Below are 57,671 nucleotides of genomic sequence, written 5' to 3'. Positions count from 1 at the left end.
GCAGCAGGAGCATCAGCAGCCAGCTTGGCAGCTTCACGCTGACGGATAGCCTCTGCACGAGCTTCTTTTACTTTCGTTTCAGCATCAAGAGCAGCCTTACGCTTCGCATCTTTTTCAGAGCCAAGGGTAGTACGCTTGCTTTCGATCTTCGCTTCTTTCTCTTTCTTCCACTCTTCGAAACGAGCATCAGCAGTTTCCTGCGTGATAGCGCCTTTCACAACACCGATCTGCAGGTGCTTCTTGTACAGAATGCCTCTGTAAGAAAGCATCGCCTTCACTGTGTCAGTTGGCTGAGCACCGTTCATCAACCACTGGAACGCCTTCTCCTCGCTGAAATCGATAGAAGCAGGGTTCGTGTTTGGGTTGTAGGTACCCAATTTCTCGATAAACTTACCATCACGTGGTGATCGAGCGTCAGCTACTACGATGTCGTAGATAGCAGATTTTTTGCGGCCTCTGCGGGCCAGTCTGATTTTAACAGCCATTGTTTATATAAATATGTAAGTCGGCGAAACCCGTCCGCCAGTTTTTAGAACCGCAAAGGTAATGATTTTGTGCCGATTAATGCAAGGTTTTTACAGATTGATTTAGGGGAGGACTCTGTAGGCGATCAGTAAGGTATAAGCTTAGGTATAAGCGTGACTAAGGAGTTATGGCATTAGATGTACAAAGCCGCATGGCAACTGTCATCTCGACAGTATGGAGAGATCTGGGGTATTTCAGGATTTCCGTAATATTTCAGATTTCTCACTTTGCTCGAAATGACAAAGAAATACTGATATTACTAACACAAGGCAGGTAACATCACACAAAAAAAGCCCTCCGTTTCCGAAGGGCTTTCTGTATGATATTAAGCGTTGGTTTTTACTCTGGGTGGTCGGGCTGCTTTTACTTTGACAGGCTTCAGCTTGATGATACTCAGTTTGTCCAGCGTCCAGATCACAGGCCAGGTTGGGTCCACTTCCCACCACTTCACACCAAAGTTTACGCGGTTAGGCAGTTTGTGATGGTTGTTCTGGAACAGCTCGCCGCCTGTCAGGAAGTCGAAGAAAAGCGAGTTGCGCGACTTGTCGTTGTTGTCGAAGTTCTGGTAACCATACTTGTGTCCGCTCCAGTTTACGATTGCGCCGTGCACCGGACCCATCAGGAAGTGAAGCGGCAGCAGCAGGAACATCCACCACTGCGTGGCGAAGGCGATGTAGAACAGCACATAAGCCACGCCCCAGCCAATACGAGAAACCTTCGAATCCCCGATCTTCTCGAGTGCAGGCCAGTGTGGGTAGTCGCCATCAAAGCGGCGCTCGGGCTCCACGCGGTGGTTGAGCACGTCGTTGTAAATGTTCTTGGTTTTCCACATCATCGCAAATGCGTTGTTGGAGTAATGCGGCGAATGCGGGTCACGCGCTGTGTCGGAGAAGGCGTGGTGCATGCGGTGCAAAATAGCATAGGCGCGTGGCGACAAGAAGGAAGAACCCTGTGCGATGTACGTCAGCAGGTAAAATGCCTTCTCCCAGACCGGGTTCATGGTGAACATCTTGTGTGCAGCGTATCGGTGCAGGAAGAAGGTTTGCACGAACAGCGATACGTACCAGTGCAAAACGAAGAAAATAAGTATGGCCATTAAGCAATAAGTATATAGAGGTGATTAATTCTGATTCAGGTATAGTGGTTACTCAAGGCGCTCACCAAGCCTCCGCAAAATTACGATCTGATTCTATAGAAAGAATAAAAACCGGTATAAAAGTTCAGAAAGATGATAAATGTCAGTTTGCGGAAAGCGGTAATGATCAATAAATAAGGAGGAGTTCAGAAAATTGTTGGGTTATTACTACCGGTTAAGGTATAAGGCGATAACCTATTTGATAAAAGTGACGCCGAAGCAAGTGTACTGATGGGTGGTTCGCCAACCGATTAACCTTTTACGGATTATTTCTCAATCAGCAGGAAGCATTACACCAAGCTATTCTTTCGGCCTGAAAGGTAACCAGATCGGAGCAGCAGGCAGAGGTGCGGTGACAGTAATCATGGTCTTCAGGGTAGGATGCTCGAACTGTAGGCTGCGGGCATGCAGGGCGATGCTCTTGTCGGGTAGTGGTTTACTGGCGCCATACCTCAGGTCACCTACAATGGGGCAGTTCATGGAGGCCAGCTGCACCCGGATTTGGTGCGGACGGCCCGTCACCGGATTCACTTCCAGCAGGTAGACGTTGTCATGTTGCCCGACCAGGCGGTAGCTCAGCTCGGAGCGGAGCCCACTTTTGTTTTCGCGGGCGTAGGCTTTGGTCACGTTGCGACTGCTGTCTTTTATGAGCCAGTGCACGAGTGTTTGCTCAGGTATAGCAGGGCGGTTGAGCACCACGGCCCAATAGGTTTTAACAGTCTTTTTGCTGCGGAAAAGCTCGTTGAGGCGGGTAAGGGCTTTGGAGGTTTTGGCCAGGAGCACCACCCCGCTCACCGGTCTGTCCAGACGGTGTACAACCCCGATGTAAACGTTGCCCGGCTTGTTGTACTTCTCTTTGATGTAGGCTTTGGCCAGGTCAGCAAGACATTCATCGCCGGTTTCATCGCCATGCACGAGCAAGCCAGCCGGCTTATTCACCACCAGCACATGGTTATCCTCAAAAAGAACATCTAAGGCCATAGGTATAGATTAAGGGAGGGGCGTAAGCCTAACATGTTGGCGAGCCCAGTGTGAGTGTAGCTTTTGTGCAGTGAGAAGTACAGTTTGAAACGAAAGGTAAGAGAGTTATACCTCAGAGATACTACTCCAGGTATAACTCTCCAATTCGTCACCTCTCTAACTTTAATAGGCTTCTTTCTCGTTCGGGAAATCTTTGCTCTTCACATCCTTCACGTAGTTCTGCACGGCATCAGTCATAATGGTATGCAGGTCAGCGTAGCGACGCAGGAAGCGGGGTTTGAATTCTTTGTTGATGCCCAGCATGTCGTGCACCACCAGCACTTGTCCATCCACGTGCGGGCCCGCGCCTATACCTATGATCGGAATTTCCAGCTTTTCGGCAACGCGTTTGGCCAGTTCCGAAGGAATTTTCTCCAGCACGATTGAGAAACAGCCCAGTTCCTGCAGCAGGAGGGCGTCGTCGATCAGCTTCTGCGCTTCGGCTTCTTCTTTGGCGCGCACGGTATAGGTGCCGAACTTATAAATAGACTGTGGGGTCAGGCCCAGGTGGCCCATTACGGGTACACCGGCGCTCAGAATACGCACGATCGATTCCTTTATCTCAGCGCCGCCTTCCAGCTTGATGCCATGTGCGCCAGACTCCTTCATGATGCGGATGGTAGAACGCAGCGCCTCCGAAGAATTGCCCTGGTAAGAGCCGAAGGGCAGGTCCACTACCACAAAAGCACGATTCACGCCCCGTATTACCGAAGAGGCATGGTAGATCATCTGGTCCAGTGTGATGGGGAGCGTTGTCTCGTGGCCGGCCATTACGTTAGAGGCCGAGTCGCCGACAAGCAGTACATCTACGCCGGCAGCGTCCAGAATGGTGGCCATCGAGTAGTCGTATGCTGTGAGCATGGAGATTTTCTCGCCGCGCTCTTTCATATTCTGCAGCTGGTGCGTGGTAACTTTTTTTACGTCGCTTTTATGAACAGACATAGGTTGCTGGTTTGGGTTCGATTCAAAAGTATGAAATTCAAAACAAAACAGCCACCCGCTCTGGCAAGTGGCTGTTACAGGGGTTATCGGTTCATACCTGATCTGTTCCGGGAGAGCTTCAGGTCGCGCAGCAGAGCAGATCGGGCGTTGATGGTCACGTTATAGCCGCGCATCAAACCGAATGGTCTCCAGCCGATGCTCATTTCCCAGCAGTGTAGGTCGCGGTAAATGTCGAGGCTGGCGTTAGAGATATTCTGGTTAGTAAAGTCATACCCGGCCATGTAGCCAAATTTCCACTTTTCAGTCAGGTTCAGGGTGCCCTGCATGCCAATGTTCTGCGTAATCTCGCCCCGGTTCTGCTGTGTGCCTCCGGTATAGTAGATCGTATAGTCCAGGTTCAGCGTCCACGGGATGTTGAAGTCCACGTAGTCTGGCAGGAACTGGTCGTTCGGGTTCAGCATACCGGGCAGGTTGGTAGGTGGTGGCGTGTTCGTAGACCGCGCTTCAGGGTTAAAGTTGGCCCGTACGCTCAGGTTGGCATTGGTCAGCCTGGCTAGTTTAAAACCAGGAGACTCCAGCATAAAGCGGTCGATACGGCGGTTGCCGTCCGGGCTGAGTTGGTAAGGGTCGAGGGTGGAGGTGAAATTCACATCAAACACTTTGAATAAGCGTGTGTTCATGCTGATGTTAATATTGGAAAGGCGTAGCGAGTCGGCAGCCAGGTTGTAGGAAGCTCCTATATTCAGGTTGTCGATCAGGCTTACTTTCTCTGATTTGGCCTCCGTGGAGTCACTGCGCGAGCGGACTTTCATCTCGACGCGGTTATTGATCTGCATGCTCAGGCTGCTTTGCAAGCCTCCCGAAGGCACGTTGCCGTTAAAGCGTGGCAGCGTCTGGAAGATCGGCTGGTTCGTCAGCGAATCTATCGCCACCTGGGTGGTTTGGGAGAAGCCAAAGCGGCCCTCGTCACCGAAGTTAGGACGGTAACCGTAGCTGATGCTCGGAATCATGGTATGGCGGATGGCCTCTACCCGCTTGCTCTTCGGGAACTGCACGGTACCGTACACGGTCGTGTTGAGGGAGGCACCTGCGCCGTATTCGTACACCCTGCCGAAGTCTGCCGTATCGATACGCACGGCCTGCTGCTCTTCATCGAAGGTATAGGTCAGTTTATTGTCGAACCACGACTCCCGGTAAGTAACATTCGGTGTCAGGTTGAAAAAGCGGAGCACCTTGTAGTTACCCAGCCCGATGTTAAAGTTGTGGTCAGCGCTCTTACGGCCGTTTCGCCAGAGCTCGCCCAGGTTGTCAAAATTAAGCGCAAAAGAGGTATCCCTGGCTGTGCCACCCACTACAGGTAAGTTGCCTAGTCTGCGGGCAGGCACCTGGTTAGATACCTCGTTACGGACACGCACGTTGTAGCCGAAAGTGAAGTTTTCATACCATTGGCCGGTCGGCACGTTCTTCGAGAAGAGTTCATACAAGCTCGTCTGCGTCATGGCAAAGTTAAGGTCAGGCAGCGTGAAGCGCATAATGGTAGGCTGCGGTTTACCGTCTTCTGTAAAACCACCGTTGTTCTGGCCCTGACTCAGCGTAGCGGTATAGCTAAAGGGGGAGTTCTGTATGTTCTTCTGGTAAGTGATGGTTGAGTTAAAGGTCGGGGCCAGGTACGCGTTCGGGCTGTTGTAGTTTACGCGATTGTGCTGGCTGCTACCGGCACGCACGTTAGCTGAAAAACGACCGCGGCCTGGCTTCTGCACCGGGCTATGCGACCAGGTAATAAAAGCGGTGCGCTGGCTAGGTGGCAGGCCTTCCAGACTGTTCGTAGAACGGTTCGGGTCAGCCACATCCGCTTCGTCATTTTTAAAGTAATCGTAGCTGATGTTTAAATTGCCACGGTACGAGTAGCGTTTGATGTACGTATTGTCGACCGTCACCTTATACCCGCCCAATGAATAGATATCGCCGGTGATGCGGGTGCCTATGTAGTCGTTCAGGGCAAGGTAGTAGCCCCCGTTGCTCAGGTAAAAGCCCCGCGCACGCGATTCGCCAAAGGTCGGCACGATCACACCCGAAGAGCGCTGATTCTTTGGCGTCGGGAAGAGGCCGAACAAAAAGCCGAGCGGCGTAGGTATATCGGCGATCACGAGATTGAACGGACCCGACATGATCTTATCGTTAGGTATAGCCTTGATCTTGCCGGCGCTGATGTAGAAGTGCGGGTGCTCCAGGTTACAGGTCGTGTATTTGTTGTGCAAACCAAAAATCTCGTTTGCCTCATTTTTTTTCACCACCTCGGAATGTATATACCCCTCGCCTTGTTGCGTTACTACTTCAGAAATCCGGCCGCGCTTGGTTTTGTAATTATAGGCAATGCGCTTGGCCGCGTAACTTTCCGCGCCGTCCTTAAACACCGGAGTACCAGTCTCCTGGCCTGCTGAGTCGGCAAGGGTGGTAGCGGTTAGGGTATTGAGGTCGTAATCGATCTGGATGTAAGCCGCCGAAAGCTCCATGGTGCCGTAATCAATTTTGGCATCTCCGTACAGATGTACTACTTTGCGGTCTACCTCAAACCGAATGGAATCTCTGGCAGAGTAATTGATTGTGGTCTCGATGTCGCCCTGGGGTGCCGTAGTCACGAGCGAATCCTGAGGAGGAGAGATGTTGATAGTGTCTTTTGGCGAGGCTGTAGTGGTAGGACGGCGTACCCGTTGACCCAGTGCAGGCTGGGCAGAAAGCACGGCGAGCTGCACCAGCAGCAAAAAGATTAAAATGTAGCGCAACTTCTTCAGACTTCCCTAAAGTTTTATTTATTTTGTACAAAGTTATTGTTTAACTTTTAACTAACGAGCGTTGTGAGAAATATTGTTACTATTTCAATTCTGGCCCTAAGTTTACTTTTACTCTCTTCCAGCAAGCTCGAATACCGCAAGGCATACAAGCTGCGCACGGTAGTGATCGATGCGGGTCATGGTGGCAAAGATATAGGCTGTAACGGCAAAGTTTCGCATGAGGCTGACGTGGCCTTAAAGTTGGCCCTGCAGGTCGGTGCGTTAATTGAAAAGAACGTGCCCGACGTGAAAGTTGTTTACACCCGCAAAGACGATACGTTTGTGGAACTGATCGACCGCGCAGGTATAGCTAACAAAAACAATGCGGACCTGTTCATCTCCATCCACCTCAACGCTGGTCCGCCCGCCGCTTTTGGCACCGAGACCTATACCATGGGGCTCCATACCTCCAATAACAACCTGGCTGTAGCTAAGCGCGAAAACGCCGTTATCTTGCAGGAAGATGACTACAAGGAGAAATACGGCGGCTTCGATCCGAACTCACCGCAAAGCCACATCATGTTCGCGCTGCACCAGAGCGCCTACATCGACAACAGCCTGCGTTTTGCCCAGAAAGTAGAAAATGAGTTTAAAAACAGGGTGGGGCGCACCAGCCGCGGCGTGAAGCAGGCAGGCTTTCTGGTGCTGTGGAAATCCTATATGCCAAGCGTGCTGATCGAGGCTGGCTTCCTGACCAATCCGGCTGAGGAAAAATTCCTTAACGATAAAACGGGTCAGACGTATATGGCATCAGGTATATATCGTGCCTTCAAGGAATACAAGCAAGAGCTTGAAGCCATGAACTAATGCATAACGCAAACTCACCTACGTGAAAATATCAAAGGAAATTAAGGTTGCCCTGTTGGGTATAACAACCATTGTGATATTATATTTCGGGTATGAATTCCTGAAAGGCTCCTCACTCTTCTCTAAAACCAACACTTATCATGTGGTATACGACAGCGTGGATGGTCTCACCATCTCAAACCCTGTCTTTCTGAACGGCATACAAGTTGGCCATGTGAAAGACCTGAAGCTGCTGACCGACCGCGCAAACATGGTACGTGTGGACATAGAAGTGCGGAAAGATCTGCAGATCGGGGACTCTACCATTGCCAGTCTCGGCAACTCAGATCTTTTGGGCAGCAAGGCCATTACGCTCTTCCTGAAAAACAATAGCAAGCAATACAATGGAGGAGAGGAGCTGATTGCCTTTAAAGAAACCAGCATCACCGACATGCTCTCATCCAAGTCGGTGCCGGTCATCGACAAGGTAGATACCACCCTGGCCCGCGTAAACCGCCTGCTCGACAGTGAGGCCAAAGGCAACCTGCAACAGATACTGGCCAACTCCAACAAAACGACGGAGGCGGTAAACGAGATACTGCGCGAAAACCAGCGTAACATCAACCAGATTACCCGAAATCTAAGCCAGCTCACCTCCGCCCTCAACCAAACCCAGCGCAACATCGACCGGCTCACGTTGAATATGGTGGAGATAACCGATACGCTGAAGCAGGTGGAAGTAAAAAAACTGGTAGCAGATGCCAACTCGGCCGTGAACGAACTGGAAGCTACGATCGCCAAACTCAACTCCAATGAGGGCTCCCTGGGCCGTTTGATGAACGACGAGCAACTATACCAGAACATGAACCGCTCGACAGAGGCGCTCAACCTGCTGCTGCGCGACATACAGGCCTATCCAAAACGCTATGTGCAGTTCTCGCTTATTGGCCGCAAAGACAGGTATAAGGTAGATGCCACAGGTCGTGTGATCACGTTGGAGGAGGTAAAGGAGCTGCAGGACGAGAACCCGGATGAGTTCCGTCGCCCGGCGCCCGACTCGGTAAAAGTAGTGCCTGGTGACACCACAAAAAGGCAATAGTGCATCTTATAAAAATTGTATATTTGTGAAATCCGCCCTTAAAGCGGATTTTTCATTGTAAGTAGTCCCCTTATTTATAATAACCCCTTCATGGATATCGAATTCAATAAGAACGAAGACTCTCTCAAACAGCTGAGTTTCCAGCTGAAAAGCAAACTGAAAAAAGTACACCTGGGCGGCGGCGAAAAGCGCATCGCAAAAGAGCACGCCAAAGGTAAAATGACAGCCCGTGAACGCATCGACTACTTGCTCGACGAAGGAACTGAGTTTCTGGAAGTAGGCGCCTTTGCCGGCGAAGGTATGTACCAGGAAGTAGGCGGCTGCCCAAGTGGCGGCGTGGTGACAGGTATAGGCTACATCAAAGGCCGTCAGTGTGTGGTAGTAGCGAATGATGCCACCGTGAAAGCCGGCGCCTGGTTCCCGATCACAGCCAAGAAAAACCTGCGTGCGCAGGAGATCTCGATCGAGAACAAACTGCCGATCGTATACCTGGTGGACAGTGCCGGGGTGTTTTTGCCGATGCAGGACGAGATTTTTCCTGACAAAGAGCACTTCGGCCGTATGTTCCGCAACAACGCCGTGATGAGTTCCATGGGCATCGTACAAATTGCCGCGATTATGGGCAGCTGTGTGGCTGGTGGGGCATACCTGCCGATCATGAGCGACGAAGCTTTGATTGTGGAAGGTACGGGTTCTGTGTTCCTGGGTGGTTCATACCTGGTGAAGTCAGCCATTGGCGAGAGCATCGACAACGAAACGCTGGGTGGTGCTTCTACCCACTGCGAGATATCCGGCGTAACCGACTACAAGTGCAAAGACGACAAAGAGGCGCTGGACCACATCCGCACCATATTTGATAAACTGGGCGAAAACCCGAAGGCTGGTTTCAGTCGCGTGGAGCCTGTTGCTCCCAAACTGGACGAGAAAGAGATATACGGCATGCTGCCAGCCGACCGCACCAAGCCTTACGACATGATGGACATCATCCATCGCCTGGTCGACAATTCTGAGTTTGAGCCTTACAAGGAACTGTACGGCCAGACGCTAATCTGTGGTCTGGGCCGGATCGATGGCTGGGCGGTAGGTATAGTGGCCAATCAGCGCAAGATCGTGAAAAGCAAAAAAGGCGAAATGCAGATGGGTGGCGTGATCTACTCTGACTCAGCTGACAAGGCAGCCCGCTTTATCATGAACTGTAACCAGAAGAAGATTCCGCTGGTGTTCCTGCATGACGTTTCTGGCTTTATGGTAGGCAGCAAGGCCGAGCACGGTGGCATTATTAAGGACGGCGCCAAAATGGTGAATGCCATGGCCAACTCGGTGGTGCCGAAGTTCACCATCATTCTGGGGAACAGCTATGGTGCCGGCAACTACGCCATGTGCGGCAAAGCCTACGACCCACGCCTGATCTACGCCTGGCCATCGGCGCAGCTGGCGGTAATGAGCGGTGCCGCGGCGGCCAATACCCTGCTGCAGATTCAGGTATCAGCTCTGAAAGCGAAAGGAGAGGAGATAACCCCAGAGGCAGAGAAAGAGTTGCTCGAAAGAATCAAAGCGAAGTATAACGAAGAGCTATCGCCATACTACGCGGCGGCGCGTCTGTGGGTCGACGGCATCATCGATCCGTTGGAGACCCGCAAGGTGATCTCGATGGGAATAGAAGCCGCCAACCACGCGCCAATCGAAAAACCGTATAATGTGGGTGTGATTCAAACATGATCATGCAGGTATAGCAGTGGCGGTATAATTCATTGTCCCTCCAGTGCTATACCTATTAGAACCATTTCCGGTTAATTGGGATTCAGGTTAAACCAAATTCCTACTGTAGACTCCGATCACTTCATGCTGAATATCGATCGGAAAAGAAGGTCTTAGACCGTGCGCAGCAGGCTTACGTCGAAATAAGTTGGATTTTATTTTCCATTCTGAAATCTTCGGGAGGAATAAGTGGTTAGTTTTAAGGAGAACAGTACTGTAGTTGATTTTGGCAATCGTACTGTTCAACTATTATTCATTACGCTTTAACTATTACGCATTATTTTGACAAAGAAGGAGATAAAGGCGATGATCTCGCTGTTGGATGATATAGATTATGAGGTCGCGTTGCACGTAGAGCAGAAGATTGTATCGTTGGGGGAGAGCATTATTCCCTTTCTGGAGGAGGAATGGGAGGAAACCCTGAACTCGGACCTGCAGAAGCGCATAGAGGACCTGATCCATAGCCTGCAGTTTGACGGCCTTTTGCAGCGCCTCAAAAACTGGAAAGAGCGTGGAGGACAGGACCTGGTAGAAGGGATGTGGCTGGTAAACACCTACCTGTACCCGGACGTGGAACTGGCTACCTTATCCAGAGGGCTCGATCAGCTGTACTACGACGCCTGGACAAGCATGAAGGACGATATGCACCCTTATGACCAGGTGAAATCGCTGAACAACTCGCTCTTCCGTGACAAGAAGTTCTCGGCCAATACCAAGAACTTTCACTCACCGTCTAACTCCATGATGCACCTGGCGCTGGAAACAAGGCGTGGAAACCCGCTGACGCTTTGTGTGATCTACATGACCGTTGCGCAACGGTTGGGGATGCCCGTGTACGGTGTGAACCTGCCGAATCTCTTTATCCTGACCTATAAATTGGGCGATGTGCAGTTCTATATCAATGTGTACAACAAAGGCCTGATGCTTTCCAAAGCGGACATCGACAACTACATTGTGCAGCTAAACCTGAATCCGGTTGACATTTTCTACGAGCCCTGCTCCAACATCGAGATTGTGAAAAGAGCGTTGCGCAACCTGGCATTTTCATTCGAGAAGACCAACGACCTGGAAAAGGCAACCGAAGTAACAAAACTACTAACGGCGATTACGGACGAGGATCCGACAGTATAAGCACAGCAGCTTTCAGGTATAAAACAAAAAGGCAAAGGCCGGTTCTTCTGAGAACTGGCCTTTGCCTTTTTTATCCAGTACAGGTATAGCGCGCTACTTCACTGTTTCAGGAAAATGGCTATGGGTATAGCGTTATAATTAATAGCGTTTGATCATACAGCCTGTCGCGCGTTTATCGGTTGTGCTGATGTTTTTATTCGCCAGCACATCGTCAATTACGGTTTTGAGGTAATTGTTGCGTACGCCGCTTTCTACCTGTGGGCTGTCATCAATAGCGCCTTTATACTTCAGCACGAATTCGCCACCCATGTTGTGCAGCACAAATACTTCCGGAGTTTTAGTAGCCCCGAATTTCTGACTGATGCGCTGTCCTTCGTCTGCCAGGTATGGGAAACTGTAATTTTTAGCTGCCAGGTCCTGCATGGTATCGCTGCCTTCGCCTACACCAACACCCGGGTTAATGAAGATGAACTGCACGCCCCGCGCCGCATATGTACTCGACATAGTGACCAGTCGGTTTTCGTAGAGTTTGGCGTAAGGACATTTGTTATCCGTAAATACCACAACTACTGTCTTGCTATCGGCAAAATTGCTGAGCGATACAGCATTTCCCTGCCCGTCCTTGAGCGAAAAGTCGGCCACTTTACTGCCCAACTGGTAGCTGCCCTGCGCAAATACACTGGCCGTGACCAGCAATGCTACGACTAAAGAAGCCAGATATTTCATGTTTGTTTGTTTAGGTGAGTGTAAGGAGTATCAACGATCCACACTATAAGTGAGTACGTGGTTATGAAGCACTTCGTGATGGATCTGGTACAATTTAGAAAAATTATCGGTAATAACATGTCCCTGCAATAAGTTGTTTTCAGGGTTATGAGAAGGCTCCACCAATAAGTTTTCCTTAAAAATAAGTCGTTTTTGGCTGTACATCTTGTACAAAGTTTCTTTGGCACTCCAGTACAGACAAGTCTGCTGTTCATCGTCAGCGGTAAAAACCTTTTCCTGTTCAGTCAGAAACTTGTCGGCTACCCGCAGCGCCTTCGCGCTTACTAGTTCAATATCTATGCCAACATCATACTTTTCAGATAGTATAACGGCAGCCATACGGGGAGAGTGTGTAATGGAGAGCTGAAATTCAGTGCCTGCAAACACGGGTTTGCCGGTGGCGTCGCGCAACAAAGGCAGGGGTTCGCTGGTGAAATGTTGCAACAATTGGTAAGTAAGAGCACGGCTGGCCAGCCATTCGCGCTGCCGTCTTGGGTGTGCCAGTTGCAGGCTCTCATCAGGTATAAGATGGGGTGGCAGCAATGGGCGCAATGCATCCGGTGCTTCGTCAAGAAGCCACACACCCAGCAGGGTATGGGAATCAAGTTCGCGGGTCTGAAGCAGGGGCATGGCGGTAATTTTTGGTAAGCAACGGGAGGGTTCGCTGCGTTATTTGTTGTAAATTTAACTAAAATTAAGTGTAACAGACCAAGTACAGATGGCTAGCAAGATAGAAGTACAGAAAGTCGCCACCCTGACAGGCCACCGCGATTGTGTGTATACCCTGGAAGGCGGTGCTGCACCTGCCACCATTTATTCGGCGGGCAGCGATGGTATGGTCGCTTCCTGGGACCTGAATCAGCCCGATAACGGCGAACTGGTAGCGAAAGTCACCACGTCGGTATACGGCCTGCGGTTGATGCCGGAGCGCAACCTGCTCCTGATCGGGCAGAACCAGGAAGGACTGCAGGTTATCGACCTCAACAGCAAAGCCATCCATAAATCCGTGGCGCTACCCAAGGTGGCGATTTTCGACATCGCCTATGTGCCGGAAACAGGCCAGGTATACGTGGGGATGGGCAACGGAGGTATAGCCGTTATCGGGGCCGAAGACTTTGAACTGCGCAGCATGGTGCGTAAATCGGACAAGAGTGTGCGCTGCCTTGCCTACAACAAAACCACCAACGAACTGGCCGCCGGGTATAGCGATCATCTGGTGCGGATATTCGATGCCGGCACAATGGAGCTGAAGTATGAACTGCCCGCGCATACCAACTCAGTCTTTACAGTCGTTTACTCTCCGGATGGCACGCAGTTGCTCACAGCGGGGCGCGATGCCCACCTGCGCGTTTGGGAGGTACAGGAAAAATACAAGGAACGGGGCTATGTGATCGCCCACATGTATACCGTCAATCACATAACCTACAGCCCCGACGGGCGTTATTTTGCAAGCTGCAGCATGGATAAGTCCATAAAAGTGTGGGACGCGCAGACCTTTAAGCTGCTCAAGGTTATTGATAAAGTCCGAAATGCGAGCCATGGTACCTCGGTCAATAAATTATTTTGGTCGGCTCATCAGAATCAGTTAGTTTCGTGTAGTGATGACCGCACCATTTCGGTGTGGGATATAAAATTCAGTTTGGATCATGAAGATTACACCCTTAGAAATCAGACAAAAAACATTTGAGAAGGCATTTAGAGGGCTTGACAAGGACGAAGTAAATGCTTTTTTGCTGACCTTATCGCAGCAGTGGGAAAAGTTGCTCGATGAGAACAAAGACCTGCGCGGCAAGCTGGAGTCGGCTCACCGTGAGACGCAGAAGCTGCGTGAGGTGGAATCTTCTTTATACAAAACACTGAAAACTGCCGAAGACACCGGTAACTCTATACTGGAGCAGGCCAACAAATCGTCGGAACTGAAGATACGTGAGGCGCAGCTGCAGGCCGACCAATTGCTGAACACAGCCCGCAACCAGGCCCGCGTGGTACTGGAGGATAGTCAAAAGCAGGCCGAGCGCATGGTGAGCGAAATGCAGCAGGAGGTAAAGGCGCTGGAGCAGGACTATCAGCGTATGGAGTCGTACCTGGAGAGTATGGTGCGTGACCTTCGCAACCTGGCCAACGAGGCACTGGAGAAAGCCGAAAAAACAAAGTCAAAACCTAAAACCAGTACTGCCAGTATTCTTTCAAGAGCGGCCGAACTTCGGGTAGAACAGCCCGAGCTGCTGCGTAACATGAAAGATATGGAAACGACAACAAACCGAACAATACAACTGCCGGAGGCTACGGCCACTGCAGCAACTGCTATACCTGCTCTAGCTATTAGCAATGGATACGAGCCACTTGGCGATCCGGCCCCGGACGTGACACAGCCGCACCCGGAAATTCCGAACCCGGTAACGCCAGTGCCAAATGTGCCATCGCCGGAGATCGAGCAGCCGAAGCCTGACTATCCGGGTACTATACCTGCTCCGGAAATTGAGCAGCCTATACCTGAAATTCAGCCTGTTAAACCTGATCAACCGGAGATTCAACCGCCGATGACGGAGCCATCCCGCAATAGTCTCTCTGACTGGGCACAGAGCCGCCAGCCGAAAACAGCAGGTTCTTTTTTTGACGAGATAGGCTAGTTTAACGCGAATGGGACAGATTGCACTGGAGGGAATGGAATTCTTCGCCTTCCATGGTTTCTATGACGAGGAGCAGAAGATCGGAAATAAGTACGGCATCGACCTGTTCATTGAAACCGATTTGAGACGTGCCGCCGAAAGCGACGACTTGGGTGAAACCGTGAACTATGAAGTGCTGTATGCGCTGGCGTTGGAAGAGATGAGAGTCCCAGCCCGCCTGCTGGAGCACTTGGGCCACCGTATCATCGACAAAATCTACGACCGGTTTCCGTTTGTGCAGTCCGTTAAAATCAATGTATACAAGTTTAACCCTCCGCTGGGGGGCATTTGCAAGTGGGCCAAAGTTACTTTAGCAGAGGCCCGATAAGTTTACTTATTGATTGAAGAGCGGCCGGTGCAGCAATGTGCCGGCTGTTTTTTTTCTATCTTTTCAGCTTTAGGGTATGGCTCCCTTGTAGCTTAACCCTTTGCTCTATGCTAGCAAGGTTGTGACAGGATTACAACTAAGGTGTAATGAACCAGCATTGGGCTAGGGGGAAGTTATACCAATTTCAAAAGCTCCGAAGCTGCTGCAAAAGCTGACTTCCTGCCTGCTTTTACCTCATCGGCTATACCTGGCAACTGGTCTTTCACCTGCTGGTGCGCGTAGAAATTATCCTCCAGCCCTTGGCGTATGGCTTCGTACATCCATTGCAGGTTCTGATCGTGGCGCTTTTTCTCGAAAAATCCGTTTTGTTGCGTCAATTCCAGGTATGCGGCTACAGTTTGCCAGATGGTATCGAGGCCGATTTGCTCCACTGCAGAACACACGGAGACTTTTGGGAGCCAGCCAGAGGCGGCCATCGGGTATAGGTGCAGGGCGTTCTGGTATTCGGCACGGGCGGCTTTGGCTTTCATGCCGTTCTCGCCGTCGGCTTTGGTAATGGCAATGGCATCGGCCATCTCCATAATGCCGCGCTTTATACCTTGCAACTCGTCGCCGGCACCCGCCAACATTAGCAACAGGAAAAAGTCGACCATGGCATGCACCGCCGTCTCAGATTGTCCCACGCCAACAGTCTCCACAATAATGGCGTCAAAACCGGCCGCTTCGCAAAGGATGATCGATTCGCGGGTGCTGCGCGTTACGCCACCCAGCGATTTGCCGGCAGGAGAGGGGCGAATGTAAGCCTGCGGATTTATGGAAAGTGACTCCATGCGCGTCTTGTCGCCGAGTATGCTGCCGCCTGTGCGTTGTGAGGTTGGATCGATGGCCAGCACGGCCAGCTTCTTGCCCTGTGCCTCAATCAGGTAGTTGCCAAAAGATTCAATAAATGTGCTCTTGCCCACGCCTGGCACGCCCGTTATACCTATCCGCACCGATTTGCCGGCATGCGGCAGCACCTGGTTAATTACGTCCTGTGCCAGATCCAGGTCAGAAGCCAGCCGACTTTCCACCAGCGTAATGGCACGACTCAGCATGACACGGTCGCCGGCCAGAATGCCCTCTACATACTTATCAGCACTGAAACGTTTTGCCAAGGCGGTATAGCGTTAGGTATAGAATCGATTGCCTTACAAATTTAGAATATATGCATTACCAAGCCAGTTATTTGTTCGAAACAAAAAAGCCGGACATCGCTGCCCGGCTTTAAAAGTCGATTCTATACCTTATTCCATGTTTGCAGATCTGGCTGTGCCCGATCGTATACCTTGCGGAAAGTTCGGCAGACCAAGATCACTCTTGCGACCCCCTAAGTGCAGTCCCGTGTCTACATAGCCGCTTTCCTTGCCCAAAGCATCCGGGTTTTTGATCACGCCTAAGTGAATGTTATCCTGACGGGCTACATACATCTTACCATCCGGTCCCATTTGTATAGCACCGATGCGCGGACTGCCGGAAGTGCCAATGACCACAGCTGATTTGGCAATGGCAGCTTCGTCGCCAGCCTGCAGATCGAATTGGATGATCTGCGCTTTGCCGCCACCTTTGCCGTTCGCGGTACCATAAAGCTTGGTGCCATCCGGAGAAAAGCACACGCCATACGCTTCTTCGTAGCCTTTCAGCAGAATGGGATCCGATACCTCGCCGGTACTGCGGTCGAAACGGAGTACTTCAAAATTGCTGTCGCTGTCCCAAAGGGCGGCAGCCAGGCGGGTGCCGTCAGGAGAAGGAACAAGGTAGCCGATGGCTTTGCGGTGCGCGCCGCCATGCACGGTGCCCACATTGCTCATTACGGGTTCCACGTTCACACCCTCGGCTGTCACCAGGTAGGCCATATAAGCGTTACTGTTCCAGCGGTGCGCGATCACCCACCAGTCGCGGTTGTTGCTATGGCGTATGGCCGTAAGTTTTTCAGTAGCCGGAGCGATCATGAACACATTGCGAGCCGTAACGGCCCCGTTGCCATCGTCTTTGTTCATGTTCACCACACTGTAGCGCAAACCGTTGGACTGCGCCTGTATGTCCGTTGTGAAGATGTAAAAGACGCTGTCAGCAGCAGGCTTGGGTATAATCAAAGCAGACTGCGTAGAAGACTTCATGCCCATCAGGCCGTTGCCGTTTGGCATTACGCGGTGGTGCTTGTTCCAGACGGTGATGCCGTTGGTATAAAACAACAGATTGCCCGCTTTATCGGAGATGGTGGCGCTGCCTTCTTCGGTTTGCAGCCTGCTGTTAACCACTGCCGCTACAGTGTCGCCTCTGAAGATCAGACCGGCTCCTTTACCGAAATACCAGTTGGACGTTTCGCCCTGGGCAAAAGCTATGCATGTGCTCAGGAGCAAGGTCAATGCGGTTATCGTATGTTTAAGCTGAATCATATCCTGTTTTTCTGTATAACGCTGACTTTGCAAACTGAGTGCCAGTTTCTGAATCAATCCTCAGTTCAGATATAGCAGGTGCTTTTTATACCTGATCTCTATAACGCAATACCCGCCTTACATAGCGCGGTGGTACAGGTATAGCTTTAATGGTCTTGCATCAGGACAGGCGCCTTCTCTGTTATCGACTGAAGTTCAGGGTATAGTGCGAGCAACTTAAGGAACACACCATTCGTCCATCCGAAGCCATCCTGGTTGGGGTACTCACCGCCGCCTGCTTCGAGTTCCAGATTCTCTACGTTATACTTCTCCACCATTTTGCCTGTGTTTTCGTGCACTTCGGTACCGAGGGTGATCCAGCGCGTGGCGATGGTACGGGCCAGCTCTTCGTGCTCATAATTGCCAAGCGCCTGAATACTCATCCACTGCAAAGGTGCCCAGCCATTCGGGGCGTCCCACTGCTGATCGGTATGAACCAAAGTAGTGGCCAAGCCACCGGCTTTCAGGAAATCATTTTGCAGACGCTGGGCTACGGCATTGGCTTGTTTGCGCTTGGCCATGCAAAAGTAAAGCGGAAAAACGGCGGCCAGTGTAGGAATATCGGTGGTTTTGCCCTGCACGAAATCATAATCGTAGAAGAAGCCGTCACCATCGTGCCACATGTGCTGCAGTACTGCTTTGCGACGTGCTTTGGCTTTCTGGCGGAACAACTTAGCCTCAGCCGGATCGCGTTCCAGTTCGGCCATCTCAGCCAATGTCAGTTCCATGTGGAAAAGCAGTGAGTTGAGGTCTACGGGCAAAATGTCGGTGGTGTGGATCGTACTGAGGTTTTGTTTGTCAGCGAACCAGCGGCTGCTAAAGTCCCAACCCGATTCGGCAGCGGCCCTGATGTGGCGGTATACCTCTTCCGGGTTTCGGCCGGATTCCTGCGCGATGTGTACGTCTTCTTTGTAAGACTCGGGGCGGGGGGCCGGTTGGTCGTCCCAGTAGCGGTTGAGGATGCTGCCGTCCGGCAACAGCACCACTCGTCGGTGCGTTGGATTGGCAGAGGTGAGTTGCTCAGTCCCATCCATCCAGAAAGCATATTCTTTGCGAAGCGCGGAGGCATATTTCACCAACACATCGCGGCCTAGTTCCTGGGTGAGCAGGTGCAGCATCAGGGCATAAAAGGGTGGCTGGGAGCGACTCAGGTAATAGCTGCGGTTGCCGTTGGGTATATGACCGGTGGTGTGGATCAGGTGGGTAAAATTATCGACCATGTGCTGGATCAGCGCTTTTTCGCCGCTTACCTGCAAACCCAGTATCGTGAAAAAGCTATCCCAGTAGTAGATTTCCTGAAAGCGACCACCTGGCACCACGTAGGCGTGGGGGAGAGGCAGCAGTGAGCCGCCGCCATCGCCTGGCATACGGGTGAGCACAGGCCATAGCTGCCGTATATGTGCTGTTACAGATAAGCTGGTATCGGTCGTGAAGTTAGAGGACGGTTGTGTGGGCAGCAGAAAATGCTCCAGTACAAAGGATTTCAGATCAAAGCCAGGCTGCTGGTGCTGCTCCCGGTAAGCCTGCAGAATATGTGCTGGCTCCTGCATGGGCACGCAGTCTGCAAACGTTTTGGAATCCGGGAACACAGCCAGCAACTGCACATCACGAAAAAGCTCCTGCAAATCGGTTTCTGGTCGGTACTGCGCCTGTACCGGCAGAGGAGAGAAAATATAAGATAAAAGCAAAAGAATCAGATTTAGTGCGAAGTATGATTTTTTTGATTTGCCTTGCCTCATAGTCAGCGCTTATTATATGAATATCTATTCATACGAAATAAGGAAACAAGGGGCCAAGTATACTACTATGCTACCTGGTACACAAGCCCTCATCCTATAGGATTGGCTGTTTCCTGTATACATGTAGGAAATTCTTGAAAAAATCAGGATTAACTGAAAAGAGTGGAAGTGTTACTATGGTAATATAAACAAAGCAGGGAGCCTGGTTTTACAAACTCCCTGCTCTGCTAAACTTAACTGTATAGGGCAGCGCAGCCCCTCTGTTACTGTATGTCTAATTTTTAGTGGAAGATTAGTTACCAGTAGTTGAACCCGTTGTAGAGCCTGTGGTGGTGCCAGTCGTGGTCGTACCTGTTGTCGTGGTAGAGCCCGTCGTAGTCCCGGTCGTCATACCCGTGGTCGTTCCTGTTGTGGTGCCCGTGGTAGTACCAGTAGTTGTTCCGGTTGTAGTACCAGTCGTCGTACCCGTAGTGGTACCGGTAGTAGTTCCAGTCGTAGTGCCTGTAGTGGAACCGGTGGTTGTGCCGCCGGTCGTTGTCATGCCTCCCGTAGTGGTACCGGTTGTTGTTGTACCTGTAGTTCCACCTGTAGTGGTGCCCTGCATGCCGGCGGTGTCTTCGGTCATGTCAGTATCATCCATATCATTTTCCATCGTATTATCTTCCATGGTATCGGATGGCGTCTCTGTGGTAGTGCCCTGCTCTCCCCCACAAGATGTCAGTAATAATGCTGAACTCATAAAAAGAGTGGCCGCCGCTGTTTTCCAAATCATTTTCATAGCCTTTAAGTTTTTAGGTTTCACATCCTCTCTTTTACGATTAATTTAAGAACGAGCCTACTAACTAAGCCATAATTATCTGGTTATAACTACTTAATTATCAATAAGTAGAAGTGGCAAAGTGCAGCGAGAGAGCCTCTGTTAGCGGCTAAAAGGGTGTCGCACAAAGGATATTTGTCCCATGGCGTCTTTTTCGTAACGGGCTAATGTATGAGGTTCAAACTGAGAGGGGAAGTTCGGCTGCCCGGGTTGCACCTGATCCGGAGCTGGCTGGTTGTTCAGGAAAAAGTATACCCTGGTGGTGCCATACTTGGTGTGCGGCATGTAGTTACCATAAGCTTCCATCTCCTGCCACAGGGTATCGGCAAGTGTCACCGCGTAAATCCTGACGATTGGGCCGGTGTTATTCTCGTTGCGGTAAAAGGCCACCTCTTTAAAATCGCCTTTCAGGTCATCGACACTGGGCAGGGAAAAGGAGTCGTAGATGAAGTAGATGATGAGGGCAGCTGAGAGGCTTAATAGAATGTATTTCGTTGGTTTAGATAACATAAGGCAATTGTATAATTGCCACAAAGGTACAGCTTTAAAAGGGCTGTAGCAAAGTACTGGCATGCTGTATATCCTTCCTAACAGGGAGTGCGTCTGAAAGGCCATCGTCTTCCGGAAACGAAAAAGCTGCAGCCGACCAATGCAGCTGCAGCTTTCAATTGCTAACTCCTAACATTTAACTTCCAGATTCCACGGCTCTCCTGATCAATTGCTCCAGAATATTCTGAGCTGCTACAGAGATGATCGTGCCAGGTCCGAACACGCCTGTAGCGCCGGCCTTGAACAGGAAATCATAATCCTGGGCAGGTATAACGCCTCCTACGATCACCATAATGTCTTCGCGACGAAGTTTGCAGAGCTCCCCGATCAGCTGTGGCACCAGCGTTTTGTGTCCCGCTGCCAGCGAAGATACACCCACTACGTGCACGTCGTTTTCGGCGGCTTGCATGGCTACTTCGGCCGGAGTCTGGAAGAGTGGGCCAATGTCCACGTCGAAGCCGAGGTCAGCGAAGGAGGTAGCGATCACCTTAGAGCCACGGTCGTGACCATCCTGGCCCATTTTAGCGACCATAATGCGTGGCCGGCGACCTTCCAGTTCCTCAAACTGGTCTGCCAGCACTTTTGCCCGCTCAAAGTTCTCGTCGTCGGAGAGCTCGGCAGAGTATATACCTGATATGGATCGTATCACAGCTTTGTGTCTTCCGTAAATTTTCTCTAATGCATCAGAAATCTCGCCCAGCGTAGCACGGTAGCGGGCAGCGCTCACAGCCAATTCCAGCAAATTACCTTCCCCGGATTCAGCAGCCAAGGTCAGGGCTTGCAGGGCTTCTTCCACGGCTTGATTGTCGCGGTTTTCTTTTACCTGGGCCAGTCTGCGGAGCTGCGACTCGCGCACCACGGTGTTGTCAATGTCGAGGATGTCGATTTCCTGAATCTGGTCCGGGCGGTACTTGTTTACACCCACAATCACATCTTTGCCAGAGTCGATGCGGGCCTGCTTGCGAGCTGCGGCCTCTTCGATGCGCATTTTTGGCAGACCGGTCTCAATGGCTTTGGCCATACCGCCGAGCTCTTCCACCTCCTGAATCAGCTCCCAGGCTTTGTGCGCAATCTCGTGCGTGAGGGCTTCCACATAATAAGAGCCTCCCCAAGGATCCACCACTTTGGTGATATTGGTTTCCTGCTGCAGGTATATCTGCGTATTACGGGCAATGCGGGCCGAGAAGTCGGTTGGCAGCGCGATGGCCTCGTCGAGTGCGTTGGTATGCAAGCTTTGGGTGCCCCCCAGGGCAGCGGCCAGTGCTTCCACGCAGGTACGGGTCACATTATTGAAAGGGTCCTGTTCGGTAAGGCTCCAGCCGGAAGTCTGGCAGTGTGTGCGTAGTGCCAGCGATTTCGGGTTTATCGGGTTGAACTGCTGGATCAGCTTGGCCCACAACATACGGGCAGCGCGCATTTTGGCGATTTCCATAAAGTGGTTCATGCCGATGGCCCAGAAGAAGGAGAGTCGCGGTGCAAATACATCGATGTCCATACCTGCCTTCAAACCGGTGCGCACATATTCCAGACCGTCAGCCAAGGTATAGGCCAGCTCAATGTCGGCAGTAGCGCCGGCTTCCTGCATGTGGTAGCCCGAAATGGAAATCGAGTTGAAGCGCGGCATGTTCTGCGAGGTATACTCAAAGATATCCGCAATGATTTTCATGCTCGGTTCCGGCGGGTAGATGTAGGTGTTGCGCACCATAAACTCCTTGAGGATGTCGTTCTGGATCGTGCCACTGAGCTGCTCCGGCGCTACGCCCTGCTCCTCTGCTGCCACAATGTAAAAGGCCATGATCGGTAACACGGCACCATTCATTGTCATCGACACCGACATCTCGTTCAGCGGAATCTGGTCGAAGAGAATCTTCATGTCCTCCACCGAATCGATGGCCACGCCGGCCTTGCCCACGTCGCCTACCACACGCGGGTGATCGGAGTCGTAGCCGCGGTGCGTAGCCAGGTCAAATGCTACCGAGAGCCCTTTCTGTCCGCCGGCCAGGTTACGGCGATAGAAAGCGTTGGATTCTTCAGCGGTGGAGAATCCGGCATACTGGCGGATGGTCCACGGCTTCTGCACATACATGGTGCTATAAGGCCCGCGCAGGTATGGTGGCAGACCAGCGGCAAAGTCCAGGTGCTCGAAGTGTTGCACATCCTCGGAGGTATAGTAGCTCTTGAGCGGAATTTGCTCGGCCGTTTTCCAGTCCTTCGGCTGCAGCGGGCCTTTCGGCCCGTGCTCTGCCTTGGCGACTCTGTTGATGTCTATGTTCGAAAAGTCAGGTTTCATGGGTTAATTTTTGAATGAGTGATTGAGTGAAGGAGTGAATAGGTATACAGTCAATTCAAACTCTCATCAATCTCCATTTATCTTTTATATTTCAGAATGAGCCAGCGCGTGAAATCATTTAAAAAATCAATTCACTCAACCACTCATTCACTAATTCAGTCATTTTCTAACTCGCGTGCTCGGAGGTGATGACCCAACGGCCATTTACCTTTTTCCAGAGCTGCGACGATACACCGCCCATCAGTTTTTTGCCTTGCAAGTCTATCTTCCAGCGGTACACATAGTACACGGCTTCCGGTCCTACCTGCTCGATGTGCAACGGTTCGTAGGTATAGTCGCCCATTTTGCTGCGGTCGGTGAAGTCGGTTTTGAACATCTCCAGCACTTCCTGCCAGCCTTTTTCGGTGCCGTTACGGCTTATCCAGAGCATGTCCGGCGACTCCCAGTAAAAGTCCATCGCCTTTTCCAGTTCGCCTTTGTTCCAGGCAGCTACTTGTCCGTCAAGGGCTTGCTTAACTTCTGTTATCGCGTCGATCATGGTTGCTGGTTTGTTGTTTTTGAATGTAAAGGCTGTTACGGTCATCACCAGTATACCTGCTAACAGGTATAGCAGGCGGCTTCTAATGCTTATCGTCATTGTTTTCATCCCGTTCCAGGCGCCTCTGCACTAACTCTAAGATAGTCGACATGTCGCAGTCTTCGAAAATAAACTCGTCATACCCGTGGGCTACCAGTTCGTCTTTCATATGCTGCGGATCGTCGGCCATGATGATAGTCGACTTGGATTCGTGCTGACGAATCTTGGGGCCAAACTCGCGGGCATAGGTTGCTTCCGAAGTGGAAACGACCACTACTTCAGCGGCTGCATGCAATAGCCTGGTAACGGCGGTTTCCACGTCGTCGTACTGCTGTACCTCTGTCTCAAAGCCGGCACAGCTGAAGAACTCCTTCGCGAACGAGGCATTGATGTGGCGCTTGGCTGCCTGCCCGATCACGGCAACAATCGCTCTCGGACGGCGCTTGCGCTTGCGCAAATGCAGCTCGGTTGCCATGCGCATCACCTCTGTCGGGTAGGCAGCGCGAGTCGTGTCGAACTCGGCGCGCTGGATCAGCTCCTCCGGGTCGAAGTCAATCTGCTCTTTCGGGTTCGGGTATTTGTTGGTGCCCACCAGCACCATGCGGCCCGTCGCGATGTCGCGGAACTTCTGGCGACTCACTTCGGTGATAGAGCTCAGGATAAAACCACTTTCGTAAGCGGCCTCAAAACCTCCCTGTGCTTCCACTTCTTTAAATAGCTCCCATGCTTTTGAGGCCAGTTCGTTGGTGAGCGACTCGAGGTAGTAGGAGCCGGCAGCAGGGTCCACGGCTTTGTCCAGGTAGGATTCCTCTTTGAGGATAATGGACACGTTGCGGGCAATGCGCTCCGAGAACTCGTCTGAATCCTTGAAGGTGCTGTCGAAAGGCAGCACGGTGAGCGAATCAGCACCGGCGAGAACGGCCGACATGGCCTCCGTGGTCACGCGCAGCATGTTCACGTAGGGGTCGAGCGTGGTCTGGTACCAGCTGGAAGTCGTGCTGTGGATGCGCAGCTTGGCGGCCAGTGCCGGGTCAGCCTGGTAGGCCTCTGCCACAGCGGACCACAACAGGCGAAGCGCACGCAGCTTGGCGATCTCGAAAAAGTAATTGGTGCCGGCTCCCATGCAGAACAGCATGTTGCGCAGCACCGACTCCAGTGGCTCACCGGCTGTGGTAAGGCGATCGGTATAGGCCACGGCAGCACTCAGGGTATAGGCCACTTCCTGCGTGAGTGAAGCGCCGATGCTACTGAAATTGGTGCCACAAACCGTCACACCGTAGAAGTCGGGGCTATCTTTGGTCAGGTCGAGCACCTGGGTGATGGTTTTGATTTCTTTAACGCTGAGCTGGCCATTTCCTGACATCGGGTCGTAGTTCAGAAAGCCCTTCAGGTTGCGGTGCGAGATGTTCTGCTCCGAAAGCGAGGTATAGAGCCTTTTGAGGAAGGCTGCCGGGTCACTGCCCAGGGTATAGCTGACAGACTGTGTGGTCAGGTCGAGCTGCCCGGTCAGGTAGGCGACATCAAAAGCCTGCGGATCTTCCACGATAAAGAGAACGCCATCGGCGCCCCTGCTCAGGGCATCAGCCGCTTTGTCGATGGTAGGTATACCGTTGCCTTGAGCTTTTATTTTCTGGATGTTCTGCCAGCCGTTGTCACTGCCGGTGGTGCCGCGCAGAAAGGGAAAGTCGCCGGGTTTTTGTTGCGCAAAGAGCAGGTGCTGAATGTCTTCGCGGGTATAGTAGGGCTTGATCGTAATGCCTTCATAGGTATGCCAGTCCAGGCTTTCGAGTGGGGTCTCGCGCAGGTCCTTCTGTGTGCGCGCCGCCCAATCGGCTGCCGTGCCCGGCTTGAATTCTGAGAATAGCTTCTGCTCGTCAGTCATCGTGTAGGGGTGTTATTTCCTGTAAATATATACTTTCTCTTGCAGCTTATGAAAAGCGGGAAGAAGGTCTGGCTGTTTTACCACTGTGAATTTAGTCTACGTGAACCACAAAGCGCAGGTATAGCCAAAAACCCAATAAGAGCCAGACCAGGACAATGACAGCCGCCATGAAGTAGTTGGGCTTTCGTTCCAGAAGCTGTTGCCTGGCCTTTACGCGGTACTCCGCTACAACCTCTGCGGGCAGCAGCTTCAGGGAGAGCCAGATGCCGAGCGGGAGCAAGATCAGATCGTCGAGATAACCCAGCACAGGTATAAAGTCCGGTATCAGGTCGATCGGGCTCAAGGCATAGGCAACCGTGAGAATCAGTACTACCTTGGCAAAAAATGGCACGCGCGGGTCGCGGTAGGCCAGGTATAGGGTATAGATGTCCTCTTTGAGTTTGCGGACGGTGGCTTTCCATTGCTGCAGCATGGATTGTTGTACGGCTATTCCAAAAAATATGTAGCTTTAGAGGAAGCAAACACTTGATCTTAAAAATGATACAGCCTTATACCTTCTTTCAAAAAGCACTGCCCCTCTGCCTGGGGCTGCTCATGACTGTACCTGCCCTTGCGCAGGACTCCAAACTGCTGGCCAGGGCCAACACCATGGCCGATAAACTGGAGCCGAAAGTGATCGAGTGGCGACGCGACTTTCACCAATATCCGGAGCTGGGCAACCGCGAGACCAAGACAGCCGAAAAGATTGCAGACCACCTGCGCAAACTAGGTATAGAGGTACAAACGGGAGTGGCGCATACCGGTGTGGTAGGCATCCTGAAAGGTGGGAAACCTGGTCCGGTTGTAGCCCTGCGCGCCGATATAGACGGTCTGCCGGTGACGGAGCGAACGGATGTACCTTTTGCTTCCAAAGAGCGCAGCACTTACAACGGACAGGAGGTAGGGGTGATGCACGCCTGCGGCCACGACACGCACATCGCCATGCTGATGGGTGCCGCCGAGGTGCTGGCAGGTATGAAAAAAGACCTGAAAGGAACCGTGAAGTTTATTTTTCAGCCTGCTGAAGAAGGGTCTCCGGTAGGCGAGGAAGGCGGCGCCGCTCTGATGGTAAAAGAGGGCGTGCTCGACAAGGGGCCGAAACCGGAAGTGATCTTTGGATTGCATATTAACTCGCAGACGGAGGTGGGCACCATCAAGTATACGCCGGGCGGAACTATGGCGAGCGCCGACATTTTCCGCATCAAAGTAAAAGGCAAGCAGTCGCACGGCGCCTACCCCTGGTCAGGTATAGACCCGATCGTGGTGTCCGCTCAGATCATCAACGGCCTGCAAACCATCATCAGCCGACAGACGCAGTTGCCGGAAGGCGCCGCCGTGATCACGGTGGGCAGCATTCACGGTGGTGTGCGCAACAATATCATTCCGGAGGAGGTGCTGATGGAAGGAACGATCCGGGCACTGGACATGGACATGCAGAAGAAACTGCACGAGAAACTGAAGCTCACCGCCACCAAAATTGCAGAAGCCAGCGGAGCAGTCGCTGAAGTAGAGATCATCCCGCAAACTCCTGTTACCTACAACGACCTGGCCCTGACCGAGCGCATGCTGCCCACCCTGCACACCGTGGCTGGCCGCGACAAAGTAGTGCTGGCCAAGGCGGTGACCGGCGCCGAGGATTTTGCGTTCTACCAGGAGAAGATACCGGGCTTGTTCCTTTTCGTTGGCGGGATGTCAAAAGGCAAAAAGCCCGAAGAAGTAGCCCCACACCACACACCGGATTTCTTTATAGATGAAAGCGGCCTGACGCTAGGCGTGAAAACCCTCACCAGCCTGACTTTGAACTACATGGAAGGAAAAGGCAAAAAGTAAACAGGTATAGAAAAGCCTCCCTCAACTAGTAATGAGGGAGGCTTTTTATTGAATAGTTTACTGCAGTACCAGCTTGCCTGTTTCGATGGGCGAGAGCTGGCTGGTTAAGGTATAGGTATAGAGCCCTGACGCAAGTTTGGCCGGGCGGGCGAAATCGTTTTTCCCCGGCCGCAAGGTATAGCTCGCCACCACTTTGCCCGTCACGTCGCGCACCAGCAGGTGGAGGGCCGGCAAATCGGGGGCCTCTATGGTGAACTCGCTCCGCACCGGGTTGGGGTATAGCTTCGGCCTTTCGGGAGGGGTGTCATCGCCGGAGGAAAGCGGACGCCGCTGCTCGCCCACATATAGGTAAGCGAAGGCCCAGTCATCCTCCACTTTGCTATAAGGGAGCCTATCTCCCGTAAATTTTTCTACCGGTCTGCCGCGCATGCCCATCAGGTAGGGTTCCGTGCGCTCCATGTCAGGGCCAGGAGTGAAGGAATAGGTAATGGCAAAGCCACCTGCTGTATCCCGGAAAGCCAGCGACGTGTTGATTAGTTCTAAGGTATCTATCTCCCCGAATAGCCTGGCACTTAGTGGCAAGTCACTGGCCGGATTCTTTTGCAGGTAAAACTCCAGTTTCACCGGCTGTCCGGGCCAGGTCTGAATAGAGCCATCGTCGTTCACCGTCAGTCGGTTCTTGTTCAGGAGGCTCATTTTCGGTTGATCTGTCCGCTCGGTCACCAGAAAAGACATGTCGACTATCATATGGCCTATTTCCCTGCCATCACGCATTTCTGTTACTTTTAGAGCGATCACATATTCTCCTTTTTGAACGGGATTTGGCCAGTGGATTTCCCCAAATTCGCTCACTGTTAACCCCTCCGGAGGCCAATAATCGGGAACATCTGCAATCTCGAAAGAAGAAGATTTGTGTTTGGGAGTTACCAAATCATACTGCAGGTAGTCCCCATCTTCGTCATAGGCTAAGAAATTGTGTGTCCAGGGTTCACCCGTATAGGCTGCGGTAATTGGTACGCCGGCAAGCTTCGCCCCATGCAGATTTTGAGTAGCGGTACCTGCCTTCACGAGTGTAACTATTTTCAAAGTTATTAAGTCACTGGGTGCTGCCATGTTGATGATCCCCCCATTCCGGTTCTCGCCAGTCCAATGCACGGTATAGTTTCCAGGCGCGGCGTAGGTATGGCTCCAGGTGAAAATTTCCTTATCATAACGATGGGAATAAGGAGTAATTCTGGCTCTTTCAACCTTCTGAACCTTGCCATCGCCCATGCTTATGGATACAAAAGGATCATCCGCAGATGAGGCGGCTTTTGTGTAAAGCGTAAACACAAAATCAAACTTAAGCGGGTTCTGTGGGTCGGTTGTATAGCTGATGTAGCCGCTGTAAATGTGCGTGGCCTGTACTAGCAACGGCGCAAAAAATAAGGCAGTAATCCAAAAAGTAAGGTATACTTTGTTCATAGCCAAGCAGTTATAAGTAGAGGTTTATAATAATACGATTTATAGTTATATTTTAGTATTATTTATTTAATTATTTGACTATTTATTGCTTATTCTATTCATACACTGTTTCCTAAAAGATAAATAAATGGGTATAGAGAATCTGGTTGATACAGGTATAAAAAATAGACCTCAATAATATAGCCAAAAACTTATATAACTGGGTGACAATGTGTAAGTTTTTAGTAATCGCTAAAGAAAAATTAAACCGCCTTTTCTTTTTGCCCGGGCCCGACAATGTTGATAACTTTGGGGATAATTACAGCAGCACCCCATGAAGCGCCCCCTCCTAAAATACATCTCCGGACTGGCCCTGGCCCTGAGTCTGGTCGCCTGCCAGCGGCCCTTGCATCCCTCCGCCAACCTGAGGGAGACGGACGTAGCCGTTGATCATTCCATCACGGCCGACCCCGCAGTAGAGGCCCTGGTAGCCCCGTACCGCGAAGAAGTGACTGTGAAAATGTCGGAGGTGGTGGGTTCGGCGCCAGTAGCCTTGGGCAAAGGCGACTACGAATCGCCGCTCGGCAACTTTGTCGTTGACCTGCAACTGGATCAGAGCGAACCAGTTTACGGAAAACCTATCGACCTGTCAGTGACCACGCAAGGCGGACTGCGTGTGCCCTTGCCACAAGGCAATATTACCACGGGCCATATTTTTGAGTTGATGCCGTTCGAGAACGAAATGGTGGTTCTGACCCTGAGCGGCGAGTCCGTAAAGCAGCTGTTCGACGATGCCGCAGCCCGCAAGATTACCTACATCGGCAACGCAACCTATACCGTGGCTAACGGCAAAGCACAGGATATCAAAATCAAAGGCCAGCCCCTGGATCTCAACAAAACTTATACCTTGGTTACTTCCGACTATCTGGCCGGAGGCGGTGATAAACTCGATATGCTGAAGAACCCGATCCAATACGAGAAGCTGGGCCTTTTGCTGCGTGATGCCATTCACCAGCACATACAGCAGCTCACTGCCGCCGGCAAGCAAGTGACCGTACCGGCCGATAAACGCGTGACCATCCTTCCATAAGCTATACCTGAACCCATGAAGAGAAGAGACTTTTTGAAGCACACGGCCCTCGGCGCGGCAGGTATAAGCATGCTGGGTTTGCCCTTTTCGGCAGAGGCCGCCCGCGAAGGTATAAAACTGACCATTCTGCATACCAACGACCAGCACTCGCGCATCGACCCATTTCCGGATGACGGGCGAAAGTATGGTGGTATGGGCGGTATGGCTCGTCGCGCGACGCTCATCGAGCGCATCCGGCAACAGGAGCCGAACGTGCTTTTACTCGACTCCGGCGACATTTGGCAGGGTACGCCCTACTTCAATTTCTTTGAGGGCGAACTCGAGTACAAACTTATGACCCAGATGGGCTACGATGCCGCTACGCTCGGCAATCACGACTTCGATATCGGGCTGGAAGGACTGCAGAAGCAATTGCCACTGGCTGGTTTCCCGTTCCTCACGGCCAACTACGACTTCTCCGAAACTATTCTGAAAGACCGTTTTCAGCCTTACAAAGTGTTCGATAAGCAAGGTATACGGGTAGGTGTATTCGGCTTAGGTATAGAGCTCGACGGGTTGGTGAGCAAGAATATGTATGCCGAAACCGTATACCTGGACCCTGTGGAGAAAGCCCGGGAGATGGTGCAGGCGCTGCGCGAAAAAGAAAAGTGTCACTTCGTTATCTGCCTCTCGCACCTCGGGTATAGCTACGACACCGACAAAATAGACGACCGCAAACTGGCCGCGCAGGTCAGCGGCATCGATTTGATTTTGGGTGGGCATACCCATACCTTCATGGAAAAACCGGAAGTACTGCAACACGAAAGCGGGCATGAGACGATGATTAACCAGGTAGGGTGGTCCGGCTTGTTTTTGGGCAGAATAGATGTTACATTCAGCAGAAAATCAAAGCGTAGGACCGACACAAGGACCGCTGTATTGGCTGTGGATAACCCTGTATTAACTTCGTGAATAAATAATTTTTTGTTTAGAATAAATTGGTCAAATTTGTAACCCCCCTGCCATCAAGGTTAGGTTTGTTACACCCAACGGATCTTTTGTGTTTTGGAAAATTGGATGATAAAAGACTGTTCAACAGTATGGAGTAACTGTCTACAGGTAATTAAGGAAAGTATTGGCGAGCAGAGCTTTAAAACTTGGTTCGAACCGATCAAGCCTTTGTCCCTGCGCGACAATGTGCTCACCATACAGGTGCCTAGCCAATTCTTTTATGAGTGGCTGGAAGAGCACTATGTAGGTTTGCTGAAGAAGGTAATTTACCAGGAGATGGGCAGTGAGGGGCGCCTGGAGTACTCGATTATCGTGGACCGTGGCAACGAGTCCAACAAGCCGCAGACGGTCAACATCCCGACCAAGAAAATCCCGCAGGCCGTAGTGAACTCCTACCGGCCGGAGCAAAATTTCATCAAGAGCCCGTTCGAGTCAAAGACGATCGACCGCAACTTCCTGAACTCGCAGCTGAACGGCGCCTATACCTTTGAGAACTACATCGAGGGAGATTGTAACCGCCTGGCGCGCTCGGCAGGTTATGCTGTGGCCAATAAGCCGGGCACTACTTCATTTAACCCGCTGATGGTATACGGCGGTGTGGGACTTGGCAAAACACACCTGGTGCAGGCCATTGGTAACCACATCAAAAGCAGCAACCCGGATAAGTTCGTGCTTTACGTGTCTTCCGAGAAATTCGTGAACCAGTTCATCGAATCGCTCAAGACCAACAACGTACAGGACTTCGCTAACTTCTATTTGCTGGTAGATATCCTGATCATCGACGACGTGCAGTTTTTGAGTGGCAAGGAGAAGACGCAGGAAATGTTCTTCCACATCTTTAACCACCTGCACCAGTCCGGTAAACAGATCGTGATGACCTCCGACTGTCCGCCACGCGACCTCAAAGGACTCGAAGAACGTCTGTTATCCCGCTTTAAGTGGGGCCTTACTGCCGACCTGCAGAGCCCGGATTTTGAGACGCGTATGGCCATCATCCAGAAGAAGATGCAGGGCGACGGAATTGATATACCTGACAATGTGGTGGAGTACCTCGCTTATAGCGTGGATACCAACGTGCGTGAACTGGAAGGCGTGCTGATCTCGCTTATCGCCCAATCCTCGCTGAACAGAAAAGAAATTGACCTGGAGCTTGCCAAGCAGGCCCTGAAGCATATTATTGAGGATGTGGAGACGGAGGTAAATCTCGACTTCATCCAGAAAACGGTGGCTGAGTACTTCCAGGTGAGCCTGGACTCGCTCAAAGCCAAAACCCGCAAGAAAGAGATCGTGACGGCGCGCCAGGTGGCCATGTACTTTGCCAAGGAATTCACGAGTCACTCGCTCAAGTCTATTGGTTACCATTTCGGCGGCCGCGACCACAGTACGGTAATTCACTCGGTGCAGACCGTTTCAGACCTGATCGACACTGACAAGAAGTTTAAAGTGAGCATTCAGGAACTACAGAAGAAATTTAAGTCCAAGGCAGGTTAAGCTATACCTGACTGAAACGCTATACTGATAATAAAGCGGCCGCTACTATACCTGAGTAGCGGCCGCTTTTGTTTGTGCTATACCTGTAAGTATGTTAAAAGAGAGAGGGCTATACCTGCGCAGGTATAGCCCTCTCTCTTTGTGCTTATTGCAACACTGCCTTATCGTTTCTTAGCCTTTTGCAAAATGCGTATACCTGACATTATCACAGGTATAATTCCAATTAGCAGCACAAAATAAGCTTGCGGGCTGGCGTTCATACTGAACTTCAGGTATAGAGTAGCGCCTGACAAAATAGCTACACTTAAGCAAAAGCGGAGAAACTCTGATGTCATTTTCATGCCGCGTATACCTTAGGCCAGGTTCGCTTCCGTTACCTCAAAATTGTGCTGGCGGCTCAACTCGCGTATTCTGCTTTTCACTCTCTCAATGTCACGCTTCTTGCGGATCTGCTTCAGGTCGAGGTATACCTTGTTGCCGTCGCGCTGGGTGATGCGCAGGGCCATAGGCGATACGTGCACCGATTCGATGTCAGGTATAGCCGTGATCATCTTGGTCCGGAATACGCCATTTTTCTGCACAATGTACTCCTGCGTCACTTCAATGTAAGACTGCACGCCAAATACAGAAGTGTTCTGCAGGATCACGTAGCCCAGAAAAACGACAGACAAACCGAAAAATATGTAGTAGAGGTAATTCTGGTCGCCAGTCGGGTTTTCGCTTACAAGCAGCATGGTGGCCCAGGCCAGCCAGAAAAGGGTGAGCACCAGTTGCACCGTAAACGAAAGCTTAGCATTGCGCGAAGGGCTTAACTGTACTAAAAGCGACGATCTTGCATTACCGGCTGTAGGCATATAAGGATGTTAAAGTGAAACGAACGCGCACAGTTTACGCGCAAGCTGCAATATAGCAAATTTATTTTTTGAGAGAAGCGGTTAATGTGATCTCCGGCACGGCACCCAGCGCCTTTGAAATAGGGCACTTGGCCTTTGACTCTTCGGCCAGTTTCTGAAATTCATCGTCGCTTATACCTACCACACTGGCTTCCGTGTTCAGTTCGATCTTCATCACGTGCGGCCCACCGTCTTTCTCACCTAGGTGCACGGTGGCAGTTGTCCGAACCGACTCCGGCTCGTAATTGGCCTTCTCGAGCAGCGCACTCAGGAACATGGAGTAGCAGCCGGCATGCGCCGCACCGATCAGTTCTTCGGGGTTGGTGGCCGAGGCGTCGTTTTCGAAGCGGGAGGCGAAGGTATAGCCTGCCTTAAAGTTACCGGTGCCGGACTCAACTTCGCCGTTACCGTTTTTCAGGCCTTTGTTCCATTGGGCCTTTGCTGTACTTTTTTTCATAAGTCTTACTGTTAGTGGGTTTTGAGATAAATACAATACCTATAAACTACGGAGGTGCGTTTTTTGTTAGCCCTAAAAAACAGGATAGAGCTAAAACATGGTAAACGACTATGACAAAACCCGTTTATCTGGCTATATTTACCCCTCTAAAAAAAGAAAAACCATATGGGTGTGAAAGCATGGCTCAGTAAGCCGCTAGCTGCTTACGTGCACAAAAAACACCAGTCCTGGATACAAAACCCGGTAGAGGCGCAACAGACTGTTTTTGAGAATATCATCAAAACAGCGCAGCAGACCGCTTTTGGCCGTGACCATCATTTTTCTGAAATAAAGACCCACGCCGACTTTGTAGAAGCCGTACCCGTACGCGACTACGAGGGCCTTACCACATACTTTAACCGGGTAAAAGATGGCGAGCAGAACATTCTGTGGCCCGGCAAACCGCTCTACCTGGCCAAAACATCCGGCACCACGTCCGGCACCAAGTACATCCCGATCACCAAAGACTCCATACCCAACCACATCAACGGAGCGAAAGACGCGCTACTTTCCTACATCCACGAGACAGGCAACTCAAAGTTTCTCGACGGTAAGCTGATCTTTTTGTCAGGCAGTCCGGTGCTGGAGCAGGTGGGAGGCATCCATACCGGCCGTTTGTCGGGCATTGCGAACCACCATGTGCCGGGCTACCTGCGTACCAACCAGCTGCCGAGCTACGGGACCAACTGCATCGAAGACTGGGAAACCAAGCTCGACCAGATCATCGAAGAGACGATTGACGAAAACATGACGCTCATTTCGGGTATACCGCCCTGGGTACAGATGTACTTCGACAAACTGATGCAGCAGACAGGTAAGCAGATCAAGGATATTTTCCCTAATTTTTCCCTGTTTGTGTATGGTGGCGTGAATTTTGAGCCTTACCGCAAAAAACTGTTCGAGTCGATTGGCCGCGAAGTGGACTCCGTTGAAACATTTCCGGCCTCTGAAGGGTTTTTCGCCTATCAGAACGAACAGCACGACAAAGGCCTGTTGCTGTTGCTGAACTCGGGTATTTTCTTTGAGTTTATACCTACAGACGAGTACTTCAACGAGAAACCGACCCGCCTCACCATCGGGGAAGTGGAAACAGGCGTGAACTATGCGCTGGTGGTCAGCAGCAATGCCGGTCTTTGGGCTTATTCCATTGGCGATACGGTGAAGTTTACATCCGTGAAGCCTTACAAGCTGATCGTGAGCGGCCGCATCAAGCATTACATCTCTGCCTTTGGTGAACACGTGATAGGCGAGGAGGTGGAAAAGGCGATGCAGCGCACCATGCAGAAGTACCCGATGGTAGAACTGGTGGAGTTTACGGTGGCCCCCTACGTGAGCCAGGACAAAGGGCAGTCTTTCCATGAGTGGCTGGTGGAGTTTTCCATAGCGCCTGCCAACCAGGAGGCATTTGCAAAAGAACTGAACGCGCAATTGCAGAAATTGAATACCTACTACGACGACCTGGTAACGGGTCACATTCTGGCCGACCTGAAAATCAGGGCGTTGCCGCAGGGCACGTTCCGCCACTACATGAAGTCGCAGGGCAAGCTGGGAGGACAGAACAAAGTGCCGCGACTGAGCAACGACCGCAAACTGGCCGAGGGCCTGATCGAGTCGGCAGACGCACTTAACGCTAACAAAAATTAATGAAACGAATTGCTATACTTGGCTCTACAGGCTCCATCGGCACGCAGGCCCTGGAAGTGATCGGAGCCAATCCCGATAGTTTTGAGTTGGAGGTAATCACCGCCAACAACAACGCCGATCTGCTGATTGCGCAGGCGCTGGCTTTTAAGCCGAATGCGGTTGTGATTGCCAACGAGGCGCTCTACGAACAGGTGCGCGATGCCCTGCAGCACGAGGCCATCAAGGTATACGCCGGTGCCAATGCGCTCAACTCGGTGGTAGAGATGGGCACAGTGGACATGGTGCTGACTGCCATGGTGGGCTATGCTGGTTTGCAGCCCACTATCCGGGCCATCAAAGCCGGTAAAGAGATCGCGCTGGCTAACAAAGAAACCCTGGTGGTGGCCGGCCAGCTGGTCACCGAACTAGCCCGTCAGCAGGGTGTGAATATTTACCCGGTAGACTCTGAGCATAGCGCTATTTTCCAGTGCCTTGCTGGCGAGTTTCACAACCCCATCGAGAAGATCATTCTCACCGCGTCAGGTGGTCCTTTCCGTGGCCGCAAAGCGGACGAACTGCGACAGGTAACCCGGGCGCAGGCACTCAAGCACCCCAACTGGGAAATGGGCGCTAAGATCACCATCGACTCGGCTTCGCTCATGAACAAAGGGCTGGAAGTGATCGAGGCCAAATGGCTTTTTGGTCTGAAGAACGACCAGATCGAGGTGGTGGTGCATCCGCAATCTATCGTCCATTCGCTGGTGCAGTTCGAGGACGGCTCCATCAAGGCGCAACTCGGCTTGCCGGACATGAAGCTGCCGATTCAGTACGCATTGGGCTACCCAAACCGACTCAAGTCCGACTATCCGCGCTTCAACTTTATGGACTACCCGCAGCTTACTTTCGAGCAGCCGGACCTGGAGACTTTCCGCAATTTGCAGCTGGCTTTTGATGCCATGGAGCGTGGCGGCAATATGCCCTGCATCCTCAATGCGGCCAACGAAGTAGCCGTAGCCGCCTTCCTGCGTGAGGAGGTTGGCTTCCTGGAGATGTCCGATATCATCGAATACAGTATGGCGAAAGTTGCGTATATTGCGAATCCTTCTTATGAGGATTATGTTACAACAGACAGAGAGACACGCGATTACGCCACAAGATTGGCTGGCAAGCTAAGCCTCTAAGTGTTGCCATTGGGCGTTAATTTTTTTGTCAAGATCATCGATTCTAAATTTATTTCTTTTAAATGGATATTTTAATAATGGTGGGCCAGCTCATTTTGGGCCTGACAATACTGGTTGGATTGCACGAGCTGGGACACATGTTGACTGCCAAATGGTTTGGCATGCGGGTAGAGAAGTATGCAATTGGATTTCCCCCCAAGATATTTAGTAAGAAGATAGGCGAAACAGAGTACATGCTGGGCCTTATTCCGCTGGGTGGTTTCGTGAAGATTTCAGGCATGGTGGATGAGTCGCTCGACACAGAAGCGCTTCAGAAGGACCCGGAGCCTTATGAGTTCAGGGCCAAACCGGCCTGGCAGCGCCTGATCGTGATGATGGGCGGCATTATCGTGAATGTGATCACAGGCATCGTTATTTTTATCGCCCTCAACTATCACTATGGCGAAACGTACCTGCCAGCCAGTGAAGTGAAGTACGGCGTTCAGCCAAACGAAATGGGCCAGGAGCTAGGTTTCCAGCCAGGAGACCAGATTGTGGCCCTGAATGGCAAGCCGCTTGAGAAATTTGAAGACGTATACTCGATGGATATGCTCCTGGGCCGCGACTCATACTACACGGTAGAACGCAACGGCGAGCAGGTGAACATCCCTATCCCGGTAGACTTTATGGACCGCATGGCCGACAACAAAGAGCGCATGCTGTTTGTGCAGCCGCGGGTACCTTTTGTAGTAGGTGAGGTAGCTCCTAGTAGTCCTGCCTCAAAAGCCGGTCTGCAACCCGGAGATTACATCAGAACAGTTAACGGCGAAAGCATCAAATTCTTCAATGAAATTCAGGCTGTTTTGCAGAAGTATGCCGGCAAGCCTGTTACCATAGGAGTGGAGCGCGATAACGAGTTGGTGACCCTTAACGCTACCGTAAATGAAGACGCAACGCTTGGTTTCTACCAGAAGCCGCTCTTAGAGTATGCCACCCGCGACTACAGCCTGGGCGAATCTATTCCGTTGGGCACTAACCAGGCTTTTGGCGTGATCACGGCCAACCTCAAAGGGTTTGGTAAAATATTCAGAGGTGAGGTATCGGCTTCCAAGTCGCTGAGCGGACCAATCGGCATCGCCCAGATCTTTGGTGACACCTTTAACTGGTACAAGTTCTGGTCGATTACAGGTATGCTGTCGATGGTGCTGGCCTTTATGAACTTCCTGCCGATTCCGGCGCTGGATGGCGGCCATGTTGTATTTTTAACATACGAGATGATCAGTGGTCGCAAGCCGTCAGATAATTTTTTAGAAAACGCTCAAAAAGTGGGCATGGTTTTATTGTTGGGCTTAATGGCTTTTGCTATATTTAACGATGTATTCAAGATAATCTTCTAACCAAAGATTCGTTTATGAGAGCCGTCGTGAAGAGCGCCTTAACTGTAGCCATACTTTTTGTTTTATTTGCATTTAATCAAGCCGGTGCTACACCAGTAGCATCGGCTTTTTCTATACCTCAGCGTTCCGCTGCAGTTGACACCACTTACCTGGTACAGCAGGGGGATACCTACTACAGCCTGTCGCGTCGGTTTAACATCCCGCTCGACTCACTGCAAAAGTGGAATGGTACGCAACTGCAAATGGGCCAGACGCTATACCTAAAGCGCCGCGGTGCCAAGGGTAATGCTATTGCTACCAAGCCAGCAACTACTGCCAACCCACAGCGCAATGTGGTAAATGCTACGCCAGCAGCTGCAAGTCAGCCAGCCAGCACTGCAGCCAAAACACCGGCTACACCGGCCAGGCAGCCCGCCACCGCCAAGGCTGAACCTCAGGCAGCTAAGCCAGCCGCTATACCCCCTGCACAGCCAGCAAGAGCAGCGACTACAACCAATCCAACGGGCCCGGCCCGCACGCAAGCGAGTACCTCGGCTGCGGCCTCTACACTGCCAACGCTGGAGAGTAAAGAAAAGCAACGTATCCTGGTAGTACCGTTTGACCCTTACTTGTACTTCTCTGACGCCGACGACGAGATAGCTCGCCATTCTAAAATACCGCGCCAGAACGTGCGCCACGTGTTCCGTGGTAGACTAAATGCTTTGTTGGCTCCCGAAGGATACGAGACTATCAACCTGCTGGGCGGTGTTTACCGCGACAGCGTGAGCGAATTGAGCACCCTGTACAAATCGCTGAGCTACGGCTACCAGGATAACAAACAGTCGCGCTACAACCACCAGCCTACCATAAAAGCAAAGGAGCGCGAAAACGCACTGGACTGGGTGAAACGCAAAAAGAACGACCTGAATATCAGAGGCGGTCAGCCAGCTACAGTGCCCGTAGCGCAGGACGAGAACAAGCACTTTGGTGTGAAAGTGAAAGACCCGAAATTCTTCTCCCACTTCAACGGCCAGTATGGCATCGACTACTACGTATTCATCAACCAGTTTGAGGTGAAGACCAATTACGAAAACTGCCTGGACCGCGCTACCTGGAACTACGAACGCGATTTCCTGGTGCATTACTCCATCTATAACAGCCAGGGCGAACTTGTGTCAGGCAACAAGGTAAAAGTGCCTTACCAGTCCAACCTGAACGACGTGCAGCGCATTGTGAGCGACAACATGCCGAACATGGCAAAACGTGTGCTGGCAGACTTGCCGCAGGCTCAGAAGTAAACGATCCTTAATTCCATTTCCTGAGCCAGCTTAGCTTTAAAGCTGTGCTCACGGCAATGGTCCCCATCATAGAGCCAGTCAGGAACGAGACGACTATTCCCATCGGCGAGCGCATAAAGGCGCTGGCGTATAGAGCGTAGCCCATAAAGGCTATACCTGCTATACCTATACCTGACCAAAACACTATCTTTTGTTGCAGGCTCACTTTGTCAGGTATAGCTACGGTTGGCTGGCGCCAGGTATAGAGCAGGATGAGCAGCGCACCCACCAATGTACTGCTATGCTGTACGAAGCGGCAAAGCATAATCTCAAAGCCCATCACATTTACCATACCTGTCAGCACGGGCCATTTCTGTACGAAATGCCCTGATTCGTGGGTGAAGGAATCCCAAAAGATATGAGTAGCTGCGCCGAGTATGGCTGACATGGCAAAGACAAACCTCCGCTCTTTTAGATAATGGAGCCAGTCTGGTTCGGGTATAGCCAGCGCCCGACTTTTTAGCCAATTGGGGAGGTGTGCTATAGCTGGCCGGCGCACGATTAGGTGGAAGACGGTTGCTATACCCAGCGCGACAGGCAGGTTAAAATACAACAAACCTTCCAAGCTATGGCCGCTGTGCGTAAAAAGGGGGAGAAGCAGGAAATACTGAAAATCGGGTGCGATGCTGCCTGTGATCAAGCCGGTGGCGGAAAACCAGCGGCTGTTTTTAAGCAAGGGCAGTACGGCAGCAGGATGTGCAGCGGTGAAAGGCATAAGGTATAGGAAACGAGGTGAACTACTTTCCTGTACCTCGCCCTTGCAGAACTGGTTTTATCAAGCGGAATTCCACGCGGCGGTTAATGCGGCGGTCTTCTTCTGTCTTTTCTTCGCGCAGGGGTTTGCTGCTTCCGTAACCATAGGCATCGATACGCCCATCGCCGAGGCGCACCTTGTGCTGTATGTACTGCAGGATGGCATCGGCGCGGTCTTTGGACAGAATCTGGTTAAACTCCGGGTCACCGGCGCTGTCGGTATGGCCCGCAATCTCCAGCCGAAATCCCGGGTTCTCCACCAGGAAGTAAGCCACTTCATCCAGAACGGCGTGCATCTCTTCTGTAATATTCGACTCGTTTGGCTCAAACTCAATGTTTCGGAACACGATCGGAATGTTGTGATCGATCACTCTGGTCATGATCTGCAATGAAGTGTCCTGTTGCAGTGCCAGTTCCCGCTGAATCGTAAAGAAGTCCGGACTCTGGATAATCATCATGTAGCGTGCGTTGTCGATCAGGTGGAAGGCAAAAGAACCGTCCGGACGGATGTACTTCGACGAGATTTCGATGCCATTATCTAGGTCGATGATGGAGATGACACCCGATAGCGGTTTGTTGGAAACAGAATCGCGCAAGACACCTTCCACTTTGGTCACGGCAAGCGGATGCGCTTCCATGGGCAGTGGGAAAGAGTAGAGGTCCAGGTTTTTGAGGTCGCTTTCTTCGGAGCGGGCGTAGTACAGGTTCTGCGACTGCGAATCGATGGTGAAGTAGTACTCGCTGCCCCGCCCGTTCACGAGCGGCCCGATGTTACGCGGCTCCTGCCATTTGCCGCCCACCAGGTAAGTCTTGTAAATGTCGAAATCGCCGAAATTGAACAGCTGTCCGCGGGAGCTGAAGTACAGCACCTTATACTTAGGATGGTAGAAAGGACTCACCTCACTCTGACGTGTATTAATGATCGGGCCCATGTTCTGCGCTTTAGCCCACTGTCCATTCTTCAGTTTGTGTGTGAAGTAAATGTCAGAAAGGCCAAAACCACCCAGGCGGTCGGAGGCAAAATAGAGCGTGTCTTCGTTAGGTGACAGGGTAGGCTGCGAGTCCCAGGATGGGCTGTTTACATTTGGGCCCAGGTTCTCGATTTCGTGCCAGCTGCCGTCGGGCTGCAGACTTGCTTTGTACAGGTCGCAGTTGCCAAAGCCGTCCGGCGATTCGCAACGGGCAAAGTACAGCGTCTTGCCGTCGCGGGTAAGCGTGGCGGAGCCTTCGTTGTAAATGCTGTTGATGGGCTTACCAAAAGACTGTGCCTCGGTCCAGTAGCCGTTGCTGTTCTGGGAGTAGTAGAGGTCCTCGTTCGGCTTGCTTTCTATACCTTGAAAGGTGCGCTTTGAGGTGAAGATAAGCGTACTATTGTCTGCGTTGAGGGTGGGGCCGTAGTCTTCGTAAATCGAGTTAATGGTATTGCCCATGTTCAGGTATACCCCGCGTGGCGGCTGGTAAGTCGAGATAGACTTGCGGTACTCCACCAGCTCGTAGTAGTAGCTCAGCGGCACATAATAGTCCTTGGTGTTCTGCTCCAGCGAGTCGTAGTAGGACTGCACCTGGCGGATGTCGGAGCGGTGGTGCTTAAGCACGAGGCGGTATACCTCCATGGCCTGAGCCATCATATCCTGGCGCTCGTAAAGCTGGCCCAGTCTCCAAAGGAGTTTGGTGTCTTTGTAGAAGTTCTGCACTCCGAAGTTGCGCACGTAGCCCTCGAGCAGTTTGAGGGCTTGTCCGTATTGTTTGCGTCTTTCCAGGCGCTGAATCTCCGAAAGTTTCTTGGAGTCCTTATAGTGGGCGATCCGGTTCAGGTTCGGGAAGTCCAGGTGCATTTCCTGGTTCGGAGCCTTTTTCTTCACCTTCACGTCAGGCCCGTCCTGCAATGGCGTATGCTTCAGCTGACCCATACACAAGAGCGGGGACAGCAACAGCAGCAGGAAGAAAGCAGGGGCGTTAAGTCGTTTCATCGGCACAGAGCATGATACCTGAAACCAAAGATATTATTTTTTAGCCTATGTTCTGAAACGATTTATTAATAATCCCTTATATTTTGGGGAGAAGTGCCAACGCTGCTGCCAGTGCGACAATTTAGACAGACAGCAGCACTTGGCACAGGTCTTGACAATAATACACTCCACAGACATAAAGCGGATTTTCCATTACCTTTATGTCAATTTGGCACTGATACAATCTATGAACTATACACTGGAGAACTTTCTCAACCATCTTTTAATCGGAAACATGTCGGTAGATGATAGCGACGATCTGATTCCGGTAATCACCACTGACCCTGACGAAGAAATGCTGCCGGAAGATATGCCGGGCGAACTGCCTTTACTGGCGGTGCGCAACACAGTATTGTTTCCGGGGGTGGTATTGCCTATTACTGTTAGCCGCAAAAAATCAGTGCGCCTCGTGCGCAAAGCCCACAAAGGCGACAAAATCATTGGCGTGGTGGCGCAGCGCAACACCAACAGCGACGATCCGTCGGCCGAAGATTTGTACGAGATCGGTACGATGGCCAAAATCCTGAAAATGCTGGTACTACCTGATGGTAATACAACTATTATCATTCAGGGGCAGAGCCGTTTTAAAATAGAGGAGGTTACGCAGGAAGACCCATACCTGTCAGCCAAGGTAAGCTACTGCAAAGACACTTTCCCGAACAAAAAGAGCAAAGAAGTAAAGGCGCTGGTACACTCGCTGAAAGACGCGGCCGCCAAGATGCTTAAGCTAAACCCCGAAATTCCGCAGGAGGCGCAAGTTGCCCTTGATAATATTGACAGCCCGAGTTTCCTGACACACTTCCTTTCGAGCAACCTGAACGTGGATGTGGCGCAGAAGCAGATACTGCTGGAAGTGAACGACGGCGTGGAGCGCGGCACGCAACTCCTCGAGATCATGCTGCGCGAAATTCAACTACTGGAGCTTAAGCAGGAAATTCATACCAAGGTACACACCGACATCGACCAACAGCAGCGCGACTACTTTTTGCGCCAGCAGATCAAGGTGTTGCAGGACGAACTGGGACAGGAGGGACCTGATCAGGAGATCGAGCGCTTCCGTGAACGTTCTATGAAAAAGAAATGGCCGGAGGCTGTAGCCAAGCATTTCAACAAAGAGATTGAGCGATTGGCCCGCCTCAACCCGCAGGCAGCTGAGTACCCGGTGGCGGTCAACTACCTGGAGTTTCTGCTCGATCTGCCCTGGAACGAAACTACCAAAGATAACTTCAACCTGAAGCGCACCAAAAAGATACTTGACGCCGATCATTACGGTCTGGAAAAGGTAAAGGAGCGCATCATTGAGTACCTGGCCGTGCTCAAGCTGAAAAAGGACATGAAGGCGCCTATTCTGTGCCTTTACGGCCCTCCTGGTGTGGGTAAAACCTCACTCGGTCGCTCTATTGCTACGGCATTGGGTCGTAAATATGTCAGAATGTCACTGGGCGGCGTGCGCGATGAAGCGGAGATCCGTGGTCACCGCCGTACCTATGTGGGCGCCATGCCAGGAAAGATCATCAGCCAAATCAAAAAAGTGGGCTCTTCCAACCCGGTGATCATCCTCGACGAGATCGATAAACTGGCCTCTGATTTCCGTGGCGATCCGTCTTCGGCTTTGCTGGAGGTGCTGGACCCGGAGCAGAACCATACCTTCATGGACAACTATTTGGACGTGGAGTACGACCTCTCGAAGGTGCTCTTCATTGCCACCGCCAACTCTCTGGACACCATTCAGCCCGCCCTGCGCGACCGTATGGAGATCATCGAACTGACCGGCTATACCTTGGAAGAGAAGACTGAGATTGCCAAGCGCCACCTCGTGCCGAAGCAGGTAAGTGAACATGGTTTGGAGGAAGAAGACGTGAAAATGTCGAAGGCCACGCTACAAAAAGTAATCGATGATTATACCCGCGAGTCGGGCGTGCGTAGCCTGGAGCGTAAAATCGGGCAACTGGTGCGCAACACGGCCAAGCAGAAGGCGATGGAGGAGAAGTTTACTCCTGCCATTAAACCGGAAGACGTAGTGAAGATTCTGGGTCCGGAGACTTTCGACAAGGAAATCTACCAGGACATCGACACGGCTGGTGTAGTAACGGGCCTGGCCTGGACCTCGGTGGGCGGTGATATCCTGTTCATAGAGTCTATCCTGAGCAAAGGCAAAGGCAAATTGACACTATCCGGCCAGTTGGGCGATGTGATGAAGGAGTCAGCGATGACGGCCATCTCATACCTGAAAGCCCACGCCGAGCTTTTAAACATCGATTACCGCCTGTTCGATCAGTACGACCTGCATATCCACTTCCCGGAAGGCGCCGTGCCGAAGGACGGGCCGTCGGCAGGTATAGCCATCTTTACTTCCATTGCCTCGGTGTTTACGCAACGCAAAGTGAAGTCGCGCCTGGCCATGACGGGCGAGATTACGCTGCGTGGCAAGGTGCTGCCGGTGGGCGGTATAAAAGAGAAGATCCTAGCTGCCAAGCGGGCAGGTATAACCGATGTGATCCTCTGCCAAAAAAACCGCAAAGACATCACAGAGATACCGGAGCAGTACATCAAGGGTTTGCATATTCATTACGTAGATAGAGTGGATGATGTGGTGCAGATTGCCTTGCTAAAGCAGAAGGTAAAGCATCCGCTTAATCTGACTGTGTCGGAGGATGTCAAAGGGATGAACATCTAAAGGTGAATCGGGTTACTCTTATTACTTGCCTTGTTCCTGAATCTTTCGCCCAGGCGTAGGTATAGCTTTCAAAGAGATGGGCTATCAGGTGCGCACCATTGCAGGGCCAGCTGGCAGCCCATGCCTTTGACGAGCAGTTGGGGCGAGCTACATGTCACGGATATACCGGCTCGTTTGCTGCTTAAGGCACACCACCTGCAAAAATTTGACGTTGTATACCTGAGTATCAACGGCAAAGGAGTCGGGAGAAAAGAAAACTGGTGAGAAGGTCGCTCTCACCTGCAGCGCGGCACACCTTTTCACCCTTAGCACTGACACGTTCCCGAAACGTAGAAGTAAACAAGGAGGCAGCCTATACCTGGTGTTTGGCTGTCGGTTTTAAATTTTTAATTAGAGAAAATGTTAGATTCAATTGAGCATTTAACACCAGCCCAGATTGTTGAGGAGCTGGATAAATATATCATCGGGCAGAAAGACGCCAAACGAAACGTAGCTATTGCGCTGCGCAACCGCTGGCGCCGCATGAATGCCGACGAAAGCATTCGCCGCGAGATCGTGCCCAACAACATTCTGATGATCGGTGCAACCGGTGTGGGTAAAACAGAAATTGCCCGCCGTCTGGCCAAGATTGCCGATGCGCCTTTCACCAAAGTAGAGGCTTCCAAGTTTACAGAAGTTGGCTACGTAGGCCGCGACGTGGAAAGCATGGTGCGAGACCTGGTGGAGCAATCGGTGAACATGGTGAAGACCAGGAAAAAGGAAGAAGTGAAGCAGAAAGCCGCTGAGGTGGTGGAAGACATCATTTTGGATGCACTTATACCTCCGATTCAGGGTGGTCGCGCGACGCCGAGTTTTTCGAGTACTTCTGAGCCAAACGGCATGCCCGATAACGATTACGAACTGAACGAGCGCACCCGCGAGAAATTCAGAGAGAAAATCAGAAATGGTGAGCTCGAGGACCGCAAAATCGAAATCCGGGTACAGCAGAGCGCTATGCCAGGTATGGGCGTGATGGGGCCAGGTATGGACGAGGCTTCGATGATGAACATCCAGGAGATGATCAGCGGCATGATGCCCAAGAAGACCAAAAAGCGCAAAGTAACCATTGCCGAAGCCCGCAAGATTTTGCTGGAAGAAGAAGCCGCCAAACTGATCGATATGGATGAGGTGAAGGAAGAGGCGATTTTTAAAGCAGAGAACTCCGGCGTTATCTTTATCGATGAGATTGATAAAGTAGCCAGCGCAAGCAGCAAAGGTGGCGGTGGTCCCGACGTGAGCCGCGAAGGTGTGCAGCGCGACTTGTTGCCAATTGTAGAAGGCTCTACGGTGAACACCAAGTACGGTGTCATCAACACCGACCACATTTTGTTCATCGCCGCTGGTGCGTTCCACGTGGCCAAACCGTCGGATCTTATACCTGAGTTGCAGGGTCGTTTCCCGATTCGTGTGGAACTGCAAAGTCTGACCAAGGAAGACTTCTACCAGATCCTGAAGTTCCCGAAAAACGCCCTGACCAAGCAATATGAAGCACTCCTGAGAGCAGAGAACGTAGAGTTGAGTTTTGCCGACGAAGCCCTGGATGAAATCGCATCTATCGCATTCGAAGTAAACTCTGAAGTAGAGAACATTGGTGCCCGTCGTCTGCACACAGTGATGAGCCGCCTGCTCAACGACATCCTCTTCGATGTGCCTGACAAAATCGGCGCCAACGCCCACATCGTCATCAACCGCGAGATGGTGCTCGAAAGGCTGTCTGACATGGTGAAGAACCGTGATCTGAGTCAGTATATTCTTTAAAGTTTAGGAGTTGAACTTGTAGGGACAGGTCGCGACCTGTCGGAATCGTGCACCAGCCCTTGCAGTAAAGGCTAAAGCACTAAATCCGTGACTGATACATAAAAGCGAGTCTGTAATTCGCGCAAAAGAAAAGCTGGTGTTTCTGTGAAGGCAGGAATGCCAGCTTTTTTTGTAAAAACCTCATCCAGTAGGTATAGGTATAACCAAATCTTGAATCCCATTCGTACTTTAAGAGAAGAACCCTAAACTTCCAAACTTTCATGAACTACTACTTCATCACCGGAACGAGCAAAGGTATAGGCAAGGCCATTGCGGAAGAATTGCTGCAGGACGAGAACAACTTTGTGATTGGCGTGTGTCGCAACAGCACCATCCAGCATAAAAACTACCGCCACCAACCGCTCGACTTCTCGGATATACCTGCCGTGGAGCACAACCTGCACAAAGTGTTTGTCCCGTACAGAGACGCAGAAAAACTCGTGCTGATTAACAATGCCGGCGTGTTGGGCGATATTGGTTATGTAGGAGAAGGTATGCCGAACGAACGCTTTGAGTTTGTGTTTGACGTGAACGTGATTGTGCCCGCCATGCTGATGAACAGCTTCCTGCAGGTATACCAGTCGCAGCAAGTGCCCAAATTGATTGTGAACATTAGCTCAGGAGCAGGAAAATACCCGATAGATGGCTGGGCCAGCTACTGTGCTTCCAAGGCGGCGATTGATATGATGTCGCAAACGGTACAGCAGGAGCAGACCGTGCGCGGCTCCGGTGTAAAGGTATTCTCCTTGTCGCCGGGTGTGGTGGATACCGCTATGCAGGAGCACATCCGGGAAAGTGATGTGGAGAAGTTCAGTAATGTGCAGCGGTTCAGAGATTATAAAGAACAGGGCGAACTAGCCTCACCCGAAGAAGTGGGCCGTAAAATTGTTTGGTTCCTGAATAATACCGACGATTTTAAGGAAGTTCTGGTATCGGTGCGGGATATGTAGGTATAACCAGCACTTGCAGTACAATTATTGAATTAAATCCATAACAGCAAAGCGCTCTTCTTAACCAGAAGGGTGCTTTGTTTTTTTTCCCAGGTATAGCTATACCTGGGGCAACTCCTCACAGGTATAGAAATCCCTAACCTATCAATTACCCTAACCTCTTGATACTTAAAAATATATACTTTATGTATAATTTGCTAAATTGATATAGTTATGCTAAATTGGTATACCTGATATTAGAAACTGTTATACCTCAGTCTGTTATGAAGCATCCCATCTGTCCGCGCTGCAGTGCTATGGAAGTCGTGAAAAGCGGCATCATCAACGATAGGCAGCGTTATCGCTGTAAAAAATGCAGTTACTATTTTACGGTAAATAAGCTCGGGAAAGGGATCGATAGTTACTATGTGACCAAAGCGCTACAGCTCTACATCGAAGGCATCAGCTACCGCGAAATTGAGCGGATTCTGGGTGTGAGCCACGTTTCCATCATGAACTGGGTGCGCAAGTATAAAATAAAGGCGCCAGAGCAAACAGAGTACCACCCGACTTACAAAATCCTGAACCACACCGAGCTGGTAGAGCACATGAAGAACAGCGCCAACCTGAAAGGGGCCGGCATGATGATCACCGAACTCGGCGACAAGTACATGATGATTAGGTGGAAGCGGTTTAAGGATTAAGTGAATTGCTAAATTGTTGATGGTTAAATTGTTTTTCCTGGTGTGGTAGCTACTATGATCCATGCTAGTGCCCTGCGAGTGTGGAGCTATTAAGTGGCTCTTTCCGAGGGTGTTCGGGAGTTTCAATTGGCAGCTTGTGCATGATTAACATCCCCCTTCCCCCCTTCAAAGGGGACTTTCCTGCCTTGCCGGTTTACAAGAATAAGTTATGTCTTAAGTGTATACACCACTGACAGGTATAGCAAGAGTAACTTGGCCCTTAAACTATAAAACAAACAACATCAACCCGGTGCACCCTTGACGATTTTGTGTTTGAGCGGTCAGCGAGTTTAAAAGCGTCTTGACTTTTTTGCTTACTTTTTGTGTCAAGACAAAAAGTAAGGCCCGCCCGGCCAGGGCAAGCTATAAAACAACTCAGTTGCTATACCTGCAACAGCTCAAGCTACGCCAGTTGCAAATAATGTCTAAGCAACTACCAGTTATCACTTCGCTAAAACTAGTAATACAACAAGATTCTATCTTACATACGATAGGTATAACCAACCCCGAAAATCCACAAAAAACCCCATTCTACCACTCATGTATACCAACTTACCAAATATATACACCCCTTTACCCTTTTTCATAAATCTTCCTTAAAATAGATAAAGAATTCGGGGAAACAGCTGACCTCTCTTCACCTTAACATCTAGTATTCCAAATGAAGAAATTGTTACTATTTGTAGCGGCAGGGCTGGTGCTTTGCTGCGCAGGAAAGAGTGTGTCTGCTCAAGGCTCTACGGAGTACGGGGCAGGTATAAAGTTGCCCCTCAACGAAGACGGCAGCAAGTATATCCGCTTTATCACCTGGCACCAGGTATGGGTCAGGTATAATGAGCATAATTCGGGCACCATTCGTAACGGCGAGCCTGTCGATAATACGCTCGATTTTGGTTTGCGCCGTTCCCGCTTCCTGACTTATTCCCAGATTTCACCCCGCTTTTTGGTACTCCTGCACTTTGGGGTAAACAACCAGAATGCCGTGAGCGGCGGAGCAAACCCGGCACTGGATGGCAAGAAGCCGCAAATCTTCATCCACGATGCCTGGACGGAGTATAAGGTGTTCGACAAGGAGCTGTCAATAGGGGCGGGCCTGCATTACTGGAACGGCGTTTCGCGCATGACCAATGCCAGTACGCTTAACCTCATGACCATCGACGCACCCATCTTCAACTGGGCCACCATCGACGCCGCCGACCAGTTCGGCCGTATGCTGGGCGTGTACGCCAAAGGCAAACTCGCAAAGCTCGATTATCGTGTGGCCGTAAATGATCCCTTCCTGACAAACACGGCAGAGGCTATTGGTCAAAATGCCAACTACAATCCACGGAACAACAATAAGGTATACCAGGGCTATTTTAACTGGCAGTTCTGGGACCAGGAATCAAACCTGTTGCCCTTCATGGTGGGCACTTATCTGGGTACGCGGCGTGTGTTTAACATAGGCGCAGGTTTTATGCACAATAAAGACGGCATGTGGCGCGAAGAAAATACCGTGGCAGGTATGCAGACCGTGAAAGAAAACATCAGCCTATTTGGTGTGGATGCTTTTCTGGACCTGCCGCTCAACACCGAAGCCAACACAGCCCTCACAGCCTATGGCGCTTATTATAACTATGACTTCGGGAGAGACAACGTGCGCAACATCGGCATCATGAACCCGGCGCAAGGCGGAGGCGGACTCCGAGGCAATGCCTTCCCGACCATTGGCACCGGCGATATTTTGTACGGGCAGGTGGGTTATTTGCTGCCAAAAGACCTGATCACCGAGAAGGCCAGACTTCAGCCATACGCCGCCTATAGCTATGGCAATCTGGATGGCGTGCAAAACAGCGGCGGCGAAAAAGTGCCTGTGAAAATGCTCGACCTTGGTGCTAACCTCTTACTCGAAGGCCACCACTCCAAACTCACGCTCAACTACCGCAACCGCCCGGATTTCACGAATCCCGATAACCTGAAGTACCGTCCGGAGATCACACTGCAGGCCATGATTTACTTGTAACAGAACCTTAAAAACAAATCGCTATACCCATGGAAAATAACAAGAACAGAATGCAGGAGTACTGGCAACGCAACGTGCGCATCCTCCTGACGCTATTGGGCCTTTGGTTCGCCGTGTCCTATGTCTTCGGCATTTTGCTCGTCGACGAACTCAACCAGTTCCGGCTGGGAGGTTTTAAGCTGGGTTTCTGGTTTGCGCAACAGGGCTCCATTTATGTGTTTGTGCTGATCATCTTCATCTATGTGTGGCTGATGAACAGGCTCGACCGCGAATTTGACGTGCACGAAGATTAATCTCCCACCACAAAAACCTTAAGACAATGGAAATCTTAACCTGGACATACATTATCGTGGGCATCACGTTCGCCCTCTACATCGGCATCGCTATCTGGTCGCGGGCGGGCTCTACCAAAGAGTTTTACGTGGCAGGCGGCGGCGTTTCCCCACTGGCCAACGGAATGGCTACGGCCGCTGACTGGATGTCGGCTGCCTCGTTCATCTCCATGGCGGGACTCATCTCGTTTATGGGCTACGACGGCTCGGTATACCTGATGGGCTGGACCGGCGGCTACGTGTTGCTTGCACTCTTGCTGGCACCCTACCTGCGCAAGTTCGGTAAATTTACGGTTCCTGATTTTGTGGGCGACCGCTACTATTCCAAAACTGCCAGATTGGTGGCGGTAGTCTGTGCTATTTTCATCTCATTTACCTATGTGGCTGGGCAGATGCGCGGCGTGGGTATTGTGTTCTCCCGCTTCCTGGAAGTGCAGATTGAGACTGGTGTGGTTATCGGTATGATCATCGTGCTCTTCTATGCGGTGTTGGGGGGTATGAAAGGCATTACCTATACCCAGGTGGCGCAATACTGCGTGCTGATTTTCGCCTACATGGTACCCGCTATTTTTATCTCGATGATGCTGACCGGCAACCCGATTCCACAGCTGGGGATGGGCGGTACGCTGGCCGACGGCACCTACCTGCTAGATAAACTCGATGGTTTGCTTCCGGAGCTTGGCTTCACAGCCTATACCGACGGCAGCAAGGCTACGATTGACGTGTTCTTCATCACGGCAGCCCTGATGGTGGGTACGGCGGGTCTGCCGCACGTAATCGTGCGTTTCTTCACAGTGCCAAAAGTAAAAGACGCTCGTAAGTCTGCAGGTTATGCGCTGGTGTTTATTGCCATACTCTACACAGCTGCTCCGGCAGTAGGTGCTTTCGGGATGTACAACATGCTGCAAACCACCAGCAATCAGGAGATTACTGCGATGCCACAGTGGGTAAGTAACTGGGAAAAAACAGGTCTGATTGGGGTGGACGACAAGAACGGAGACGGTCGCATTCAGTATGTGAAGGACCCGGCTGTGAACGAACTCAAAATCGACAAAGACATCATGGTGTTGGCCAACCCCGAAATAGCGCAGCTGCCTAACTGGGTGATTGCCCTGGTAGCGGCAGGTGGCTTGGCTGCGGCCCTGTCTACAGCGGCTGGTCTGTTACTGGTGATCTCCACTTCTATCTCGCATGACCTGCTGAAAAAATCCGTGATGCCAGGTATATCCGAAAAACACGAACTGATTGCAGCGAGGTTAGCGGCGGCGGCGGCTGTAGTTGTGGCAGGCTACTTCGGTATCAATCCGCCGGGCTTTGTGGCCGAAGTGGTGGCTTTTGCCTTCGGTCTGGCTGCAGCTTCGTTCTTCCCCATTATCATCATGGGCATCTTCTCGAAACGCATGAACAAGCAGGGTGCCATTTGGGGTATGGTTTCGGGTCTGGTGTTCACGATTGCATACATTTCCTACTTCAAGTTCATCAACCCGGCTGCCAACTTACCTGAGAACTGGTTCATGGAAATTTCACCGGAAGGCATCGGGACTGTAGGTATGCTTATCAACTTTATCGTGTCCTTCGTTGTGTCCCGTTTCACGCCAGCCCCGCCAGCTCATATTCAGGATTTGGTAGAGGATATCCGCATCCCGAGAGGGGCAGGAGAGGCCGTGGCGCATTAATGTTTAATTGATTATTGATGGCTAAATGGTTAAATTGTTGGATGGTTGATTCGGTGGCTTTACCATCGGTCAGCCATTCGGCAGTTTCACTAACTTGCTAAATCACTCATTCACACATTCACAAACTCCCATGCGTGACCGCTCCAAAGGCAGACGACTCTTTTTCATCAGCGCCCTTTTCGTGGTGTTGCTGAATTTTCCGTTGCTCTCGATTTTCAATTCGGGGGGTACGGTGGGCGGTGTGCCGGTGCTATACCTGTACATTATGGTAGTGTGGCTCCTGTGCATCGGCGCGATTGGTTTTTACATCAATCATCAGGATCCCAGAAAACAGAAGAAATAAGGCATGAACTACTGGCTTGTCATCGGTGCGTCATTTTTCTACCTGGCTTTGCTCTTTGGGCTGGCTTCGTGGGCAGAAAGGCGATCGGCTGCAGGCAGAAGCTTCGTGGGCAATCCGTACATTTATGCGCTTTCAATTGCGGTATACTGCACCGCCTGGACCTATTACGGTTCGGTGGGAAGGGCCGCCACAACAGGTTTGGGCTACCTGGCTATCTACATTGGTCCGACGCTGATGGCACCGCTCTGGTGGGTGGTGCTGCGCAAGATCATCCGCATTTGCAGGGTGCAGCGCATTACCACCATCGCTGATTTTATTTCGTCGCGTTATGGCAAGAACGTCACGCTTGGCAGCATCGCCACCATTGTTTGCGTGCTGGGAATTATACCTTACATCTCCATTCAGCTGAAGGCCATCGCCAGCAGCCTGGACATCTTAACCGGTGCAAACGAGGTGGGCCGGAGCCCAATGTTCGGCGATACGTCTTTCTACATTTCGCTGGGCCTGGGATTGTTCACCATCGTGTATGGCACGCGGCACGTGGAGGCCACCGAGCGGCACGAAGGTATGGTAACAGCCATTGCTTTTGAGTCACTCTTCAAGCTGGTGGTTTTCATTATGGCGGGTGTTTTCGTGACCTACGGCGTGTTCAATGGCTTCGGCGACATCATGCAACAGGCCACCCAACTACCCGATTTTGAGCGGCTGATGACTTTCGATAGTGACAACGGCTTTTCGCAGTGGTTCTGGATGGTTGTGTTGTCGATGCTGGCTATTTTGTTTTTGCCGCGCCAGTTCCAGGTAGCCGTGGTGGAGAATGTGAACGAACAGCACCTGAACAAAGCCATGTGGCTTTTTCCGCTATACCTGTTTGCCATCAATATTTTCGTGCTGCCCATTGCCTTTGGCGGTGACATACTGTTCGGCAATGCAGGTATAGACGCCGACATGTTTGTGCTGGCTATACCTCTCAGCGAGGGCCAATCCATACTTGCTCTGCTGGTATACCTGGGCGGCTACTCGGCCGCGACGAGCATGGTCATTGTAGCCACCATTGCCCTGAGCGTGATGATCAGCAACAACCTGGTGATGCCGCTTCTGGTAGGTATACCTGCCATCAAAAACCGCTACCAGAATCAGTTCACGAAGCTCCTGCTTTTCAGTCGCAGGCTCGGCATTCTGGTGATTTTGTTACTCGCATACCTGTACTACAAGGGCGTGGCGGAACACTATTCGCTCGTGGAAGTCGGGCTGGTGTCATTTGCGGCGGTGGCACAGTTTGCACCCGCCATTATCGGGGGAATCTTCTGGAAAGAAGGCACCAAAAACGGGGCGCTGGCAGGTATAGTGGTCGGTGCAGCAGTCTGGTTCTATACCCTGGTGGTGCCGTCGATGGTGGGGGTGGGCATGTTGCCGGATTCCATTCTGGAGCATGGACCGCTAGGTATAGCCTTACTTAAACCCTTCGAGTTGTTCGGCCTGCAGGGCATGGATTACATTTCGCACGCTATGTTTTGGAGCATGTTTCTGAATGTGGGCCTTTACATCGGCGTGTCGCTTTTGAGCAGGCAAACGTCGCAGGAGCGCAATCAGGCGGAAGTATTTGTGGACATCTTCAGGTACTCCACCGTGTTCGAAAGCTCCATCGTCTGGAAAGGCACGGCGTACATACCTGACATCAAATCCTTGCTGGTGAACTTCTTGGGTGAGAAAAAAGCCGAAGTCGCCATGAAAGCCTACAAACGCAAATACCCCGAACCGGAAGACGAAACCGGCAAGGCTGACCCGAAAATGGTGACTTATGCCGAGAAGGTCTTATCGGGAGTTATCGGGTCTTCGTCGGCCCGCATTATGGTGGCGTCGGTGGTGAAGGAAGAGAAAATCAGTATCGACGAGGTGCTCAATATCCTGAAAGAATCGCAGCAACTGATTTCCATCAACAACGAACTGCGCCGCAAATCCTTGGAGCTGCGCCGCGCCACCGAACAACTCCGCAGCGCCAACGAACGACTCCGGCAACTCGACGAGCTCAAAGACGAGTTTTTATCAACAGTCACGCACGAGCTCCGCACCCCACTTACTTCTATCCGGGCGCTTTCTGAAATTCTGTATGACAACCCCGAAATGGAGCGCGAGGACCAGGAGCATTTTCTACAAACCATTGTGAAGGAGTCCGAACGACTGACGCGACTGATCACGCATGTGCTGGACTTGGAGCGCTTCGAGTCGGGCAAGCAAAAACTCAACCTCGGGCCGGTGCAGATAGAAGAGGTGGTACGTGAGTCGGTGGAGGCGCTTGGGCAATTGGTGCAGGAAAAAAACATCGACCTGGTGGTGGATGTGCAGCACAACCTGCCGGTCATCAGCGGCGACAAAGACCGCCTGATGCAGGTGCTGGTCAACCTGGTCTCCAATGCCGTCAAGTTCTGCAACCCGGAGCACGGCCGCATCATCGTGTCGGGTTACTACATCGACGGCGACATAAAAGTGAATGTGGTGGACAACGGCAAGGGGATCGACCCGGAGTTTCACAAGCAGATTTTCGACAAATTTTACCAGGCGCAGAACCAGAACATCCGCAAACCAGAGGGCAGCGGACTGGGACTAGCCATCTGCAAAAAGATAATTGAATCGCACCAGGGGCGCATTTGGGTAGAGAGCGAACCGGGCAAAGGCTCCCGGTTTTCGTTCGTGTTGCCTGTGAGAGTAAATGTGCCCGCAAACGTATAAAACTATGAGTACCAAAGAGAAATTGAAGGTGTTGGTCGTGGATGATGAACCGAGTATACTGATGCCGCTGGAGTTTTTGATGCGCAAGAATGGCTACCAGGTATACATTGCCCGCAACGGCACTGAGGCCATGGAGAGCGTGGACAAGGAGCGGCCCGACGTGGTGTTGCTCGACATTATGATGCCCGACGTGGACGGCTACGAGGTATGCCGGCACATACGCCGACAGGAAAATATGGACGGAGCCAAGGTGATTTTTATGAGCGCCAAGACCAAGGACGCCGACATCAAAAAAGGCTATGACGTAGGGGCGGACCTGTATATTCCAAAGCCCTTTTCAACCCGCTTCCTGATAGAGAAAATCAAGGAACTGACAAAAAGTTAATCGTAACAAAAGAATTGGAGATATGGATACAGTAACCCAAACCAACAGCGCGTATGCCGAGGCTTACGAAAGAAGCATACAGGACCCCGAAGGCTTCTGGGGCGAACAGGCACAGCAGATTGCCTGGTTCGAAGAGCCAAAGCAAATCCTGACCACCGACGAAAACGGCTTCTACCGCTGGTTCGCGGGCGGCAAGCTCAACACATCGTACCTGGCGCTGGACTACCACGTAGAGAACGGCCGCGCCGACCAGACCGCCCTGATTTACGACTCGCCGGTGACCAACACCATTCGCAAGTACAGCTACCGCGAGTTCCGCGACATGGTGGCCCGTTTTGCCGGTGCGCTGCGTGGTTTAGGTGTGGAGAAAGGCGATACTGTAGTGATTTACATGCCGGTTATACCTGAAGCCGTGGTTGCTATGTTGGCCTGCGCAAGGTTAGGTGCTATTCACTCGGTAGTGTTCGGTGGTTTTGCGCCGCACGAGCTCACGGTGCGCATCGACGATGCCCGCCCGAAGGTGGTTGTCTCCGCTTCCTGCGGTATTGAGTTCGACAAGCACATCCCCTACAAGCCGCTCCTCGACAAAGCCTTGAACGACAGCAAACACAAGCCCGAGCATGCCATCATTTTGCAGCGCCCTTACGTGGAAGCCGACATGCAGCCCGGCCGCGACCTCGACTACATGGACGTGTTGCAGAAAGCTCAGCCAGCCGACCCGGTTCCTGTTGATGCGCACGACCCGCTCTATGTGCTCTATACCTCCGGCACCACCGGCAAACCAAAAGGCATCATACGCGATAATGGCGGCCATGCCGTAGCGCTCAAATTCAGTATGAAAGCCGTGTATGGCGTGGAGCCCGGCGATGTGTTCTGGGCTGCTTCGGATGTGGGGTGGGCTGTGGGGCACTCATACCTGGTATACGCGCCGCTGATTCATGGCTGCACTACGGTGCTCTTCGAAGGCAAACCGGTGCGCACGCCGGATGCCGGTACTTTCTGGCGTGTCATCATGCAGCACGACGTGAAAGTGCTCTTCACCGCCCCAACCGCTATACGTGCCATCAAAAAAGAAGACCCGGACGGGATAGAAAAAATCAAGTATGACCTGCCGTCGCTCAAGTACCTGTTTTTGGCTGGCGAGCGCTGCGACCCGGCCACCTACTATTGGGCCAAAGACCTGCTGCGTATACCTGTCATCGACCACTGGTGGCAAACCGAATCGGGCTGGCCGATGGTGGCGAACATGGTCGGTTATGGTCTGAAACCTGCCAGGGCAGGCGCAGCAGGCTTGCCGGTGTGTGGGTATAAAGTGGAGATTCTGGGTGAGGAAGGGCAAGAGCTTATACCTGCGCAGGAAGGCTACGTGGCCGTGAAGTTGCCGCTGCCTCCAGGCTGTCTGCCAACGCTTTGGGAAGACAACGACCGCTTCTACAAGTCTTATCTCGATCGTTTTCCAGGCTATTACATGACCGGTGATGGGGGCTATATGGATGAAGATGGCTATATTTATATCATGGGCCGCATTGATGACGTCATCAACGTGTCGGGTCATCGCCTCTCAACCGGAGAGATGGAAGAGATGGTAGCCTCACACCCGGCCGTAGCCGAATGCGCCGTGGTAGGTATAGCCGACGACCTGCGCGGACAACGCCCGATTGGGCTGGTGGTGCTCAAGGACGGACAAAACATTAGCGAGCAGCAGTTGGAGCAGGAGTTAATCACCCTGATTCGGGAGAAAATCGGCGCCGTGGCTTACTTCCGCAGCGCGCTCATTGTGAATCGACTGCCCAAAACCCGCTCCGGCAAGATTCTTCGCAAAATACTACGCAACATTGCCGACGGTGTGCACTATGCTATACCTTCTACCATTGACGATCCGGCTATTTTAACGGAGATACACGATGACCTGAAGGAGCGAAAAATCGGGAATGCTTTTCTGGAGTAAGTTCCTGTAGGGACAGGTCTCAACCTGTCCGAATCGTGCACCTTTACTGACTGAATAAACCTTAAATACCAATAACAAACCGATATCATGCCTAACATTCAAATCAAGACTTATCAGGAATACGAAGAAGCCTATAAGCGCAGTGTGGAAGACCCGGAAGGGTTCTGGTCCGATATAGCGAGCACGTTTACGTGGCGCAAGAAATGGAATACCACCCTGGAAT

49 protein-coding genes (2 of these 49 only partly in view) are annotated in these 57,671 nt (G+C 51.6%); 27 read left to right on the top strand and 22 right to left on the bottom strand.

Going from position 1 to position 57,671, the window contains the following annotated elements; translation table 11 throughout:
* The 5 genes from AC4QZR_RS01455 to AC4QZR_RS01435 all read right to left on the bottom strand — a co-directional run.
* On the bottom strand, positions 1-485 hold the 5' portion of the coding sequence (locus AC4QZR_RS01455) for a 30S ribosomal protein S16 (protein WP_253400730.1). 64 nt of this gene lie to the left of the window's left edge; the window shows 485 of its 549 coding nt (coding positions 1-485); it begins with the start codon at positions 483-485; its stop codon lies beyond the left edge, outside the window.
* A gap of 365 nt (positions 486-850) precedes the next feature.
* Positions 851-1,621 (bottom strand): acyl-CoA desaturase, encoded by a 771-nt coding sequence (locus tag AC4QZR_RS01450; protein ID WP_494479334.1) that lies wholly within the window; start codon positions 1,619-1,621, stop codon positions 851-853.
* A gap of 339 nt (positions 1,622-1,960) precedes the next feature.
* On the bottom strand, positions 1,961-2,641 hold the full coding sequence (locus AC4QZR_RS01445; RefSeq protein ID WP_494479333.1) for an RluA family pseudouridine synthase: 681 nt from the start codon (positions 2,639-2,641) through the stop codon (positions 1,961-1,963).
* A gap of 162 nt (positions 2,642-2,803) precedes the next feature.
* Entirely contained in the window at positions 2,804-3,622 is an 819-nt protein-coding gene (gene panB / locus AC4QZR_RS01440; RefSeq protein WP_253400726.1) for a 3-methyl-2-oxobutanoate hydroxymethyltransferase, read from the bottom strand.
* An 83-nt stretch (positions 3,623-3,705) separates the two neighbouring features.
* The gene (locus tag AC4QZR_RS01435; protein WP_494479332.1) at positions 3,706-6,405 is read right to left on the bottom strand and encodes a putative LPS assembly protein LptD; all 2,700 of its coding nucleotides are present in this window, start codon (positions 6,403-6,405) and stop codon (positions 3,706-3,708) included.
* A gap of 72 nt (positions 6,406-6,477) precedes the next feature.
* On the opposite strand from AC4QZR_RS01435, the gene AC4QZR_RS01430 reads away from it, so the two are divergent.
* From AC4QZR_RS01430 to AC4QZR_RS01415, 4 genes are all read left to right on the top strand, one after another.
* Complete coding sequence (locus AC4QZR_RS01430; protein ID WP_494479331.1) at positions 6,478-7,260, top strand: N-acetylmuramoyl-L-alanine amidase family protein; 783 nt, start codon at positions 6,478-6,480, stop codon at positions 7,258-7,260.
* Positions 7,261-7,282: 22 nt separating this feature from the next.
* On the top strand, positions 7,283-8,338 hold the full coding sequence (locus tag AC4QZR_RS01425) for an MlaD family protein (protein WP_494479330.1): 1,056 nt from the start codon (positions 7,283-7,285) through the stop codon (positions 8,336-8,338).
* Positions 8,339-8,428: 90 nt separating this feature from the next.
* Entirely contained in the window at positions 8,429-10,057 is a 1,629-nt protein-coding gene (locus tag AC4QZR_RS01420) for an acyl-CoA carboxylase subunit beta (RefSeq protein WP_494479329.1), read from the top strand.
* Positions 10,058-10,378: 321 nt separating this feature from the next.
* Positions 10,379-11,227: a transglutaminase-like domain-containing protein gene (locus AC4QZR_RS01415; protein WP_494479328.1), complete on the top strand. Its 849-nt coding sequence runs from the start codon at positions 10,379-10,381 to the stop codon at positions 11,225-11,227.
* A gap of 138 nt (positions 11,228-11,365) precedes the next feature.
* Here AC4QZR_RS01415 and AC4QZR_RS01410 read toward each other — a convergent pair whose 3' ends face one another.
* Positions 11,366-11,953: a thioredoxin family protein gene (locus AC4QZR_RS01410; protein ID WP_494479327.1), complete on the bottom strand. Its 588-nt coding sequence runs from the start codon at positions 11,951-11,953 to the stop codon at positions 11,366-11,368.
* Between the two features lie 30 nt (positions 11,954-11,983).
* Positions 11,984-12,622 carry a 4'-phosphopantetheinyl transferase superfamily protein gene (locus AC4QZR_RS01405; RefSeq protein WP_494479326.1) on the bottom strand — a complete coding sequence of 213 codons (639 nt, stop codon included), beginning with the start codon at positions 12,620-12,622 and terminating at the stop codon, positions 11,984-11,986.
* A gap of 88 nt (positions 12,623-12,710) precedes the next feature.
* Here AC4QZR_RS01405 and AC4QZR_RS01400 point away from each other — a divergent pair, with 88 nt between their 5' ends.
* The 3 genes from AC4QZR_RS01400 to folB are packed head-to-tail and all read left to right on the top strand — an operon-like array spanning position 12,711 to position 14,989.
* Positions 12,711-13,679 carry a WD40 repeat domain-containing protein gene (locus AC4QZR_RS01400; RefSeq protein ID WP_494479325.1) on the top strand — a complete coding sequence of 323 codons (969 nt, stop codon included), beginning with the start codon at positions 12,711-12,713 and terminating at the stop codon, positions 13,677-13,679.
* Entirely contained in the window at positions 13,639-14,622 is a 984-nt protein-coding gene (locus AC4QZR_RS01395; RefSeq protein WP_253400717.1) for a DivIVA domain-containing protein, read from the top strand. Before AC4QZR_RS01400 ends, AC4QZR_RS01395 begins: the two co-directional genes overlap by 41 nt.
* Before the next feature lie 10 nt (positions 14,623-14,632).
* The gene (gene folB, locus AC4QZR_RS01390; RefSeq protein WP_116542954.1) at positions 14,633-14,989 is read left to right on the top strand and encodes a dihydroneopterin aldolase; all 357 of its coding nucleotides are present in this window, start codon (positions 14,633-14,635) and stop codon (positions 14,987-14,989) included.
* A gap of 173 nt (positions 14,990-15,162) precedes the next feature.
* On the opposite strand, the gene meaB is transcribed toward folB, so the two are convergent.
* The 9 genes from meaB to AC4QZR_RS01345 all read right to left on the bottom strand — a co-directional run bounded on the left by meaB (position 15,163) and on the right by AC4QZR_RS01345 (position 25,789).
* On the bottom strand, positions 15,163-16,143 hold the full coding sequence (gene meaB, locus AC4QZR_RS01385) for a methylmalonyl Co-A mutase-associated GTPase MeaB (protein WP_494479324.1): 981 nt from the start codon (positions 16,141-16,143) through the stop codon (positions 15,163-15,165).
* A gap of 129 nt (positions 16,144-16,272) precedes the next feature.
* Entirely contained in the window at positions 16,273-17,424 is a 1,152-nt protein-coding gene (locus AC4QZR_RS01380) for a YncE family protein (protein WP_494479323.1), read from the bottom strand.
* 146 nt (positions 17,425-17,570) lie between these two features.
* Entirely contained in the window at positions 17,571-19,151 is a 1,581-nt protein-coding gene (gene treF, locus AC4QZR_RS01375; protein WP_494479322.1) for an alpha,alpha-trehalase TreF, read from the bottom strand.
* Positions 19,152-19,494: 343 nt separating this feature from the next.
* Positions 19,495-19,980 (bottom strand): hypothetical protein, encoded by a 486-nt coding sequence (locus AC4QZR_RS01370; protein WP_494479321.1) that lies wholly within the window; start codon positions 19,978-19,980, stop codon positions 19,495-19,497.
* Positions 19,981-20,121: 141 nt separating this feature from the next.
* Positions 20,122-20,529, bottom strand: a complete 408-nt coding sequence (locus AC4QZR_RS01365; RefSeq protein ID WP_253400711.1) for a hypothetical protein — start codon at positions 20,527-20,529, stop codon at positions 20,122-20,124.
* Positions 20,530-20,704: 175 nt separating this feature from the next.
* Entirely contained in the window at positions 20,705-22,858 is a 2,154-nt protein-coding gene (gene scpA, locus AC4QZR_RS01360) for a methylmalonyl-CoA mutase (RefSeq protein ID WP_494479320.1), read from the bottom strand.
* Positions 22,859-23,024: 166 nt separating this feature from the next.
* The gene (locus AC4QZR_RS01355; RefSeq protein ID WP_494479319.1) at positions 23,025-23,495 is read right to left on the bottom strand and encodes a YybH family protein; all 471 of its coding nucleotides are present in this window, start codon (positions 23,493-23,495) and stop codon (positions 23,025-23,027) included.
* Positions 23,479-25,317 (bottom strand): methylmalonyl-CoA mutase family protein, encoded by a 1,839-nt coding sequence (locus tag AC4QZR_RS01350; RefSeq protein ID WP_494479318.1) that lies wholly within the window; start codon positions 25,315-25,317, stop codon positions 23,479-23,481. The genes AC4QZR_RS01355 and AC4QZR_RS01350 overlap by 17 nt, the downstream gene beginning before the upstream one ends.
* Before the next feature lie 91 nt (positions 25,318-25,408).
* Positions 25,409-25,789: a YkvA family protein gene (locus AC4QZR_RS01345; RefSeq protein ID WP_494479317.1), complete on the bottom strand. Its 381-nt coding sequence runs from the start codon at positions 25,787-25,789 to the stop codon at positions 25,409-25,411.
* 65 nt (positions 25,790-25,854) lie between these two features.
* Here AC4QZR_RS01345 and AC4QZR_RS01340 point away from each other — a divergent pair, with 65 nt between their 5' ends.
* On the top strand, positions 25,855-27,186 hold the full coding sequence (locus AC4QZR_RS01340) for an amidohydrolase (protein WP_494479316.1): 1,332 nt from the start codon (positions 25,855-25,857) through the stop codon (positions 27,184-27,186).
* Positions 27,187-27,243: 57 nt separating this feature from the next.
* Here AC4QZR_RS01340 and AC4QZR_RS01335 read toward each other — a convergent pair whose 3' ends face one another.
* Positions 27,244-28,650, bottom strand: coding sequence for a T9SS type A sorting domain-containing protein (locus tag AC4QZR_RS01335; protein WP_494479315.1), 1,407 nt, complete (start codon positions 28,648-28,650; stop codon positions 27,244-27,246).
* 313 nt (positions 28,651-28,963) lie between these two features.
* Between AC4QZR_RS01335 and AC4QZR_RS01330 the strand changes: the two genes are divergently transcribed.
* From AC4QZR_RS01330 to dnaA, 3 genes are all read left to right on the top strand, one after another.
* Entirely contained in the window at positions 28,964-29,719 is a 756-nt protein-coding gene (locus AC4QZR_RS01330; RefSeq protein WP_494479314.1) for a 5'-nucleotidase C-terminal domain-containing protein, read from the top strand.
* Positions 29,720-29,734: 15 nt separating this feature from the next.
* The gene (locus tag AC4QZR_RS01325) at positions 29,735-30,670 is read left to right on the top strand and encodes a bifunctional metallophosphatase/5'-nucleotidase (RefSeq protein ID WP_494479313.1); all 936 of its coding nucleotides are present in this window, start codon (positions 29,735-29,737) and stop codon (positions 30,668-30,670) included.
* Between the two features lie 105 nt (positions 30,671-30,775).
* Positions 30,776-32,200, top strand: a complete 1,425-nt coding sequence (dnaA, locus tag AC4QZR_RS01320) for a chromosomal replication initiator protein DnaA (protein ID WP_494479312.1) — start codon at positions 30,776-30,778, stop codon at positions 32,198-32,200.
* 161 nt (positions 32,201-32,361) lie between these two features.
* On the opposite strand, the gene AC4QZR_RS01315 is transcribed toward dnaA, so the two are convergent.
* The 3 genes from AC4QZR_RS01315 to AC4QZR_RS01305 all read right to left on the bottom strand — a co-directional run bounded on the left by AC4QZR_RS01315 (position 32,362) and on the right by AC4QZR_RS01305 (position 33,550).
* On the bottom strand, positions 32,362-32,541 hold the full coding sequence (locus tag AC4QZR_RS01315) for a hypothetical protein (RefSeq protein WP_494479311.1): 180 nt from the start codon (positions 32,539-32,541) through the stop codon (positions 32,362-32,364).
* 12 nt (positions 32,542-32,553) lie between these two features.
* Positions 32,554-33,054 carry a hypothetical protein gene (locus tag AC4QZR_RS01310; RefSeq protein ID WP_494479310.1) on the bottom strand — a complete coding sequence of 167 codons (501 nt, stop codon included), beginning with the start codon at positions 33,052-33,054 and terminating at the stop codon, positions 32,554-32,556.
* Positions 33,055-33,115: 61 nt separating this feature from the next.
* Positions 33,116-33,550, bottom strand: coding sequence for an OsmC family peroxiredoxin (locus AC4QZR_RS01305; protein ID WP_494479309.1), 435 nt, complete (start codon positions 33,548-33,550; stop codon positions 33,116-33,118).
* A gap of 165 nt (positions 33,551-33,715) precedes the next feature.
* Here AC4QZR_RS01305 and AC4QZR_RS01300 point away from each other — a divergent pair, with 165 nt between their 5' ends.
* The 4 genes from AC4QZR_RS01300 (at position 33,716) to AC4QZR_RS01285 (ending at position 39,046) form a co-directional block, all read left to right on the top strand.
* A complete protein-coding gene (locus tag AC4QZR_RS01300) occupies positions 33,716-35,233 on the top strand; it encodes a GH3 auxin-responsive promoter family protein (RefSeq protein WP_494479308.1) in 1,518 nt (505 codons plus the stop codon).
* A complete protein-coding gene (locus AC4QZR_RS01295) occupies positions 35,233-36,393 on the top strand; it encodes a 1-deoxy-D-xylulose-5-phosphate reductoisomerase (RefSeq protein WP_494479307.1) in 1,161 nt (386 codons plus the stop codon). Before AC4QZR_RS01300 ends, AC4QZR_RS01295 begins: the two co-directional genes overlap by 1 nt.
* A 62-nt stretch (positions 36,394-36,455) precedes the next feature.
* Positions 36,456-37,769 carry an RIP metalloprotease RseP gene (gene rseP / locus AC4QZR_RS01290; RefSeq protein ID WP_253400697.1) on the top strand — a complete coding sequence of 438 codons (1,314 nt, stop codon included), beginning with the start codon at positions 36,456-36,458 and terminating at the stop codon, positions 37,767-37,769.
* Between the two features lie 14 nt (positions 37,770-37,783).
* Entirely contained in the window at positions 37,784-39,046 is a 1,263-nt protein-coding gene (locus AC4QZR_RS01285) for a LysM peptidoglycan-binding domain-containing protein (protein WP_494479306.1), read from the top strand.
* 7 nt (positions 39,047-39,053) lie between these two features.
* Here the strand turns inward: AC4QZR_RS01285 and AC4QZR_RS01280 are convergent, their stop codons facing one another.
* Both AC4QZR_RS01280 and AC4QZR_RS01275 read right to left on the bottom strand, forming a co-directional pair.
* On the bottom strand, positions 39,054-39,800 hold the full coding sequence (locus AC4QZR_RS01280) for a DUF4184 family protein (protein ID WP_494479305.1): 747 nt from the start codon (positions 39,798-39,800) through the stop codon (positions 39,054-39,056).
* Positions 39,801-39,822: 22 nt separating this feature from the next.
* The gene (locus tag AC4QZR_RS01275; protein ID WP_494479304.1) at positions 39,823-41,808 is read right to left on the bottom strand and encodes an OmpA family protein; all 1,986 of its coding nucleotides are present in this window, start codon (positions 41,806-41,808) and stop codon (positions 39,823-39,825) included.
* 226 nt (positions 41,809-42,034) lie between these two features.
* Between AC4QZR_RS01275 and lon the strand changes: the two genes are divergently transcribed.
* The 12 genes from lon to acs form a co-directional block, all read left to right on the top strand.
* The gene (lon, locus tag AC4QZR_RS01270; RefSeq protein WP_494479303.1) at positions 42,035-44,524 is read left to right on the top strand and encodes an endopeptidase La; all 2,490 of its coding nucleotides are present in this window, start codon (positions 42,035-42,037) and stop codon (positions 44,522-44,524) included.
* Between the two features lie 399 nt (positions 44,525-44,923).
* Positions 44,924-46,321, top strand: coding sequence for an ATP-dependent protease ATPase subunit HslU (hslU, locus tag AC4QZR_RS01265; protein WP_494479302.1), 1,398 nt, complete (start codon positions 44,924-44,926; stop codon positions 46,319-46,321).
* Positions 46,322-46,581: 260 nt separating this feature from the next.
* The gene (locus AC4QZR_RS01260) at positions 46,582-47,310 is read left to right on the top strand and encodes an SDR family NAD(P)-dependent oxidoreductase (protein ID WP_494479301.1); all 729 of its coding nucleotides are present in this window, start codon (positions 46,582-46,584) and stop codon (positions 47,308-47,310) included.
* Positions 47,311-47,573: 263 nt separating this feature from the next.
* Positions 47,574-47,993, top strand: a complete 420-nt coding sequence (locus tag AC4QZR_RS01255; protein ID WP_494479300.1) for an IS1/IS1595 family N-terminal zinc-binding domain-containing protein — start codon at positions 47,574-47,576, stop codon at positions 47,991-47,993.
* Between the two features lie 700 nt (positions 47,994-48,693).
* Positions 48,694-50,034, top strand: a complete 1,341-nt coding sequence (locus AC4QZR_RS01250; RefSeq protein WP_494479299.1) for a hypothetical protein — start codon at positions 48,694-48,696, stop codon at positions 50,032-50,034.
* Between the two features lie 29 nt (positions 50,035-50,063).
* Positions 50,064-50,327: a DUF4212 domain-containing protein gene (locus AC4QZR_RS01245; protein ID WP_220627049.1), complete on the top strand. Its 264-nt coding sequence runs from the start codon at positions 50,064-50,066 to the stop codon at positions 50,325-50,327.
* 26 nt (positions 50,328-50,353) lie between these two features.
* Positions 50,354-52,042 (top strand): sodium:solute symporter family protein, encoded by a 1,689-nt coding sequence (locus AC4QZR_RS01240; protein ID WP_253400689.1) that lies wholly within the window; start codon positions 50,354-50,356, stop codon positions 52,040-52,042.
* Positions 52,043-52,172: 130 nt separating this feature from the next.
* Positions 52,173-52,385 carry a hypothetical protein gene (locus tag AC4QZR_RS01235; RefSeq protein WP_494479298.1) on the top strand — a complete coding sequence of 71 codons (213 nt, stop codon included), beginning with the start codon at positions 52,173-52,175 and terminating at the stop codon, positions 52,383-52,385.
* A 3-nt stretch (positions 52,386-52,388) separates the two neighbouring features.
* Positions 52,389-55,115 (top strand): ATP-binding protein, encoded by a 2,727-nt coding sequence (locus tag AC4QZR_RS01230; protein ID WP_494479297.1) that lies wholly within the window; start codon positions 52,389-52,391, stop codon positions 55,113-55,115.
* 4 nt (positions 55,116-55,119) lie between these two features.
* Positions 55,120-55,500: a response regulator transcription factor gene (locus tag AC4QZR_RS01225; RefSeq protein ID WP_494479296.1), complete on the top strand. Its 381-nt coding sequence runs from the start codon at positions 55,120-55,122 to the stop codon at positions 55,498-55,500.
* Between the two features lie 22 nt (positions 55,501-55,522).
* On the top strand, positions 55,523-57,448 hold the full coding sequence (locus AC4QZR_RS01220; protein ID WP_494479295.1) for a propionyl-CoA synthetase: 1,926 nt from the start codon (positions 55,523-55,525) through the stop codon (positions 57,446-57,448).
* Positions 57,449-57,535: 87 nt separating this feature from the next.
* Positions 57,536-57,671: the 5' portion of an acetate--CoA ligase gene (gene acs, locus AC4QZR_RS01215; RefSeq protein ID WP_494479294.1), read on the top strand. The gene runs 1,763 nt beyond the window's last position; the window shows 136 of its 1,899 coding nt (coding positions 1-136); the start codon lies at positions 57,536-57,538; the stop codon falls past the right edge of the window.

The organism is Pontibacter sp. YIM B11418 (genome assembly GCF_059278805.1).
Note: the sequence above shows the minus strand (reverse complement) of the source record. Positions and strands in the feature narration are given on the sequence as shown.

Bases quoted from the DNA above. Each gene is read 5' to 3' on its own strand.
- AC4QZR_RS01450 (WP_494479334.1), bottom strand. From the start codon at position 1,621: ATGGCCATACTTATTTTCTTCGTTTTGCACTGGTACGTATCGCTGTTC.
- AC4QZR_RS01445 (WP_494479333.1), bottom strand. From the start codon at position 2,641: ATGGCCTTAGATGTTCTTTTTGAGGATAACCATGTGCTGGTGGTGAAT.
- panB (WP_253400726.1), bottom strand. From the start codon at position 3,622: ATGTCTGTTCATAAAAGCGACGTAAAAAAAGTTACCACGCACCAGCTG.
- AC4QZR_RS01420 (WP_494479329.1), top strand. From the start codon at position 8,429: ATGGATATCGAATTCAATAAGAACGAAGACTCTCTCAAACAGCTGAGT.
- AC4QZR_RS01410 (WP_494479327.1), bottom strand. From the start codon at position 11,953: ATGAAATATCTGGCTTCTTTAGTCGTAGCATTGCTGGTCACGGCCAGT.
- AC4QZR_RS01405 (WP_494479326.1), bottom strand. From the start codon at position 12,622: ATGCCCCTGCTTCAGACCCGCGAACTTGATTCCCATACCCTGCTGGGT.
- AC4QZR_RS01400 (WP_494479325.1), top strand. From the start codon at position 12,711: ATGGCTAGCAAGATAGAAGTACAGAAAGTCGCCACCCTGACAGGCCAC.
- AC4QZR_RS01395 (WP_253400717.1), top strand. From the start codon at position 13,639: ATGAAGATTACACCCTTAGAAATCAGACAAAAAACATTTGAGAAGGCA.
- folB (WP_116542954.1), top strand. From the start codon at position 14,633: ATGGGACAGATTGCACTGGAGGGAATGGAATTCTTCGCCTTCCATGGT.
- AC4QZR_RS01380 (WP_494479323.1), bottom strand. From the start codon at position 17,424: ATGATTCAGCTTAAACATACGATAACCGCATTGACCTTGCTCCTGAGC.
- AC4QZR_RS01370 (WP_494479321.1), bottom strand. From the start codon at position 19,980: ATGAAAATGATTTGGAAAACAGCGGCGGCCACTCTTTTTATGAGTTCA.
- AC4QZR_RS01365 (WP_253400711.1), bottom strand. From the start codon at position 20,529: ATGTTATCTAAACCAACGAAATACATTCTATTAAGCCTCTCAGCTGCC.
- scpA (WP_494479320.1), bottom strand. From the start codon at position 22,858: ATGAAACCTGACTTTTCGAACATAGACATCAACAGAGTCGCCAAGGCA.
- AC4QZR_RS01355 (WP_494479319.1), bottom strand. From the start codon at position 23,495: ATGACGATAAGCATTAGAAGCCGCCTGCTATACCTGTTAGCAGGTATA.
- AC4QZR_RS01350 (WP_494479318.1), bottom strand. From the start codon at position 25,317: ATGACTGACGAGCAGAAGCTATTCTCAGAATTCAAGCCGGGCACGGCA.
- AC4QZR_RS01345 (WP_494479317.1), bottom strand. From the start codon at position 25,789: ATGCTGCAGCAATGGAAAGCCACCGTCCGCAAACTCAAAGAGGACATC.
- AC4QZR_RS01340 (WP_494479316.1), top strand. From the start codon at position 25,855: ATGATACAGCCTTATACCTTCTTTCAAAAAGCACTGCCCCTCTGCCTG.
- AC4QZR_RS01335 (WP_494479315.1), bottom strand. From the start codon at position 28,650: ATGAACAAAGTATACCTTACTTTTTGGATTACTGCCTTATTTTTTGCG.
- AC4QZR_RS01330 (WP_494479314.1), top strand. From the start codon at position 28,964: ATGAAGCGCCCCCTCCTAAAATACATCTCCGGACTGGCCCTGGCCCTG.
- AC4QZR_RS01325 (WP_494479313.1), top strand. From the start codon at position 29,735: ATGAAGAGAAGAGACTTTTTGAAGCACACGGCCCTCGGCGCGGCAGGT.
- dnaA (WP_494479312.1), top strand. From the start codon at position 30,776: ATGATAAAAGACTGTTCAACAGTATGGAGTAACTGTCTACAGGTAATT.
- AC4QZR_RS01315 (WP_494479311.1), bottom strand. From the start codon at position 32,541: ATGAAAATGACATCAGAGTTTCTCCGCTTTTGCTTAAGTGTAGCTATT.
- AC4QZR_RS01310 (WP_494479310.1), bottom strand. From the start codon at position 33,054: ATGCCTACAGCCGGTAATGCAAGATCGTCGCTTTTAGTACAGTTAAGC.
- AC4QZR_RS01305 (WP_494479309.1), bottom strand. From the start codon at position 33,550: ATGAAAAAAAGTACAGCAAAGGCCCAATGGAACAAAGGCCTGAAAAAC.
- AC4QZR_RS01300 (WP_494479308.1), top strand. From the start codon at position 33,716: ATGGGTGTGAAAGCATGGCTCAGTAAGCCGCTAGCTGCTTACGTGCAC.
- AC4QZR_RS01295 (WP_494479307.1), top strand. From the start codon at position 35,233: ATGAAACGAATTGCTATACTTGGCTCTACAGGCTCCATCGGCACGCAG.
- rseP (WP_253400697.1), top strand. From the start codon at position 36,456: ATGGATATTTTAATAATGGTGGGCCAGCTCATTTTGGGCCTGACAATA.
- AC4QZR_RS01285 (WP_494479306.1), top strand. From the start codon at position 37,784: ATGAGAGCCGTCGTGAAGAGCGCCTTAACTGTAGCCATACTTTTTGTT.
- AC4QZR_RS01280 (WP_494479305.1), bottom strand. From the start codon at position 39,800: ATGCCTTTCACCGCTGCACATCCTGCTGCCGTACTGCCCTTGCTTAAA.
- AC4QZR_RS01275 (WP_494479304.1), bottom strand. From the start codon at position 41,808: ATGAAACGACTTAACGCCCCTGCTTTCTTCCTGCTGCTGTTGCTGTCC.
- lon (WP_494479303.1), top strand. From the start codon at position 42,035: ATGAACTATACACTGGAGAACTTTCTCAACCATCTTTTAATCGGAAAC.
- hslU (WP_494479302.1), top strand. From the start codon at position 44,924: ATGTTAGATTCAATTGAGCATTTAACACCAGCCCAGATTGTTGAGGAG.
- AC4QZR_RS01260 (WP_494479301.1), top strand. From the start codon at position 46,582: ATGAACTACTACTTCATCACCGGAACGAGCAAAGGTATAGGCAAGGCC.
- AC4QZR_RS01255 (WP_494479300.1), top strand. From the start codon at position 47,574: ATGAAGCATCCCATCTGTCCGCGCTGCAGTGCTATGGAAGTCGTGAAA.
- AC4QZR_RS01250 (WP_494479299.1), top strand. From the start codon at position 48,694: ATGAAGAAATTGTTACTATTTGTAGCGGCAGGGCTGGTGCTTTGCTGC.
- AC4QZR_RS01245 (WP_220627049.1), top strand. From the start codon at position 50,064: ATGGAAAATAACAAGAACAGAATGCAGGAGTACTGGCAACGCAACGTG.
- AC4QZR_RS01240 (WP_253400689.1), top strand. From the start codon at position 50,354: ATGGAAATCTTAACCTGGACATACATTATCGTGGGCATCACGTTCGCC.
- AC4QZR_RS01235 (WP_494479298.1), top strand. From the start codon at position 52,173: ATGCGTGACCGCTCCAAAGGCAGACGACTCTTTTTCATCAGCGCCCTT.
- AC4QZR_RS01230 (WP_494479297.1), top strand. From the start codon at position 52,389: ATGAACTACTGGCTTGTCATCGGTGCGTCATTTTTCTACCTGGCTTTG.
- AC4QZR_RS01225 (WP_494479296.1), top strand. From the start codon at position 55,120: ATGAGTACCAAAGAGAAATTGAAGGTGTTGGTCGTGGATGATGAACCG.
- AC4QZR_RS01220 (WP_494479295.1), top strand. From the start codon at position 55,523: ATGGATACAGTAACCCAAACCAACAGCGCGTATGCCGAGGCTTACGAA.